The organism is Rhizobium sp. RM (assembly GCF_013390595.1).
In the GTDB taxonomy this organism is placed as follows: Bacteria; Pseudomonadota; Alphaproteobacteria; order Rhizobiales; family Rhizobiaceae; genus Agrobacterium.
Genome location: NZ_JACAWV010000022.1, coordinates 845,247 through 902,917 on the forward strand (window position 1 = coordinate 845,247; position 57,671 = coordinate 902,917).

Genomic DNA, 57,671 nt, shown 5'->3' on the forward strand with positions numbered 1-57,671 from the left:
GTTCGGCACCGATAATGCCTGCAAGTGGCTGACCGTAATAGAGATTGGCAGCAATCAACCCACAGGCGCTGGCCAGTAAGAATGTCAAAGCGGGGGATATGGATTCCTCATGCAACCCTTGCCCCTCAATCGTCCGTGTCGTCATCATAGTCTCCAAATTCGGAAATATTCATTTCCTAAATAGTCGTAAAATCAAATGGCAATTCAAAGGGCGAGCCGCATCGCGACATCGACCACGCCGATCATCTGCTCGAGCGTCCGCCCGGTTTTTCCGACCACGCGCATTCCATACATCAAACACAACATCGACCGGGCCAAATCATCGGCATCAACATCCGGATTGATGGAACCATCCTGCTGTCCCTCACGCACGATGCGCGAAATGATCTTTTCCCTCGCCTTCACAGCCCTGTCGACAACGGCAGCCATGTCATCATCAAGTGCTGCGAGATCCGCGACAGCACCGACCACAAGACATCCTTCCGACCCTGAGGCGCCATGAGAACGAGACGCATAGAACATCATCCCAGCCCGCAGACGCTCGCGACCTGTACCAAGCCCGGCGATCGCCTGTTCGAACCGCTCTGTCTGAACTGTTCTATAGCGATCCATCGCCGCGATGAAGACAGCCTTCTTGTCTTTGAACGCTTTGTAGATACTGCCCTGAGCCAGTTCCATCGCGATGGCGAGATCACCGATCGACGTGGCATGATAACCACGCTCGGAAAAAACCCGGATGGCACCGTCAAGCGCTGGTTCGATATCGAACTCACGCGGCCTGCCGCGTTGACGCTGATCCTGACTGGCAATTTCTGTTTTCGTGCTCATGATCGCTATATAGAAAACGATCATTTCCAAATCAAGAAAAAATTTGGGCTGCCTTTGGACAAGACAGCCCGTCCTGATGTGTCAGGCGGCCTTACGCATGAAAATGGCACGCGGTTGCGCGCCTGAACGCAACATCCGACGCGGAAGAAGACTGAGCACCTCGGTCGCAAACGCGCGGGCATTGTCCTGCGCCTTGTCGACATTGCTGACCTTGCCCTTATCAAGACAGTGCAGCGTGCCGCCATAATCGAAAATATCGCGATAGGCTGCCCGTTCGGCGATTGGCGTGTTCAGGACCGATACATTTCGCTCCGCCAGCAGCATTTTGACCAGCAACAAAGATCGCGTGGCAACCATCGCATTCACGCGGGTCAGCACGACGGAATGTGAGATGGCTTTGTCCATTTTGCGATTCAGGAAATCGATATGTTCCAGCACTTCCGCCGCACCGCGCGCATCCATGGCACAGCCCTGAACGGGGATGAGGACGTGATCGGATATACCGAGCGCCATGGTCAGCAACGGATTTTTCGTTCCCGGCAAGTCTATGATGAAACAGTCCGTATTGATCCTGTTCTCACGAATATGGCCCTCCAGCGAGGCCATGGTGACGTGCGAGATAACGGAAAGGTTCTGGATTTCACCAGAGAGTTCGTACCATCGAGAAATCCACAATTGCGGATCAGCGTCGAGAACCGTAACGCGGTGCCCCACCCGGGCCAATTCTGTTGCAAGCAGCAGAACTGCAGTTGTTTTCCCTGCCCCGCCTTTGGTGTTGGCAAATGTAATGACAGACATGTCGTCTCCGATAAATCGGAGCCGGATCATGCTCCCATGCGCACCGGACAAATCATGGTGCTTTCCATAAGCTTAACGATCATGGTTAACAAATGGATAAGATCGTTTCGCGGCGCAGTAAAAACCCGCGAGGATCAGCGATCGTCGCGGGTTTCTTACTCGACTATCGGAGCTTGCGGCACGAACCGACATCGACCGGTCGTGGTCGCCCGGCCTTAAGATCCTCATATCGCGGCAGGCTTTTATCAGGACCACCCATTCTTTTTTTCGAATGCGGCGCGATCAAGCGTCATCACACGCCCCGCACTGGTGAACGAAACCATGCCGTTCTTCCCTGAATAAGCCAACGATGCTCGCAACTCACAAAAGTAACGAACAGGTCCTTTCGATAGGGTCCAACCCTTCACGCCAGCCTTGTTGTTACTCAGCGCAGCAACCTTGTAGCCTTGCCCGGAAAGCCCCTGAAAATTTTCAGCATGAGCGACAACGGGAAGGCTGAAAATCGCCAACGCAATGAGAGGCCCGAAAAAGGGCAGTTCCAGCTTCATCACAAATGCCTTTTAAAAGCAGTCTTCGAACAGTTTTTTTGTGTTCTCCAGGGTCATTTCAACCGGATTGCCGCCGCAACTCGGATCTTTGATCGCTTCAGCCACAAGTTCATCGATACGATCCGGCTTGATGCCCATGGCCGTCAGGTTTTCCGGCACGCCAAGCTCCTTGCGAAGCTCCAGAACGTAATCATAGAAGCCATCGAAACCGCCGGAAATACCGAGATACGCTGCCGCGCGGCCGATTTTGTCCTCGATGGCCGGACGGTTGAAGCGCAGGACCGCCGGCATGACAACGGCGTTGGTCATGCCATGATGGGTATTGTAGACAGCACCAATCGGGTGCGACAGCGAATGGATCGCACCAAGCCCCTTCTGGAACGCCACGGCACCCATTGCCGCCGCTGCCATCATATTCGTGCGCGCCTCGATATCCGTTCCCTCGCGATAGGCACGCGGCAGGAATTCCTTGACCAGCCGAAGACCTTCCAGCGCAACGCCGGCGCTCATCGGATGGTAGAACGGTGAGGAATATGCCTCGAGGCAATGTGCAAACGCGTCCATGCCTGTCCCAGCCGTGATGACCTTCGGCATACCGACCGTCAGTTCAGGGTCGCAGATCACCACGCCTGGAAGTATCTTCGGATGGAAGATGATCTTTTTCACATGAGTCTGCGAGTTGGTGATGACGCTGGCACGCCCGACTTCCGAACCGGTCCCCGCCGTGGTTGGAACGGCGACGATTGGCGCGATCTTCGACGCATCGGCCCGCGTCCACCAGTCGCCAACATCTTCGAAGTCCCAGACAGGACGTGTCTGTCCGGCCATGAAGGCAACGGTCTTGCCAAGATCGAGACCGGACCCGCCACCGAAGGCAACAACACCGTCGTGGCCGCCATCGCTATACACTTTAAGACCCGCATCGAGATTGATCTCGTTCGGATTCTGGTCGACGTCGGCAAAAAGCGCACGACCGAGACCCGCCTCTTCTAGGACGTCGAGCGCGTGGCCGGTGATCGCCATATTGGCCAGACCACGATCCGTCACCAGCAGCGGTTTCTTTATGCCAAGTGTCTTGCAGGCATCGGCCAGTTCCTTGATGCGACCACGTCCGAGCTTGACGGCAGTGGGATAACTCCAGTTGGCGACGATATTCATTTCGTGACTTTCTTCAGATGGTAGGATTTCGGGCGGGTCAGGTTCTGGAAGCCGAGTACGGAAAGCGAGCCGCCACGACCGGTTTCCTTCACGCCGGTCCAGCAGAGCGCCGGGTCGAGATAGTCCGCCCGGTTCATGAACACGGTTCCGGTTTCAATCTCGCGGCCGATCCGCCCCGCACGTGCGGCGTCCTGCGTCCACAGCGAAGCGGTCAGACCATATTTGCTGTCGTTCATCAGGGAGATGGCTTCATCGTCGTTCTTGACCTTCATGATGCCAACGGCCGGACCAAATGTCTCTTCTGTCATGAACTCCATGGAGTGGTCGACATTGACGAGAACCTGCGGAGCGACATAAGCACTCTCGCCGTCATCGGCCGGGAAAAGTTTTGCGTCGACCAAGGCTTTTGCACCCTTGGCAACGGCATCGGCGATCTGGGCGCGAACGACCTTGGCGAAGCGCTTGTTGGCCATTGGTCCGAGCGTCGTCTCCTGCTCCAGCGGGTTGCCGAGCTTGTAGTTAGAAACCCAGGCGACGGACTTCTCGACGAAGGCATCGTAGAGATTTTCATTGACGTAGACACGCTCGATACCGCAGCAGCACTGCCCGGAGTTATAGGTCGCGCCGTCCATCAGCGTATCGACGGCAGCGTCGATATCGGCGTCTTCCATCACATAGCCGGGGTCCTTACCGCCAAGTTCCAGGCCAAGCCCGGTGAAGGTTCCAGCCGCAGCCCGTTCGATGGCGCGACCGCCTTCCACCGATCCGGTGAAATTGACGAAGTTGAACAGCCCCTCGGAAATCAGCGCCGATGTTGTCGCATGATCGAGGAAAACATTGATGAACACGTCCTCCGGCACACCCGCCTCGACAAAGGCGCGCACCATACGCTCTCCGACCAGCAGGGTTTGCGCGGCATGCTTGATAACAACCGTGTTGCCAGCCATCAAAGCTGGAGCAACCGTATTGATCGCCGTCATGTAGGGGTAGTTCCAGGGCGCGATCACGAAGACAACGCCATGGGCCTCGCGCTCGATGCGACGTTCGAAATTGCCACTTTCCTCGATGACCAAAGGGGCCAAAGCATCCGCCGCAATCGATGCGACATAGTTCGAGCGCTCGTTGAACCCCTTGAATTCCCCGCCATAGCGAACCGGACGGCCCATCATGTGGGCCAGTTCCGGCACAACTTCTCCAACCATCTCGTTCAGCCGTGCAACGCCTTTCAAGACAAGCTGCACGCGGTCTTCAAGCGGGCGTCGAGCCCAGTCCTTCTGAGCCTTGCGCGCCTTTGCGACGGCGGCGCGCGCCGCCTCCAGCGGCATCGCCTCACGCTCGGCATAAACCGAGCCATCAATCGGCGAAATATTCTGGATCATTGTCATGATAAATTCCCGTAATGATTAGGCTCTCTCGAAACCGCGGGCGACTTCCCAGTCCGTCACGCGGCGGTCGTATTCTTCCTGCTCCCATTTTGCAGCGCGCACATAGTGGTCGATCACGTCATCACCAAAGGCATCGCGCAGCATTTTCGACCCGTGCAGAAAGGTCGTTGCGTCACGCAGCGTCTTGGGTATCTCGCGCACCTCTCCACCATAGGCATCGCCGACAAAGGCGGGCTCAAGTTCCAGCTTATTTTCGATGCCGTCAATGCCCGCCGCAAGCAATGCCGCCATGGCAAGATAAGGATTAAGGTCAGAGCCGCCGACACGGCATTCTACCCGGATCGCCTTCGTGTCTTCTCCGCAAAGACGGTAGCCAGCAGTGCGGTTGTCCAGGCTCCAGATTGCCTTTGTCGGCGCGAAGGTTCCGGCCATGAAACGCTTGTAGGAGTTGATATAAGGCGCCAGGAAATAGGTGATTTCGCTGGCATGCGCCAAAAGCCCGGCAACATAGTGCCGCATCAGCTCGGACATGCCGTGCTCTGCATCCTTGTCGAAGAAAGCGGAGGTCTTGCCATCGGCGCTCCACAACGACTGATGAATATGAGAGGAGCTTCCTGCCGCGCTGTAGTTCCATTTGGCGAGGAACGTGACAGCCTTGCCCTTTGACCAGGCAATTTCCTTTGTCGCGTTCTTGATGATGGCATGCCGGTCGGCCATGGTCAGAGCGTCTGCATAACGGACGTTGATTTCCTCCTGGCCGGCTGAAGCCTCACCCTTGGAGTTTTCGACCGGAATGCCGGCCCCCTGCAGCCCTTTGCGCAGGGCGCGCATGACATCTTCTTCCTTGGTCGTCTGAAAGATGTGATAGTCCTCGTTGTAACCGCTGGCGAGATTGAGATTGCGGTATCCGCTGGCACGCGCCGCGTCAAAAGTCTGGTCGAACAGGAAGAACTCCAGTTCGCTGGCCATATAGGCTTTCAGCCCCATCGCCTCCAGACGTGCGACCTGCTTCTTCAACAGCGCACGCGGCGAATGCGGCACTTCGGCGTGCGTGTGATGATCCAGCACGTCGCACAGCACCAGCGCTGTTCCTTCCAGCCAAGGCACTTTGCGCAACGTCGAAAGATCCGGCTTCATCGTATAGTCGCCGTAACCCCGTTCCCAGCTCGATGCCTTGTAGCCCGGAACCGTCTCCATCTCCATGTCAGTGGCAAGCAGATAGTTGCAGCTATGGGTTTCCTGAAAGGCGCTCTCGACGAAAAACTCCGCCTGAAAACGCTTTCCCATCAAACGGCCCTGCATATCCACCAGACATGCGAGAACGGTGTCGATGCGCCCGTCGGCGACATCCAGTTTGAGGGCATCGAATGAGTAGGTCGCCATGTCTTGTGTCCGTTCCCTTTTATATTTTATTGGGGGCGGCCGTTTACCGGCCGCCCGTTACAATCAGTGTCAGGCCTTTGCAGCCGAGGTGGCATTTGCCGCTGCCTGTTTGTGCTCCATCGCAAATTCTTCCTCCGGCGAGAGGATCAGGCGATGACGGCCGACGAAGGCGAAGTAGGCAATAGCGACGGCAAACCAGACGGCCACCCACAGCACACCCTTGCTGAAATTGGGGTCCTGGATCTGGTAAAGCAGCGTGACGATGGCAATGACGATTGTCAGGACAGCACCGGGAACGCCGAAAGGCGAGCGGAACGGCCGTTCAATATGCGGCAGGTTCTTCCTGAGCAGTATGAATGAAATTGCCTGCATGATGTAGGAGAACATCGCACCGAAGACTGCCATGTTCAAAAGTACGCTGCCGATGATACTGCCGCCCTGCTCCGCACCAAGCGCGAACCAGATGGCGAGCATCACGGCCAGACCGACCACGGCACCGGCAATGTTGGCAACGAATGGCGTCTTGTATCTGGAGTGGGTGATCGAAAGCGCAGTCGGGAAATAACCCGCACGCGACAGCGAGTAAATCTGGCGGCCCTGTGCGTAAAGGATCGTGTGGAAGCTGGCGATAAGACCGGTCAGTGCCACAAGACCGAGCAGAACCACGCCACCGTCACCATAGATCGCCTTGAAACCATCCAGCAGCGGCTCAAGCGATGAACCGAGGTGGAAAGCGCCAACACCCGGAAGCGACGGGTTGAGCAGCACGATCATGAAAGCCGACACCATCAGCGTAACCATGCCGAGAATGATGCCCTTTGGCATGTCGCGCTTCGGATCAACGGATTCTTCTGCCGCCAGCGGAAGCTGCTCGATGGCAAGAAACAGCCAGACCGCAAAAGGCAGAGTTGCCAGAACACCGGAGAAACCGAAGGGGAAGAACGAGCCGTTGCCTTCCGGCAGTTCGACCGCAGCACCATCCGGACCGACGCCGATATTCAGCGCCCAGCGCGAGAAATCGATGTTGGGGATGGCGCTCATCCAGAAGAACACCAGAACGCCAAGCGAAATCAGCGTGATGACCAGCGTCACCTTGAAGGAAAGTTCCAGTCCGAAAATGTTCAGCCCAAGGAAAATAAGGTAGAACACAATCCACACGAAGGGTGAATAGGCCGGATCAAGGCCCAGGATCGAGTTCACGTAGGCGGTGATGAATGTCACCACCACGGCGGGCGTCAGAACATACTCGACGTTCTCGCAAAGACCGGTGATGAAGCCACCCCACGGGCCCATGGCGGTGCGTGCGAAAGAATAGGCCGCGCCGGTGTGCGGCAGAGCCGGGCTCATTTCCGCGATCGAAAACGTCAGTCCCAGATACATGATGGCGATGATGATGCCGGCAACCAGCATGCCACCCCAGCCGCCCGTGGCAAAACCGAAGTTCCAACCGGAAAAATGGCCTGAAATCACTGCGCCAACGCCCAGCGACCATAAAGACCACACGCCTGCATAACGGGAAAGTCCCCGCTTTTCGAAATAGGATGCGTCCGCTTTTTTATAGCTGACGCCTGCTGATGAACTGTCCATGCCCTTCTCTCCTGATCTAAGAAAAAAACAAGCCAGTCAGCCGCTATTGGCCGATTGTGCCCCAGTCTCCGGCGCAGTCGGCACGCATGCACGACAACACCTCACGCACTCGCTGTTCCCTATCCGCATTGTGCCGTTCCGGCTTCTGTGCGGCCTTGTCATAAAAAGGCTGGCCCCGGTGTTTTCACCGTTGGCCAGCCTGTTGCTCCCTCACTCATCGAACGATGAGAGCGCCTTCCCCATAAGCTCGTATAGAAAATCGGCCATCGCAGACTGGTCGTCGGCAGTGGCAATCAGATCGTTTCGAATTTCGATCATCACATTCAAGAAACCGTCCGGCAGCGCGTGCAGCCTCAGCGTATGCGTTACGCCGTCATCAGGTCCGTAGGGTTCATTGCGCCTGACATCGAGGCCTGCCGCAGCCGACCGAAGCATCGCATCAGCCAGACGGCTGTCGGTATCGTGCAGAATGCCGACCTCAACCTCGCGAAACCGCCCGTGATACACAGGCGTAAAACTGTGAACGGTCACCACGACCGTCTTCTGCCCGTTTGCCTGGCGCTCTGCGATGATCGCATCGACGCGATCATGAAACGGCACATAAAGAGCTGAGGTGCGAGCGAATTTCTCCGCGTCATCGAGGTCGAAATTTCCGGGAATGTCGTGGATTTCACTCTTCACCGGCATCGCCGAAGACGACTCGGGAGGGCGATTGCAATCATAGATCAGTCGGGAGAAGCGTTGATAAACGAGCGTGGCATCAAGCTTTTGTGACAGCAATCGCGACACAGCCAATGCACCTGGGTCCCAGGCAACATGACTCGATAACACATCTGCCGTCAGCCCCAATGTCCCGTATTTTTCTGGAACGGTCGCGGATGCATGCTCGCAGACGAGAAGCACATCGCCCTTTGCTGCTGCGTTTTCCACGGCGACGGCTTCCCCTTCCGCCTCAGTGAAAAACCGTGAACGTACCGTCATGCACGCACCCCGTCCGAAAAGCCCGCTGCCCCGCCAGCACGAAAAGAATTCTTCACATTATGGCGAGTGTCAAATGGAATTTTGAAATTATCTCTTCATTTTTCCATTGACTCGATGGCAGGCCCAGATGTTTTATTTTTTCAAACAGACCGGCGAAAAGACCGGAAGGGGAAAAGTTTGCGAAGCTCCACAGCAACGGTAGCAGACGTCATTCATGCGCATTATGAGACGCTGACCCGTTCTGAAAAGCGGTTGGCGGAAAGCCTTCTTGGCAACTACCCCGTTTCAGGTCTTGGAAGCATCACGACGATTGCGGAAAACGCCGGTGTTTCCACGCCAACCGTGGCGCGCATGGTCCAGAAACTGGGCTACAAGGGCTATCCCGAATTTCAGGCGCGTTTGCATCAGGAACTCGAGGCCACCATCTCCGGCCCCGTCGCCAAGCATGACAGATGGGCAACCAATGCGCCGGGGCTGCATATCCTCAATCGCTTTGCCGAAGCGATCACCAGCAATCTGCGCGAGACACTGAGTGATCTGGATACGGCCGATTTCGATAGTGCCGCGACGTTGCTCTCGGATAGAAAGCGCAGCATCTACTTCGTCGGCGGCCGCATCACCGGCGCGATTGCCGAGTATTTCTTCACGCATATGCAGGTCATCCGGCCCAAGACCGCGTTGATGTCGTCGAACTCCAGTTCATGGCCGCAATATATGCTGAACATGAACGCGGGTGACGTGCTGGTGATCTTCGATATCCGCCGCTACGAGCGGGACATGGTGACGCTGGCGCAGGTGGCCCATGACAATAATGTGAGCATATTGCTGTTCACCGATCAGTGGACATCGCCCGTTTCCCGCTTTGCCAAACACACCTTCCGCGTCAGAATAGAGGCACCCTCCGCGTGGGACAGCTCGGTGGTGACGCTGTTTGTGGTGGAAGCGCTGATCGAAGCGGTCCAGAGCAATGGCTGGGAGGAAACCCGTCAGCGCATGAATTCGCTGGAGGGGCTGTTTGAACAGACCCGGCTCTTCAGAAAACCGGGGAAAGGGGAAACTTAAAACGGGCGTCTTATTTGCGCATTATCGTCGCCAAGGACGCAACACAGACTTATTATGTCGTTTCTCAAATATCACGGCGACAACAAGGCGCAATGATGGCAAGAAAACGGCCGGGACCATGAGAAGGGCGGGAAACTGCCCGACACAGTTGTCACATAACCTTCATGCAACCCACGTATCAGCGTCCGCCGACGCATGAGACACCAAGAGGAGAACCAAAGTGATCTCACACAGCCGCCGACTGCTATCGCTCACCACTGCTATGGTCATCGCATCCACCGCGATCGCTGCGGCCGAACCGAGCGCCGAACTGATCGCAGCCGCCAAGAAAGAAGGCATGCTGACGACCATCGCTTTGCCGCACGACTGGTGCGGTTACGGCGACGTGATTGCTTCCTTCAAGGCAAAATATCCGGAAATCACCGTCAACGAATTGAACCCTGACGCCGGTTCTGCCGACGAAGTTGAAGCCGTAAAGGCCAACAAGGACAACAAGGGCCCGCAGGCACCTGACGTCATCGACGTCGGTCTCGCATTCGGCCCGCAGATGAAGGCTGAAGGCCTGCTGCAGCCTTACAAGGTTTCCACCTGGGACGAAATTCCGGACAACGTGAAGGATGCCGAAGGTTACTGGTACGGTGACTACTACGGCGTGATGTCCTTCATGGTGAACAAGGATCTCGTCAAGGAATCGCCGAAGGACTGGGCTGATCTCCTGAAGCCTGAATTCTCCGGTCAGGTCGCTCTCGCAGGTGACCCGCGCGCGTCCAACCAGGCAATCCTCAGCGTTCTCGCTGCTGGTCTTGCTGCCGATGCGAAGTCCGGCAAGGAAGCTGGCGAAGCTGGCCTGAAATACTTCGCCGACCTCAACAAGGCTGGCAACTTCCTGCCCGTTATCGGCAAGGCCGGTACGCTGGCGCAGGGCGCGACGCCGATCGTCGTTGCCTGGGACTACAACGCGCTTTCCTGGCAGAAAACGCTGAACGACAACCCGCCGACCGAAGTCGTCGTACCTGCCAAGGGCGTGCTTGCCGGTGTTTACGTTCAGGGCATCTCCGCTTACGCACCGCATCCGAACGCAGCCAAGCTGTGGATGGAACACCTCTATTCGGACGACGGTCAGCTCGGCTGGCTGAAGGGCTATTGCCACCCGATCCGCTTCAACGCCATGGTCAAGGCTGGCAAGGTTCCGCAGGAACTGATCGACAGCCTGCCGCCGGCAGCAGCCTATGAGAAGGCCTACTTCCCGACCCTCGAGGAAGTGGATGCCAACAAGGCTGCCGTAACCGGCGGCTGGGACAGCGTTGTCGGCGCGAACGTGAAGTAAACTGTTGAAAACATTCACCCCGGCTTTTCAAAAGGCCGGGGTGCTTATTTGATAAAAGCGTCTTGCGTTCCGCAGTCACACTGAGCCCGTGCGCAACGACGCATGAAATTATTGAATCTGTTCATTGCCCCGTCGGAAATTGTTTCCGGTTTACAGGCGATGCGCGAAACAGACCGTTTTAAAGCGGCGTTTGGGGACACGGCATGCCATCAACAAACACCGGCGGACCATCCACCGTGGGCAAGAAATTGCCGCTTCACTGGATAGGTGTGGTGCCATTTGCCATTTTTGTCCTGCTCTTTCTGATTTTGCCGACGATGAAAATCGTCGTCGGCGCTTTTCAGAATGCGGAAGGCGGCTTCACGTTCGATAACATCATCGGACTGTTTACACCGTCCATTCTGGCAGCCTACTGGATTTCCATCAAAATCAGCATTGCATCGGCCTTCTTCGGCTGTCTGATCGGTTTTTCCGTGGCATCCGCGGTCGTGCTGGGTGGCTTGCCACAGAAAATTCGCGGGCCACTGCTGACCTTTTCCGGTGTAGCCTCGCAGTTTGCTGGCGTGCCGCTTGCCTTCGCCTTCATCGCGACGCTTGGTCCCGTCGGTCTGATCACCGTGTTTTTGAAAACGCAGATCGGTATCGACCTGCGCATGCTGGGCTTCAACATCCTCTCCTTCTGGGGACTGACGATCACCTATCTGTTTTTCCAGATACCGTTGATGATCCTCATCATTACCCCGGCCCTTGATGGCCTGAAGCGCGAATGGCGTGAAGCAGCCGAAATCCTCGGCGCAAGCGGCACGCAATACTGGCGCATGGTGGCATTCCCCATTCTGCTGCCTTCGCTTCTCGGTACCTTCTCGCTGCTGTTCGCAAATGCTTTCGGCGCGGTTGCAACCGCCATCGCGTTGACCGGCTCATCTCTCAGCATCGTTCCGATCCTGCTGTTTGCGCAGATCCGCGGTGACGTCCTGGGCAATCCCAATCTTGGTTATGCATTGGCCTTCGGCATGATTATCGTCACCTGCATCGCCAACACACTCTATATCTGGATGCGCACGCGCAGCGAGAGGTGGCTGAAATGAAGCGGCTTTTTGCCTGGGGCGCCCTGCTCTTCGGAATTCTCTATTTCGCCCTGCCGCTGATCGGCATGACGAACTTCTCGCTGAAAATGCGACGCGGCGAATATTCCTTCGACGCCTATGCCAAGGTCCTGAGCGACCCGCGCTTTCAGGAGACCTTCAGTTACTCCGTGATGATGGCATTGTTTACCATTGTCTTCGGTGTCGTGCTGGTGGTTCCAACCGCCTACTGGGTGCGGCTGAAGCTGCCTGGTCTGCGGCCGATCATTGAATTCATCACGCTTCTGCCGCTGGTCATCCCGGCTATCGTCATCGTCTTCGGTTATATCCGGCTCTATAACACTTCGAGCTGGCTTCCTCTCACGGGCACGATTACCGGCACCAATCTATTGCTGATGTTCGGTTATACGACCCTCGCGCTGCCCTACATGTACCGCGCCGTCGACACCGGACTTCGAACCATCGATGTGGCGACGCTGACCGAAGCCGCGCAAAGCCTGGGTGCCGGTTGGACGACGATCCTTGCGCGTATCATTTTGCCGAATGTGCTGGTCGCGGTGTTGTCGGGAGCCTTCCTGACATTTGCCATTGTCATCGGTGAGTTCACCATGGCTGCACTTCTAAACCGACCGGCCTTTGGTCCCTACATGCAGTTGCTCGGCGCCAACCGCGCCTACGAACCGGCAGCGCTTGCCGTGATTTCCTTCGGCATCACCTGGGGTTGCCTTGGTTTGATTCAACTCGTTTCCCGCTATCAGAAGGGCACCCCTCCCAAGGGCTGAGGACAAGATTTTCATGAGCTTTTTGACACTCCAGAACATCAAGAAATCCTTCGGTCAGGTTCAGGTCGTCCACGACTTCAACATGGCCATCGAGAAGGGGGAATTCGTCTCCTTCCTCGGGCCATCGGGTTGCGGCAAGACCACCGTGCTTCGCATGATCGCCGGTTTCGAAACGCCGACGGACGGCTCCATCGTCATCAACGGCAAGAACCAGACGACGTTGAAACCGAACCAGCGCAACATCGGCATGGTGTTTCAGGCCTACGCCCTGTTCCCCAACATGAACGTCTACGACAACGTCGCTTTCGGCCTGAAGGTGGCAGGCAAGCCAAAGGCCGAGATCGATACGCGCGTGAAGGAAATGCTGGCGCTCATCCACCTGGAACATCTGGCGGACCGATACCCCTATCAGATGTCGGGTGGCCAGCAGCAGCGCGTGGCGCTGGCACGTGCCCTCGCCCCCAAACCGCAGGTCCTTCTTCTGGATGAGCCGCTTTCGGCACTGGATGCCAAGATCCGCGTCTCGCTCCGCGAAGAAATCCGCCAGATCCAGCAACAACTCGGGATCACCACGATCTTCGTGACGCATGATCAGGAAGAGGCCCTGTCGATTTCCGACCGCATCGTCGTCATGAATGCCGGCCGCGCCGACCAGATTGGCTCGCCGTTCGAGATCTACAATCAGCCCGCAACCCGTTTCGTTGCCTCGTTCGTCGGCACGCTGAACCTGATCGACGCGACGGTTGTCGACGCATCGACCAGCACTCTTCGCATCGGTGACCAGCAGGTGTCGCTGAAGAAACCGCTGTCGAAGAAGAACGGCGAAACGATTACCGTGGCGCTTCGCCCGGAAGCGGGCTCGCTGGCAGAAGGTGCGAAGGAAGACGTGGCAATTTCCGGCACGGTTACATCCAGCCACTTCCTGGGGTCGGTCATCCGCACGCGCATGGATGTCGGTGGCGCTATCCTGTCGTTTGACAGCTTCAACGATCCGGGCACGGCCCCGCCGTCCATCGGCGAGCGCGTCACACTGAAATTCGCATCAGAAGATTTGATGATTGTAGCAGAGTAACTGCCTTTTTCCTCCTGAGCAAAAAGGCTAGTCCAGTCTGAACTCAGGAGTGAAATCATGCGCGCACTGTTTTACGAACGCTTTGGCGAAGCCCCGAAAATCGCAACCCTGCCGGACCCCGAACCGACACCGGGCGGCGTGGTGGTCGAGGTCAGGGCAACCGGGCTTTGCCGCAGCGACTGGCACGGCTGGATGGGGCATGACAGCGACATCCACCTGCCGCATGTGCCCGGCCACGAATTCGCCGGGGTTATTTCCGCCGTTGGCAAAAATGTCATGCGTTTCAAGGTTGGAGACCGTGTGACCGTGCCATTCGTCTCCGGCTGCGGCCATTGCCAGGAATGCCGCTCGGGCAATCAGCAGGTGTGTGAAACGCAGTTCCAGCCAGGCTTCACCCACTGGGGCTCCTTCGCAGAATATGTCGCCATCGATTACGCTGACCAGAACCTCGTGCATCTCCCCGAAAGCATGGGCTTCGATACCGCAGCAAGCCTCGGCTGCCGTTTCGCAACCTCCTTCCGCGCGGTGGTGGATCAGGGGCGACTGAAGGGCGGTGAGTGGCTGGCAGTGCACGGATGCGGCGGTGTTGGCCTCTCAGCAATCATGATCGGTGCCGGCCTTGGCGCGCAGATCGTTGCCATCGACATTGCCGAAGACAAGCTGGCGTTTGCCAAACAGCTCGGCGCAACCGTGACCATCAATAGCCGCAACGTTGCGGATGTGACGGAGGCAGTACGGGAAGTGACCGGTGGCGGCGCCCATGTGTCGGTGGATGCGCTGGGGCACCCGCAGACCTGCTGCAATTCCATCAGCAACCTGCGCCGTCGCGGACGCCATGTGCAGGTGGGTCTGATGCTGGCGGATCACTCCATGCCACAGATCCCGATGGCGCGTGTCATTGCCCATGAGCTGGAAATCTACGGCAGCCACGGCATGCAGGCGTGGCGTTATGACGACATGCTGGCGATGATCAAGACCGGCAAACTCTCACCGGAAAAACTCATCGGCCGTCACATAACACTTTCCGATGCCGTGACCGCCCTGCCCGCAATGGATAACTTCAAGGACAGCGGTATCAGCATCATTGACCGTTTTGAATGAGGCCAACCGCGTCGCGAGACGGAAACAGGCGACAAAAGACTTGAAATCCCGGTCTTATTGCCGCATGCGAACCTGCATAAAGTAATATGAGAAGAACCGCGTCATGTCTCCCACAACGACACCCGCCTCAGTGCGCCCGCTGAACGCACAGGATTACAGAACCCTTGGCCTGTCCGCCCTTGGCGGCGCTCTGGAATTCTACGACTTCATCATCTTCGTGTTTTTCGCCACCGTCATCGGCCATCTGTTTTTCCCACCGGAAATGCCCGACTGGCTGGTGATGATCCAGACCTTCGGTATTTTCGCCGCAGGCTATCTGGTGCGCCCTCTCGGTGGCATCGTGCTGGCGCATTATGGCGATCGTTATGGCCGCAAGCGTGTCTTTGCCTTTTCGATCCTGCTGATGGCTCTGTCGACACTCGGCATGGCTTTGATGCCGACTTACGCGACAATCGGTGTGGCTGCACCGATCCTGCTCATCGTGCTGCGCATGCTGCAGGGCGCGGCCATTGGCGGTGAAGTTCCCGGCGCATGGACCTTCGTGTCCGAGCATGTTCCCTTCCGCCGTGTTGGTCTTGCCTGCGGTTTCCTTACCTCCGGCCTGTCCTTCGGCATCATGCTCGGTTCGCTGATCGCCTTCGCCATCAACTCCATCTTCCCACCGGAAGATGTTGCCGGTTACGCATGGCGCATCCCCTTCCTGCTGGGTGGCGTTTTCGGCCTGATTGCCGTTTACCTGCGCCGCTGGCTGGAGGAAACGCCGATCTTCACCGAGATGAAAAAGTCGAAGTCGTTGACGGACAAGCTGCCGCTTGGCCTCGTCCTGAAGCACCATATGCGCGGCGTGATCATCTCTGCACTGCTGACCTGGGTGCTTTCGGCTGCCATCGTCGTCACGACGCTGATGACAGCGACATTCCTGCAGAAGCTTTACGGCTATACACCGACCCAGGCGCTTGCCGGCACCAGCTTCGGCACGCTGTTCCTGATCTTCGGCGTCATCATCGCCGGTGCGTTGATCGATCGTATCGGCAGCGGCATCTTCTTCATGTGTGCAAGTGTCTTCTTCGGCGTCGCCACCTTTGCCTTCTACAGCTACGCCGGCACTTCGCTGACAACCATGTTCGCGCTCTATGGCGTCATGGGCCTCTCGGTCGGCATGGCGGGTGCAGTGCCATACGTCATGGTCCGTGCCTTCCCGGCATCTGTCCGGTTCTCCGGCCTTTCCTTCGCCTACAACGTCTCCTACGCCGTCTTCGGCGGCCTGACACCGATTGCCGTGACAACAGCACTGGCCGTCAACCCCATGGCGCATGCCTGGTATCTGGTGTTCATCGCCGTTCTGGCCTTCTTTATTGGTGTGTACCTCTATCTGCGCGGCAGCGAGGTGGAGAGCCATGTCGGGATCGAGGAACTGGCAGCGCTTCGTTCGTAAGCAGACCGGAAACAACAAAAAAGCGCGGGTTTTTCCCGCGCTTTTTTCGTTTCTGGTGTGTCCCGGTCGAAGGCGGTGCTGGACCGCCAACGACTTTAAATCTCAAGCCGCGCTATCGATTTCTTCCGCAGCATTCGTAGGCACATAGTTCAACACCGGCCCAAGCCAGCGCTCGACCTCTTCCACCGGCATATCCTTGCGGCGGGCATAGTCCAGCACCTGATCGCGCTCCACTTTCGCGACGCCGAAATAGTAGCTTTCGGGATGGCCGATATAGAGGCCGGAAACGGATGAGCCAGGCCACATGGCATAGCTTTCCGTCAACTCCACGCCGGTCGCCTCGGTCGCGTCGAGAAGAGAAAACAGCGTCTTCTTTTCCGTATGATCCGGTTGCGCCGGATACCCCGGTGCAGGGCGGATGCCGGCATAGGCCTCTGAAATCAGTTCCTCACCGTTGAAGTTCTCCTGCGGTGCATAACCCCAGAACTCGGTACGGACACGCTCATGCATACGCTCGGCAAAGGCTTCGGCGAACCGGTCGGCCAGCGCCTTGACGAGGATCGACGAGTAATCGTCGTTCGCGCGTTCGAAACGCTCGGCAATCGCCACTTCCTCGATACCAGCCGTCACCACGAAGCCCCCGACATAGTCAGCCACGCCGCTATCAACAGGAGCCACGAAGTCAGACATAGCCACATTCGGACGCCCGTCCCGTTTGGAAAGCTGTTGGCGCAGTGTGAAGAAGGTTGCAAGTTCTTCACCACGGCTTTCATCCGTAAAGACACGAATGTCGTCGCCAACGGCATTGGCCGGCCAGAAGCCGATGACCGCACGCGGACGGAACCACGTCTCGTCGATGATCTTCTTCAACATGGCCTGTGCATCGGCATAAAGCTGCCGTGCGGCCTCACCCTGCTTCTCGTCGTCAAGAATGGCGGGGAAGCGGCCCTTCAGCTCCCACGTCTGGAAGAACGGCGTCCAGTCGATGTAGCGCGAAAGCTCTTCCAGATCGTAGGTTTCAAAGACCTTCGTGCCAAAGAACTGCGGTTTGACTGGCTGGTAGCCAGACCAATCAACCTTCTGGGCGTTCTCGCGGGCGCGGGCAAGCGGCAAACGCTGCTTCTCACGCTCGTTGCGCGCATGGGCTTCGGCAACCTTCGCATATTCGCTTCGGATACCTTCGATATAGGCTGGTTTCTGTTCTGCGGACAGGAGCGCGGAAACGACGCCGACGGCACGAGACGCGTCGGTAACATAAATTGCCTGCCCCTTTTCATAGCGCGGATGGATTTTGACAGCCGTGTGGACACGGCTCGTCGTCGCACCGCCGATCAGCAGGGGAATATCGAAGCCCTGCCGCTCCATCTCTGCGGCCACATGCACCATTTCATCCAGCGACGGCGTAATGAGACCGGAAAGGCCGATCACATCCACCTGTTCGGCAATCGCGGTTTCGAGGATCTTGGTGGTGGGTACCATCACACCCAGATCGATGATCTCGTAATTGTTGCAGGCCAGAACCACGCCGACGATGTTCTTGCCAATATCGTGAACGTCACCCTTGACGGTCGCCATCAGCACCTTGCCGGCAGCGCTGCGCTCGCTGCCGCCATTGGCGCGCTTTTCCTCTTCCATGTAAGGCAGGAGAACGGCAACGGCCTGCTTCATCACGCGGGCAGATTTTACCACCTGCGGCAGGAACATCTTGCCGGAACCGAAGAGGTCGCCAACCACGTTCATACCGGCCATCAACGGGCCTTCGATGACGTGCAGCGGACGCTCCGCCTTCTGGCGTGCCTCTTCCGTATCAGCTTCGATGAATTCGGTAATGCCGTTGACCAGCGCATGCTCGAGGCGCTTTTCAACCGGCAGTTCGCGCCAGGACAGGTCCTGCGCCTTGGCTTCCTTTGCACCGGCGCCGCGGAAGCGTTCAGCAATTTCCAGCAGCCGCTCGGTCGCATCGTCGCGGCGGTTCAACACCACGTCTTCGCAGGCGTCGCGCAGTTCCGGGTCGATATTATCATAGACGGCAAGCTGGCCGGCGTTGACGATACCCATATCCATGCCAACCTGGATGGCATGGTAGAGGAACACGGCGTGCATGGCTTCGCGCACAGGCTCATTGCCGCGGAACGAGAAGGACAGGTTCGACACGCCACCGGAAATGTGTGTGAGCGGCATCGTCTCACGAATGGTCTTCGTCGCTTCGATGAAGTCCACACCGTAATTGTTATGGTCTTCAATGCCGGTCGCCACCGCAAACACGTTCGGATCGAAGATGATATCTTCGGGCAGAAGTCCTGCCTTCTCCGTCAGAAGTTTATAGGCACGTGCGCAGATTTCTATCTTGCGCTGATAGGTGTCCGCCTGCCCGACTTCATCAAAGGCCATGACGACAACAGCGGCGCCGTAGTTACGGACAAGCTTCGCCTGCTGGAGAAATTTCTCCTCGCCTTCCTTCAGCGAGATCGAATTGACGATCGGCTTGCCCTGAACGCATTTCAGACCAGCCTCGATAATCTCGAACTTCGACGAGTCGATCATGACTGGAACACGGGCGATATCCGGCTCGGCAGCGATCAGGTTGAGGAACTCGACCATCGCCTTTTCGGAATCGATCAGACCTTCGTCCATGTTGATGTCGATGATCTGCGCACCGTTTTCCACCTGATCGCGCGCAACAGCCAGCGCCGCCGTGTAATCGCCAGCGGTGATGAGCTTGCGGAAACGGGCCGAACCGGTGACGTTGGTACGTTCGCCGACGTTGACGAAAGGGATGTCCTTGGTCAGCACAAAGGGCTCGAGGCCCGAAAGTGACATGAATGGCTTGTGCTCGGGGATCGGGCGCGGCTTGTGACCCTTCACCGCCTCGGCGATGGCGCGGATATGATCCGGCGTCGAACCGCAGCAGCCGCCAACGATGTTGACGAGACCATCGCGGGCAAAGCCCTCGACCTGACGCGCCATCATTTCCGGCGTTTCGTCATACTGGCCGAATTCGTTGGGCAGCCCCGCATTCGGATAGGCACAAATGAAGGTATCGGCCACATCCGACAATTCCTGAAGATGCGGACGCATTGCATCTGCACCGAGCGCACAGTTCAGGCCAATGGTGAACGGGCTCGCATGGCGCACGGAATTCCAGAATGCCGATGGTGTCTGGCCGGACAGAGTACGGCCCGAAAGATCCGTGATCGTACCGGAAATCATCACCGGAAGATGAATGCCCTTGGCCTCGAAGCGCTCTTCGCAGGCGAAGATCGCCGCCTTGGCGTTCAACGTATCGAAAATCGTTTCGATGAGGATGATATCCGCACCACCGTCGATCAGACCATCGATCTGCTCGCCATAGGCGATGCGCAGATCATCGAAAGAGACAGCGCGGTAACCGGGATTGTTGACGTCAGGCGAAATCGACGCCGTACGGTTGGTCGGCCCGATAGCGCCTGCGACGAAACGGCGACGGCCATCTTCCCGCTCGGCACGGATCGCGGCACGACGGGCAACCTCCGCACCTTCGCGGTTGAGGTCGTAAACCGCGCTCTCCATCTCGTAATCGGCCTGGGCTATGCGGGTCGAGGAAAAAGTGTTGGTTTCCAGAATATCGGCGCCCGCCATGGCGTAGCGATAGTGAATTTCTTCGATGGCATCCGGTTGGCTGAGGATCAGAAGGTCGTTGTTGCCCTTCTGGTGGCAAGCGCAGCCGATGAACCGATCACCGCGAAAATGATCTTCATCGAACCCAAGCCCCTGGATCTGCGTTCCCATTGCACCATCGAGAATGAGGATACGCTCATTGGCAGCTTCACGCAGCGCCTTCATGATTTCCGCGCCGTCGCGCTTTGCCCCTTCCGGGCCGAACAGGTCGTCAAACACGGACACACTCCTCATTTCGATTTGCAGATCGCAACGCGTCAAGTCACATAAAGATATGTTTATGTCAATATATCTTCAATGCATAGGTATGGCTTTGCGTCGTTGCAGGAGACTACGAAATTTCCCGAACAGATGACAGGCTCATATGGCATGGATATAACCCGAAGCAGCAATCAGTATGGAGGACCGAATGCCTGAAGATGACCGCACGAACAACAACTGGAACACGTTGCCATGGCATCGCCAATGGCTGGTCAAGCAGGCAGAAGGGCTTTTCGATTTCTTCCAGTACCGCGCCATCAATCCGGCCGGCGGCTTTTTCGACCTCGACAGCAAAGGCGCACCGCTGCAACCGCAAAACCCGGTGCGCGGCATCCACGCTTCCGCACGAATGGTACATTGCTTCTCCATTGGCCATCTTCTCGGACGGCCCGGCTGCGGAGATATCATTGACCATGGAATGACCTATCTGTGGAACAATCACCGCGACAGCGAGCACGGTGGATACTTCTGGCAGACGGATGACAATGGTCCGGTCGATTCGACGAAGCAGGGTTACGGCCATGCGTTCGTGCTGTTGGCAGCCTCATCAGCCAAGACCGTTGGGCATCCACTGGCCGACCGCATGCTCCAGGACATTACCGAAATTCTCGAAACGAAGTTTTGGGAAGAAAAGCATGGGGCAATTGCCGAGGAGTTCAATCGCGACTGGTCGCCGATCGAGAATTATCGTGGGCAGAACTCCAACATGCATCTGACGGAAGCGCTGATGGCGGCCTACGAGGTCACCGGGGAGCGTTCCTACATCGAAAAAGCGGAAAAGATCGCAGATCTCATTATCCGTCGTCGCGCCGGTGAGCTGGATTTCCGTGTTCCAGAACACTTCGACGAGGACTGGACACTCGACAAGAATTATCGCGGCAACGAGATGTTCCGCCCATCGGGATCGACGCCCGGGCATTGGCTCGAGTGGGCTCGTCTCCTGCTGCAACTGTGGGTGCTGGGTGAGCGCAAGCATGACTGGATGCCTGTCGCGGCAAAGTCTTTGTTTGTGCAGTCCATGGCGCTCGGCTGGGACCGGGAAAAAGGCGGCTTCTTTTACACGCTCGACTGGAACGACAATCCCGACAAGACGTCGAAGCTGTGGTGGCCGATGTGCGAGGCAGCGGGTGCAGCCCACTTCCTCAACGAAAACCTCCCGGCTGACGATTTTTACGAAGACAGCTATCGCCGCATCTGGAGCACGATTGCCAACAACTTCCTGGATCACGCCCATGGCGGCTGGCACGAGGAACTGACCGAAAATCTTGTTCCGGCGAAGACATTGTTCCCCGGCAAGGGCGATATCTATCACGCCCTGCAGGCCTGCCTTATCCCGCTTTTCCCGGCAACGGGAAGTCTGACCAAGGTGATTGGGGAGAACGGCGGCTCATATTGAGCCGCCAGCCTCGGCAAACGAGGCTCAAAAGCCGAGCGTTTCCTCGAAATCATCCCATGACTGGTACATTTCGTAACGACCAATGCCGCGAATGGGCACATGGCCGTAATAGGGCGAGAGCTGAAACTCTGCAGCAGCCTCGCTCTTTCCCGCGACGGCACCCACATAGATTGCCGACGCGAGGCCGGTGCGGTTTGCCCCATGCTCACAATGGATCAGGATCGGCTTGTCGGCATTGCGCATGACTGCGGCCAGCATTTCGGCATCATCCACCGACAGTTTTTCACTCGAACTCAGTGGATAATCGATTAGGCGAATACCGTTCTGTTTTGCCGCCGTGCTTTCCGCATCGTACCAGGCTTCACGCTTCTCATTGCGAAGATTGAGAATGGTCTTGATTCCATGCTTTTTGGCGTAGTCGGCAATGTCTTCACCACTTGGCTGCGCTGACCGGTAAAGCTCGCCCGGAATGACCTCATGGAAGTTTCCCGTCAGCTGGCCAATCCCCATATGCGCCCCGGCCAGAACCGGTACTGCAACCAGGACGACGGCCGAAACTTTCAAGAGCACCAGAAGAGAACGCACGACAACAACCCATCACTTTCATCAGATGCATGGCGGGATGCCATCACAAGCTGGCGAAAACAAGTCGAAATGAAAACGCCTCAGTCGAACTCCGCTGAATTGATTGTGACCCGCCAATTCAGCGTGCTCGCATCTACCCGCTCATTGTTGCGCAACCGGTAGGCCCGGCAGGTCGCAAAGCTTTCTCCAGGTTCTATCCGTTTGTCACTTGTCTGGTATGGATTGAAGGCGACGGAAACGCCGACGTCCTGTTCGAAACCTTCGAGCGTATAGGTCAGACGTTTGACCGCAACTCTGTTGTCGTTGCGAAAACTGACCTGAACAGGCAGGGCAGGATCAGTGCAGGTCGCATCAAAGGCGGCAGTCGCAACGATGTTCTCAAGCCGGTTGCCGCCGCGAAACCCGTCAAAAACCACGATCGCTGCAGTGACACCCCAAACCAGCCCCAGACACAGAACGGCCGGCTTCAGGTATCTTGGAAAAGCGATCAGCGTAACCAGAAGAAGCGCGCTAAGAACGGCCGCAACAATCACGCCATCTCCCCCTGCCCCGAACAAATCTTCACGCGATCATACCTCCCATAAAACGCCGTATTCAACGCCGGCGAAAATCTTTGTCGCAAACTTATGATCGGTACTTGCGCTGTCAATACAACCAAGCGTGACAAGCACGGAACGTCTCCATACCCCACAGGCTTATCTGAAATCGGAACCAAATCGCATCCAAAAACGTTCGCGGCTCGATAAGAACGTAATGCGTGGGACAAAGCATCCGTTTTGCATGCCTTGGCGAGCGTATCTCGCACCCCATATTAAATACGCCTAATACATGATATAGAGGTTCGTCAGCTCAGGGAGACAAACAATGAAAACGCTGATCGCATCATCAATGTTCGCCTTGGCGGCAAGCACGGCAATGGCTGCCGACGCCGTTTACGAGACCCCCGCACCGCCTGTCGCGCAGGAAACTCTGCCGACATTCACCTGGTCTGGCCCCTACCTTGGTATTCAGGGTGGAGCAGGCTGGCTGAATGGTGACTTTTCGGCGGGTGGGCCCGTTGCCTCCGACAACTTCGATGGCGGCATCTTCGGCGCTTTCGCGGGCTATAACTACCAGTTCGACAACAATTTCGTCGTCGGCATCGAGGGTGATCTCGATTACAACTGGAACGACAATGACTACGGCGGCACGAAGGTTGGCACCGATTGGCAGGGCTCCGTACGCGGCCGCGTCGGTTACGCCTTCGATCACGCTCTGCTTTACGCGACCGCAGGCTGGACCGCGACGCGCGGCTTTGTTGAAACCCCAGTCGGCGACGACAATACCACGTTCAATGGTTACACCGTCGGAGCAGGTCTCGATTACGCCTTCACCGACAATATCTTCGCCAGGATCGAATATCGCTTCAACGACTACAGCGACAAGGATGTCTTCGGCATCAATACCGATCTTGACCAGCACACCGTCAAGGTGGGCCTTGGTGTGAAGTTCTGATCCGCCTCATGGCGCTCAAAAAAGCCCGGTTTTTACCGGGCTTTTTTTATGCGCGAACTGGCCATGGCGACCAGAACTGCAAGGCGTTCCGACCTCATGAAAAATGAAAACCAAGCAACGAACCATTCACAAGCTGTTCAGAAGGTTCGTGCCATCATCCGGGCATAATGAGCCTCTATCTCCTGCAGCAGGCTTATGGAGTAGCCCTGATGAAAAAAGTAATTCTTTCGACCCTTGCTGCGCTTGTCGCCACCGGAAGCGTCCTCGTATCTTACGGACCGGTTGCTGCGCAGGAATATCGTCCACGTTATGACCGTGGCGGCCCTCCACCCCCGCCCTACCGCGAGCATCGTCGTCATAACGACGGCGCAGCTATCGCCGGCGGCCTGGCAGCCGGTGTGATCGGCGGCCTGATCGGTGGTGCAATCGTCAACAACAGCGGTCCTCGTTATTACGAGCCACCACCACCACCGCGCCCACGCTGCTGGTACGAAGATCGCCGCGTCCCGAATTCCTATGACGGCGGCTGGCATACGGAAACAATGCGCGTCTGCAACTGACCCGCAACATATCGACCGGTCAGCCCCCGGCTGGCCGGCTCTCCCTCTTCCCCAAATTTCCTGAACCGAGCACACGGCCGCAATAAAATTGCGGAGCGTTACCGCATTGTTGCGCCTGCAAAAATCGAAACCAAAGGCGCGTCTTCCCCAAAAAATGAGAGCCACGATGGCCTGATATCTGGTTGAGAAGACAAATTGGTGGGCCCGGAGGGACTCGAACCCCCAACCAAGCGGTTATGAGCCGCCGGCTCTAACCATTGAGCTACAGGCCCTTTCGGACTTAAGATCCGAAATACCGGGTTTCGCAATGGTTCGAAACCGGCGGTCACGCTCTAACGCATATTTCTTGAGCCGACAAGCCATTGATGATGGCGCAACAGCAGGTTGCCGTAATAGCTTCACAATCTCTGGCAATAGCTTGCACAGGGACACAATCAACGAGGAAACACCATGACGACAAGAACGGCCCGCCTTTTCGCCCTGACCGCTTTGACTGCAGCATCGGTTATGCCGCTTGCCAGCCATGCGTTTGCACAGGAGACGACAAAGAGCGAAGCAACGATCAGCGTTTCGGGTGAAGGCCAGTCCGCAGTCGCACCAGATATGGCGATCCTGAATTTCAGTGTTGTCAAACAGGCGGAGACCGCTGCTGTGGCTCTGACGGAAAACTCCAAGGCACTGTCGGAAGTGCTGAAAGCGCTGAAGGCCGCGTCGATCGAAGACCGTGATCTTCAGACCAGCAATTTTTCCGTCCAGCCGCTCTACAAGCACTTCGAGCCAAAGGACGGCGTTTACGTCGCTCCCGAAATCACCGGATATCAGGTCAGCAACGGACTGACGGTGCGCGTCCGCGATCTCAAGAAACTCGGCGAAATCCTCGACACCTCCGTCAAGCTCGGCATCAATCAGGGTGGCGATATCACCTTCACCAACGACAAGCCTGAAGCAACGGTGACGGAAGCCCGTAAACTGGCGGTGGCCGATGCGCTGGCGAAAGCCAAAACCTTGACGGAAGCAGCAGGCGTGAAACTCGGCCGGGTCATCCAGATCACCGAAAACATGCAGCGCCCGATGCCTGTACCGCAGGGCGCAATGCGTGCATCGATGATGAAGGAGGCAGATAGCGTGCCGATCGCATCCGGCGAGAACAACTACAGCGTTGTCGTCAACGTCACTTTCGCCCTCGACCAATAAATCGAGACGACCGTAAAAAACTGATCGAGGGATGAAGCCTGAAACGGCCTCATCCCTCGCTTCTTTTTAAAAATCTCGCTCATCTTCCCGGCCTTGACGCCGCAAAAAGGAAACGCCCCGCCGACATTCAGCCAGACGGGGCGATCCATTTGATCCGCATCAGGGGGGGACCGGGGATTTTCCGCGGATCAATTCTTAAAAACGTCAGATTACCGGCGGATAACCGGGCAACCACGCTCATTGGCGAAGACAACGCGGTCACGACCATGACGGTCGAAGCCGGCAACCACGACGCGGCGCGGCGACATGTCAACCACACGTGCGCGACGAAGACCCATGCGGCTTGCCTTTTCTTCCGCAAGCCACGGCGAGCAGCCGCGACGCGGGCCACCCCAACCATGACGACCGCCATCGCGGTGACCGTCGCGAACCTGGATACCGAACTGCACGTCCGGACCTGCCGAAGCCACTGAGGCCGTTGCAGAAATTCCGCCCAAGGCGATAAGGGCTGCCATACCGGCTTTAGCAAAAGTGCTGAACATGATTCACTCCGTTTCGCTTTTCCGCCGGCAGATCATCTGACCAGCGATTGAGAACACATTAGGGTCCGTCGCCTGAATGATTTCAGAACCGCACATTCAGCCAAGGTTCATGCTTGAGGCGAGATGGCAGGCTCCGCAAATCAGGCTTACGGAGAAAGATGAAGGACGATTTCCCGACGGTGCGGGTGATCGCGGTGCTCAAACAGGTAAAGCCCCTGCCAGGTTCCAAGGACCGGTTTTCCGTCGCTGACAGGAACACCGATCGAGACGGCGGTCAGCGCTGCCTTGATATGCGCGGGCATGTCATCCGGCCCTCAAGCGTATGGCTGACCCAGCCCATAGACGCATCGCTGGAGGGAGGAACGAGACGGTGGAAGAACACCTTGAGATCGCGCCTCACATCCGGGTCGGCATTCTCCTGTATCAGCAAAGAACAGGAGGTGTGCCGAACAAAGACCGTCAGCAACCCTTCACTCATGCCACTCTCGCGAACGAAGCGACGGGCCTCATCGGTAAACTCGTACAAACCCTGGCCATTTGTGGCGATGATCGTTTTCTTTTGGGGCACAATATTTCCTCTGGATGCCAGGAACAAAACACACGTTAAGGACGTTACATCGTATTAGTCAGGGGTAAATGCCTGCGAGCACGTCTGCAACAGCGGCAAAAACGATCCGGCAGACCTCACGGTTGCATCGAAGGGGAAGGAATACAGACGCATATGGACGACACGACGCCCTCCCCTTTTGGATCGATCGGATTTTTGTATCCGGTAATGAGAACGGATGCGAAAGACTGACCTATGGCATCCACCGATTATCAGGTCGATCTTACAAACTGTGACAAAGAACCGATTCATATTCCCGGCTATATCCAGCCCCACGGCTGTCTGATCGCATTCGACAGCGCCATGCGTATAGCGTTGCGCCACTCCGAAAATTGCGGCGAAATGCTTGGCCTGGAAGGAGAGATCAACGGCAGGTCGGCAGACGACGTGCTCGGCGCAAAGCTGACGCATGATCTTCGCAACGCGTTGACCGTGACGGGCAGATCCATTCGCCCATCCCTGCTCCCCGGCATAAAAACGGCCAACGGTCAGACGTTCGATATCGCGCTCCACAGGCACAAATCAGTGACCATTGTGGAGTTTGAGCCATCGCGCTCGGAAGCCCAGCCCCTCGGCACTGCGCGAAAGATGGTGGATCGAATTCGTGAAGCCGACAGTGTCGACAGCCTCATTTCGAGGACGGCCAGATTGATAAAGGCGACGCTCGGCTACGACCGCGTGATGATCTACCGCTTCGAAGATGACGGCTCCGGAAAGGTCGTATCAGAGGCCAAACAGCCGGAACTGGAAAGCTTTCTCGGCCAATATTTCCCTGCCAGCGACATACCGCAGCAGGCCCGTACGCTGTACCTCAAGAACACGCTGCGCATTATCTCCGACGCACGCGGCATGCGCGTGCCTGTTGTGCCCACACTCGATGCCTCCGGCGAACCGCTGGATCTTTCCTTTGCTCATCTTCGCAGCGTCTCGCCCATTCATTGCGAGTACCTGCGCAATATGGGTGTGGCAGCGTCCATGTCCATTTCGGTGATCGTCGATGGGGCGCTCTGGGGGCTTATCGCTTGCCATCATTATTCACCGCGCGTCCTTTCGATGCCGGTCAGGATTGCTGCGGAAATGTTTGGAGAGTTTTTCTCCATGCACCTCCAGATCCTCAAGCAGAAGCGACGGCTGACGACGATCAGCCAGGCGCACAGTGCGCTCGACCGGTTTCTGCGCCTTGCCGCGCATCATTCCAATATCGAGGAATTGCTGGTCGACAGTTTTCAGGATTTTGCCGATCTGATGCCATGTGATGGCGTTGGCCTCTGGGTCAACGACAACTGGCATGGTCACGGGTCCGTTCCGCCGCATGATGCCATCCCTCGGCTTGCCCGATTTATTGCCTCCACCGCTGAAAACAAGGTTTGGGCAACACACGCGCTGTCGCAGGTTATTCCCGAGGCAGAAACCTACGCGCCCATTGCCGCAGGCGTGCTCGCCATTCCACTTTCCCAAGTCAAAAACGATTATCTGCTGTTTTTCCGCAAGGAGATTGTCCAGACCCTGAACTGGGCGGGCAACCCGGAAAAATCCTATGAGACAGGCCCGATGGGCGACCGTCTCACCCCGCGCAAGAGCTTTGCGATCTGGAAGGAAACCGTCAGCCTGCAGGCGCAGCCCTGGTCGGAATCGGACCGGGAAATTGCCGAGGCAGCGCGTATCGCGCTGGTCGAAGTCGCGTTCCAGCACAGCGAACTGATGGCGGGTGAACGCGACCGGGCAGAAGTCCGTCAGCGAATGCTGAACGAAGAACTCAACCACCGCGTCAAGAACATCCTGGCCATCATCAAATCGCTTGTCGGCAATCCCTCTCAGGAAGGCAAGACGCTGCAGGAATACGTCACGGCACTGAAGGGCCGCATTCAGGCGCTTTCCTTCGCCCATGATCAGATCATTCGCGGTGAAGGCGGCGGGTCACTTCGTGATCTCCTGGAGGCGGAACTGTCGCCTCACCGGTCGCCGTTGACAGATGTGATGCTCACCGGTCCCGAAGTGACGCTTGATTCACGCGCTTTCTCCGTCATGGCGCTTGTCCTGCATGAATTGGCGACAAATGCCGCCAAATATGGCGCGCTTTCTCCGCAAAACAGCAACCGGCTGGAGGTCAGCTGGGAGCTCGACACCAGCCATGATTGCCGTCTTGTGTGGCGGGAAACCCTTGCCGGCCCCTTGGCGACACCGTCACGTGCCGGTTTTGGCACCGCCCTGATCAGCCGTAGCATACCCTACGATCTTGGCGGCCGCAGTACGCTGCACTATCGCCCCGACGGGCTTGAGGCAGAAATGGTTTTGCCGGCCCGCCATGTGTCCTTGAAATTCTCTTCGCTGCCCCAATCGACAAAGGGCGATATGTCCGGTGCAAGAAAAACTTATGACCGGGAGGAACCATTGAAAATCTTGCTCGTAGAAGACCAGATGCTGATCGCCATGGATGTTGAGAGCATGCTCGAGAACAATGGCATCGAACGCATTGAAACCGCCACATCCTCGGCCATGGCGATTGAGAAGCTCAAAGCCTATCTGCCCGATATCGCGATCCTCGATATCAACCTTGGCTCGGACACCTCAATTCCGGTTGCGAGGGAACTGCACAAACGTGGAATTCCCTTCATGTTCGCAACGGGTTATGCCGATGGCGTGATGGTGCCTGAAGAGTTTTCGCAGGCCCCGATCATCCGAAAACCCTACGATGAAGACGCCCTGATGTCCGGTATCGGCCTTCTGGTTGAAAGTGTGGAGCGGGCTTGAGCGCAATCATCGCAGGGTCGCAAAACCGCGCTTTTTGGCGTCGGGCTCCGAAAGCTCATTGCCGATCTTGAAGCGGAAGCCCGTGACCGCGTAATTGTCCATGTCCACTTCGCACTGGAACGAGATATCGTGCCATTTGCTGCCGACGTTGAAAGCGCCGCCCGTGGCATCGAGCTTGTTTCCTGAAATCAGGCCACCCGTGTCGGAATAGGCGACGATCCCTTCGATTGGAAATCCCGCATTCTGAACCTGCGCTATCGCCTCGCTGCGACATAGCTGGACTATTCGGCGTCGCGGTGGCAATTCACCAAAGATCTGCCGGCGTTGATCTCGCGTCAGCATCGCGGACGACAACAGGCTTTCTGCGGCAGGAAGCGCGTCAGAATTTCCTTTTGCCGCCTCGGCAGCAGGTTTTTCTTCGGCTGGCTTCGGTTGCGATACCGGTGGCTTGTCTGGTGGAGCAGCCTCGTTCGGCGTCAGTGACGCCACGATCTCCCCATCGTCCGCCTGTGCGGCAAGATTGCTCTCTTCGGCTTCCTGTGCTGCCGTGTCCTGCTGTTTGGCTGTCGGCTCAGGCTGGCTGTCCGGTTCGCCCCCTGCGGTATCTGTCTCCTCAGCAGTCGATGTCTTTTCCTTCTCTTCCGTCTTACCAGGCTTGTCGACGGGATCGAGCTGCGTCATCTCGGGCCTGACGGCGATAGAAGGCTGCATCGCTGGCGCGGGCGGCGTGGGTGCAGGCGGTGGCGGAGGAGGATTTTCCTTGGCCTGCTCTTCTGCAGGCGGCTTCGGCTCTTCGGGCTTTTTTTCTTCCTCGGCCTTCGGTTCTTCAGGAGGCGGCACGAGATCGACGCTGATGCTTTCCGGCTCCTGCGGTTCGGCCATCCGTTCAGGCAGCTGAAAAAAGAACGCACCAACGACAAGCAGATGCAGCAGCACGGAGGCCGGTATTGCCCACCCTCCTACGCGCCTTTTGCTTGCGGGCACAGTTTCTTGCATCGCTCACGTCCAAATCCAGTACGGCTCTACACATAAGCCTTGTCACGAAGTTCGCCAGTGCGCGAAACAAAAAACCCGGCCAGACAATCTGACCGGGTTCAATTTTACGAGAAGCGTAACGCTTAGCTGTCCAGGAAGCTGCGCAGCTTTCTGGAGCGGCTCGGATGTTTCAGCTTGCGCAGCGCCTTCGCCTCGATCTGACGGATACGTTCGCGCGTCACCGAGAACTGCTGGCCGACTTCTTCGAGCGTGTGGTCGGTGTTCATACCGATACCGAAGCGCATGCGCAGAACGCGTTCTTCACGCGGCGTCAGCGACGCTAGAACGCGGGTCGTCGTTTCACGCAGATTGGCCTGGATAGCCGCATCGATCGGCAGAAGCGCGTTCTTGTCCTCGATGAAATCCCCGAGATGCGAATCTTCTTCGTCACCCACAGGCGTTTCGAGCGAGATCGGCTCCTTGGCGATCTTCAGGACCTTGCGCACCTTCTCAAGCGGCATGGCCAGCTTTTCAGCCAGTTCTTCCGGCGTCGGCTCGCGACCGATCTCGTGCAGCATCTGGCGCGATGTACGAACGATCTTGTTGATTGTTTCGATCATGTGCACAGGAATACGGATCGTGCGCGCCTGGTCGGCAATCGAACGGGTGATCGCCTGACGAATCCACCATGTCGCATAGGTCGAGAACTTGTAACCGCGACGGTATTCGAACTTGTCCACCGCCTTCATCAGGCCGATGTTGCCTTCCTGGATAAGATCGAGGAACTGCAGACCACGGTTGGTGTACTTCTTGGCGATCGAGATCACGAGGCGGAGGTTGGCCTCTACCATTTCCTTCTTGGCGATACGGGCTTCGCGTTCGCCCTTCTGCACCATGGAAACGATACGACGGAACTCGGCGATGGAAATGCCGGTTTCAGTCGACAGGTTCTGGATCTCCTGACGGATCTCGCGGATCGTGTTGCTTTCTTCGCGGGCGAATTCTTTCCAGCCGCGAGCAGCGAGGTTGGTAATCGACTTCATCCAGTTCGGATCAAGCTCGGCACCGTGATACTGCTCGAGGAAGCTGTCACGCTTCACGCCGTAGGACTCAGCCAGACGCAACAGGCGGCCTTCGTTCTGCATCAGACGCTTGGAAATGTCGTAGAGCTGCTCAACGAGCGAATCGATACGGTTCTGGTTCAGCGACAGCGACTTAACCGCCGTGATAAGCTGATCCTTCAGTTCCTTGTAGCGGCGCTCCTGACCGGAAGACAGCGTGCCCGTGCAAGCCAGACGTGCTTCAACCTGCTGATCCTGAAGCTTGCGCAGCTTCTTGTAGGTATCGGCAATGGTATCCAGCGTTTCCATGACCTGCGGGCGCAGTTCCGCTTCCATCGCGGCCAGCGACAGGTTCGACTCGTCGTCGTCTTCTTCTTCCTCTTCAGGCGGAAGACCGTCGCCACCGACGTCAGTCACATCCTCATCACCGGAAGGCGCACGCAACTTGCGCGTCTTTTCCTTCTCTTCAGCCGCCTTGCGGTCGGCTTCGATCTTTTCCGGGCTCTGGAACTGCGGTGCAGCCTTGGCTTCCGGACCGGAATAGGTCGTTTCGAGATCGATGATCTCACGCAGCAGCGTCGTGCCTTCGTTCAACTCGTCACGCCAGATAATCAGCGCCTGGAACGTCAGCGGGCTTTCGCAAAGGCCCGAAATCATCGTCTCGCGGCCGGCCTCGATGCGCTTTGCGATGGCGATTTCACCTTCGCGCGACAGAAGCTCGACAGAACCCATTTCGCGCAGGTACATGCGCACCGGATCGTCGGTACGGTCGGTCGGTTCTTTTTTCTTGGCCGTTGCAAGTGCGGTGCCACCGGAAGGCGCGAGTTCGCCGCCCTCGGAATCATCGCTGTCGGAATCGTCGTCGCTGTCGTTGCCGCCAGCTTCTTCCGCTTCTTCATCCTCGATAACGTTGATGCCCATATCGGACAGCATTGCCATCGTGTCTTCGATCTGTTCGGACGTCACCTCTTCCGAGGGCAGGACGGAGTTCAACTCGTCCATGGTCACATAGCCGCGCTTCTTGGCGGCCTTGATCATCTTCTTGACCGCGTCATCCGAAAGATCGAGAAGCGGACCATCCGTCGCACCGTCGCGTTCGTTTTCTGCTTCTTCGTTTTCTTTGACTTTGGTTGCCATCTATCTCGTCGCTTTCCCTGACGCTAACACCTGCTTCGCCGCTGCGCCGTCTGCCCGTGGGGCATTCGACTGTTTGCCGCGAATCACTGTCAAACACCTAACGGAGTGATCTTTAATTGCCGATTAACCACGGCAGCCGCTGGCAGAATGCAAAGACAGTGCATCTGGAAATGCTTGCTCATGCAATTTCGATCCACCAAGGCCCAATCCATCTTATTTTCCTGAAACGGTGATTCCCGCTATTTTTCGCCCCGTCAAGCCTCTGAGGGCAAGACAGGCACGGAAATTCCGAAAAAGGCCGCATTTTGCGGGTTATCACCAGACTATCCCCTATTTAGGATGCCTGCCGCAAAAGGCAACCCCACTCGCGCCTCCAATTCGATTTCCCGGTTCGACGCTCTCACTCAACCATGCCCGAAAGCCGGCCCCTTGACGCGGCCAGACATGACACCGAACCCGTCGATAATCGCCTCCTGATTTTCCATACGACCAATTTCAAGCTGAACTTCGGCAAGTGCACGCACAAGAAGTGTGCCGCGCTCGTCATCCGTTGCTTCGGCAATCTCGCGCTCCAGTTCCCGCTTCTGCCAGAGAAGAGACTTGGTCCGCTTGTGCAGGGACAGCGCCTGAACATATCCCTCGCGAGCGTCCTCAAGCGCCGCCTGCTCGGTCGCCGTCCACAGACGCGCATTGCGAACCTGTTGATCCATTGTCTTCAACAGCGGTTCGAAATCCTGCTGCCCCAGACGCTCCACCAGACCGGCTCGCGAGATGTCCGCAGCGCTTTCGGCCGCATAGGTCAGAACCGCCGACCAAAGCCTTTGAAGATCGCGGTTTTCGAAATCGATGGCGGCAATCTCGTCATATTCTTCCAGCAGGAGTTCCGGATGGTTGACGATGGTAATGGCCAGCACGCTTTCACGCAGCGACGGCTTCGTCTGGTATCCCTTGACCAGGCCGGATTGTACCAGCCTGTCGGAAATCGAACTTGTAGGCGCAGTCATGGCGCCACCCCTACCGCCAGCGCCGCGCTGGAAACCTCGACCCGAACCACCCGCACCGCCGTTGCGGCGGAATGTGTTGCCGGCGTTTCCACCTTGCTGAAAACGCGGCTGGAAGAACGCGCTCAACCGATCGCGCATATCCTGCTGGTAAAAGCGACGCACCGCCTCGTCGGCAATGACGGCCACGATCTGCCGCAAACGGTTTTCAAGCTGGGCACGTTTTTCAGGCGTATCAAAGGTTACCGACGACGTTTCACGGCTCCAGATCATCGCCGCCAGCGGCTTTGCTTCGGAAAGCACCCTATCAAAAGGCGCCCGGCCCTCCAGCTTCACAAGATCATCCGGGTCCTTGCCGTCAGGCAAAAGGGCAAAGCTCACGGAACGGTCTGGTTTGATATGTGGCAGAGCCAGATCGGCTGCGCGATTGGCAGCGCGGATACCGGCGCCATCACCATCGAAGCACAGGATCGGCTGTGGCGACATTTTCCAGAGCAATTCGAGCTGGTTCTCGGTCAGCGCAGTGCCAAGCGGAGCAACGGCGTTTTCAACGCCCGCCTGATAGAGCGCAATGACGTCCATATAACCTTCAACGGCGATCACCGTGCCACCGGCGGCCTGAGAGGCGCGGCGCGCACGGGCGAAATTGTAAAGGACGTTGCCCTTGTGGAAGAGTTCCGTCTCGTTGGAGTTGAGATACTTCGCCAGCGCATCTGCGGCCATCGCGCGGCCACCGAACGCAATGACCTTTTCCCGTGAGGAGAGGATCGGGAACATGATGCGGTCACGGAAACGGTCGTAGGAAACCGGTACATTCTCGTGCACGACAAGGCCGCAGGCCTCCATCTGCTCTTTCGACACACCCTTGCTGGCAAGATGCTCCTTCAAGGCATTCCGGCTTTCCGGCGCATACCCCAGACGGAAGGTTTCAATCGTGCGTCCCGTCAAGCCACGATCGCGCAGATAGGCCCTTGCCCGCGCCCCCGCCGACGTCTGGAGCTGATCCTGAAAGAACAGCGTCGCCATTTCCATGACATCCTGCAGGGAGGTGCGCTCGCGTTCGCGTCGCTCCGCCTGCAAATCCGGTTGCGGCATCGCAATGCCCGCCATGTCGGCAATCTGCTGCACCGCCTCGGGAAAGCTCAGGCCCTCAAGGTCGGTGAGGAACCGAAAATGATCGCCGGAAACGCCGCATCCGAAACAATGGTAACGGCCCTTGCGGTCTTCACAGTGAAAACTCGGGCTCTTTTCCCCATGAAACGGGCAGCATGCCCAATAGTCACCGCGCGAGGTATTGGTCTTCTTCTTGTCCCAGGACACACGACGCCCAATCACATCGGAGATGTGCACGCGGTCGCGAATCTCATCGAGAAAAGAATTGGAAAAGCGCATGGGTTACCTGTTCGAGGCCAGTCTTTCATATAAGCGCACAACGGCACCGATACCAAACTTTAAGATAAAGAATTCCCGCTATTCACAGGCAGCAAAAACCAGGGCCGCTTCGCCTTTGCTCTGGCATCCGGCGAATTTGTGGCGGCGCAACATCGGCAAAAATTATGTTTTTGTAATTTGAGCGTGCGGGAACCCCGCGGTAAAACCTCACATACAGGCAGCGTTACTTAGCTGCTGGCGAAGCAGGTACGTCCCCCGAAAAATTACCTGCGACAGACAGTGCTCTTTATCCGCCGGAGCGCAGAGCGCCAGCAGAAAAAAGGCAGGGCAGCCCACATCTGCCCTGCCTTTATTTTTTTGAGCTTGAAGTAACGTTACTTCAAAAGGTCCTTCACGACGCCGGAAGCCTTCGCAAAGTCGATCTGCCCAGGGTAACGCTCCTTGAGCGCATTCATGCATTTGCCCATGTCGCGCAGACCAGCAGCACCCGTCTCGGCGATAACAGCCTGGCAGAGTTCACGGACCTTCTCCGCCGGAATTTCCTCCGGCATGAATTCCTTGATGATGACGATCTCTTCGCGCTCCTGCGCGGCCAGTTCGGCGCGACCGGCACCGTCATAGATATTGGCCGATTCTTCGCGCTGCTTGACCATCTTGGTCAGGATTTGCATGATTTCGTCATCGCTGACAGGGTCCTTGCCCACGCCGCGATTGGCGATATCACGATCCTTGATGGCGGCCTGGATCAGTCGCACGGTGGACGTACGTCTGGAATCACGCGCCTTCAGAGCGTCCTTCAAAGCATTTGCGAACACGTCGCGCATCATTTCTTCTTCTCCTTGGGAAAGCATATTTTGCGCCGTGTGGCGCACGAACTTTCCGCCTTATTTTTTGGAACGACATAAACGAGCAAACAAGGCCCGGCAAATCAATTGCGTAAGACCTTGAAAACACGAGGGTTTAAATCCGCGTGAATCGTGAGCCTACGGTTGACCGCGTGGGCTCCTTTCGTTATTTTCCGGCACCTGCACGAGATTTTAACGAAGGGTTGAAACGCGAGGTTTTCGCGCGCCCTTGCCTGCGACCAAAAATGGCCACTTACCCCCTGCCTTTCAAGAGGCGGGGTGCGAAGCGGCAGAAACGGAACGAGATGACCGAGACAGCTCCCTGGACTACCCGCAAACCAACCGCAATGCTTGTTCTTGCCGATGGCACAGTGATCGAGGGAACCGGTATCGGCGCAACCGGCAAGGTGCAGGCTGAAGTCTGCTTCAACACGGCTCTGACCGGCTACGAAGAAATCCTTACTGATCCTTCTTACCTCGGCCAGATCGTTACCTTCACCTTCCCGCATATCGGCAATGTCGGCACCAACGAAGAAGACATCGAAGACCTGACGCCAGCCGCTCGTCGCGGCGCAGTTGGCGTGATCTTCAAGGCTGACATCACCGATCCTTCCAACTTCCGCGCCGTCAAGCATCTCGATGCATGGCTGAAGGCACGCGGCGTCATCGGCCTTTGCGGCATCGATACGCGCGCCCTGACAGCCTGGATTCGTGAGCACGGCGCACCGAACGCCGTCATCGCCCATGACCCGAACGGCGTTTTCGATATCGAAGCCTTGAAGGCTGAAGCGAAGGCCTGGAGCGGTCTTGTTGGCCTCGACCTCGCGATCGAAGCAACCTCCGGCCAGTCATCCACATGGACGGAAACCCCATGGGTCTGGAACCAGGGTTACGGCACGCTCGGTGAAGCCGATGCCAAGTATCACGTCGTCTGCGTCGATTTCGGTGTGAAGCGCAACATCCTGCGCCTCTTCGCCGGCCTTGATTGCAAGGTCACGGTTGTTCCGGCACAGACCTCGGCAGAAGACATTCTGGCTCTGAAGCCGGATGGCGTATTCCTCTCCAACGGCCCTGGCGACCCGGCCGCAACCGGCGAATATGCCGTTCCGGTCATCCAGAACCTCATCAAGAGCGAATTGCCGATCTTCGGTATCTGCCTTGGCCACCAGATGCTCGGCCTCGCCGTTGGCGCCAAGACCGAGAAGATGCATCAGGGTCACCACGGCGCGAACCACCCGGTCAAGGACTTCACCACCGGCAAGGTGGAAATCGTTTCCATGAACCACGGCTTCGCGGTCGACACGAAATCTCTGCCTGACGGCATTGAAGAGACTCACATCTCCCTGTTCGACGGCACCAATTGCGGCCTGCGCATCGTTGGCAAGCCGGTCTTCTCGGTTCAGCATCATCCCGAAGCTTCGCCCGGCCCGCAGGACAGCCACTACCTGTTCCGTCGCTTCGTCAACCTGCTGCGTGAGAAGAAGGGCGAACCGGCACTCGCAGAGCGTTGATCCGGATCGATCAAATCATGAAATCAGAAACGGCCCGCTTTTAGCGGGCCGTTTTCATTTCATGCTTTACCAGAATGACAAACCGGATCGTCAGCAGAATGGCGGCGGTCGATAGGCCGATCAGAAAGCCGAACCAGATGCCCCGCCCGCCGAGCCCGAATGGAAAAGCCATGGTCCAGGCCAGCGCCAGCCCGATTGGCCAATAGGAAACCAGTGCCAGCATTGCCGGGATACGGGCATCCTTCAGTCCCCTAAGGAGACCGGCGGCAACCGCCTGAATACCGTCGACAAGCTGAAACACACCGGCAATCACCACAAGCCCGCTGGCATAGGCAAGCACCTCAGGCGCTTCTGGCAATTTCGCGTCGAGGAACCACTGCGCGAGGAACTGCGGAGCCATTGCAAACAGGATACCGCCGCACAATGCAATCGCACAGGCAATGACATAAACAGTCACCGCCGCCCGCACCAGAGCGGTATAATCGCGCTGGCCACGTGCAATCCCGACCCTGACCGTCGCCGCCTGAGACAGACCAAGCGGGATCATGAAGGCGATGGACGCCAGTTGAAGCGCGATGCCGTGGGCAGCCAGTTCGACAGTGCCGATTTGCCCCATGAGGATCGAAGCCGCAGCAAACAGCGTCACCTCGGCAAGGATGGTGATGCTGATGGGCAGCCCGAGACGCAGCACTTCCCACAAAGCGTGCCAGTCCGGCCTCCAGAAGCGGACAAACAGTTCATATTGCCGCGTCTCGTCACGCGTCTGCACGTAACCGACGATAAAGATAAAACTGAAAGCGTTGACGATGACGGCAACGACGGCAGCCCCGTTCATGCCAAGTGCCGGAAGACCGAAATGGCCAAGAACCAGCGCGTAGGCAAACACGCCGTTTATCACCAGCATGATGATAGTGACATAGAGAATGATACCCGCCCGGCCGATCGCGCTGACGAGCCCGCGCAGAACATAAAAAAGCAGGGCCGGCAGAAGCGCAAATTGCGCGATGGCGAGATAATGTCCCGTCAGGGCCGCCACAGCAGGATTCTGGCCGAGGGCGATCAAAATCCGCTCGGCATTGAAAAAGATCGGCAAGGACAAAAACCAGTAGGCGATAGCCACCCACATCCCCATGCGCAGCGACCGGCGCGCAGCCGTCGCATCGCCCTGCCCGTAGGCCTGGGCCACCATCGGCACGACGGCCACGGAGAAGCCGGAACCGAAAATGAAGACAACGAAATAGAACTGCCCGGCAAGCACCATGGCCGCCAGCTTTTCCGCACCGAGCTGACCGACGATCACCATGTCGGTCGTATGGATGCCAAGCTGTGCGAGCTGCGCACCGATGAGCGGAATGCCCAGCGCTAGCGTAGCCCGAAAATGCGAGAACCACGAACCCGTTCCAGAACGAACGGACTCTGTCATAACCGACGAAGACATTTAAATTCACCCGACTGGTAGCCGTCGCCATATTTTCGGAGACGATCAAAGCTCGATGAATAAAATATTCGCTTCCTGCGCGCAAGCGCACCAATCCACGATTAAAATTTATGCAAAACAGCAAAAAACTTGATCTATTCGGACGTAAACTTGGAAAAAATCAAATTTAACTGAATTTTACTAATTTACATTATCAGTTCGATTACCGCTTGAACGCGTATCAAGCTCGGCTGCATGACGCAGAGCGCCCCTGCCTTCCAGGCATGTTTCCCCAACGTTTCCAGAGGCGCCCTTACGTGCGCATTCGCCCCCAAGGACGTGTAGCTTGTCGAAAAAATCCAATCTGATGACGCGCATTCTGCTTGCAGCGTCCCTTCTTGTCGTCGCCGCTTTTGCGGGTTTTTCGGCCTACATCGATAGCTTGCAGCGCAAGGTCACGACCAATTCCGTAGCCGAGAACATTGAGTCCTCCGGAAAGCAGGCCTCACAAAGCATCGCGAACTGGCTGAATGGTCGCATCATGCTGACCGACACGGTCGCCAAGACACTTGGCAAGCTGACCGACGATGGCGCCAAGGTACAGTTCCTGCAAAACGATGTACTGACCGGCCAGTTCATGTCCACCTACTTCGGTGACGCATCGAGCGGCAAGTTCACCACATGGCCCGCACAGCCACTGCCGGCTGACTACGACCCGCGCAAGCGCCCCTGGTATTCGGATGCGGTCAAGGCTGGCAAGCCGGTACTGACCGAACCATACGCCGACGCCTCGACCGGCGGTCTCATCATTACGGCGGCGGTGCCCGTGAACATCAACGGTACGCTTGCAGGCGTGACCGGCAGCGACTTCTCGCTCGACACGCTCGTTACGATGATCAAGTCAGTCGACGCCGGCACGGATGGTTATGCCTTCCTCGTCAGCAAGGATGGCAAAATCCTGATCCACCCGGATGCGAAATTCGTCGGCAAGCCGATGACCGATCTCTTCAAAGTCAATACGCCGGCAATTTCCTCGGCAATCTCGGAAACCGATATTGACGGCAAGGGCAAGATCACCAGCTTCATTCCTGTTGCCGGTCTGCCGTCTGTCGAATGGTATCTTGGCTTCGTTGTCGACTCCGATCTTGCCTATAGCGCGATTGGACAGTTCCGCATTGCGGCCACTGTCGCAACGATCCTGGCCGTTGTCGTCATGATCGGCCTGCTGGCCACCCTGCTCAGCAGGATCGTCATCCGTCCGGTCACGCAGATGACCGCAGCGATGGAAGGCCTTGCAGCCGGCAACCTCGACGCTGCCATTCCAGGTCAGGAACGAACCGATCAGATCGGCTCCATGGCAGCCGCCGTTGCAGTGTTCCGCTCTAACGCCCTTGAACGCCTGCGCCTTGAGGACAATGCCAAGCACACCCGCAATCTCTCCGAGCAGGAACGCAACGAGCGCGAAAGACTGGCGGCCAAGGACGCACAGGACATTCAGTTCGCAGTCGATGCCCTGGCAACAGGCCTTGCACATCTGTCGGAAGGCGACCTTAATTACCGCATCCAGACGCCATTCGTAACGCGTATCGACCGTTTGCGCAGCGACTTCAATAACTCCGTCGCCAAGCTGAACGCGGCGCTGATCACTGTCGGCCAGAATGCCCGCGCCATTGATGCCGGTGCCACTGAGATCCGCCAGTCGGCCGACGATCTGGCGCGGCGCACCGAACAGCAGGCTGCCTCTGTTGAAGAAACCGCTGCGGCACTGGAAGAAATCACCACCACAGTCAAGGATTCCGCACACCGTGCGGAGGAAGTCGGTCGCCTGGTCGAGCGCACCCGCAACAATGCCGAACAATCCGGCGTGATCGTCGGCGATGCTGTTCGGGCTATGGAAGGCATCGAAAGCTCGTCGTCGGAAATCTCCAAGATCATTGGCGTGATCGACGATATCGCCTTCCAGACCAACCTTCTGGCTCTGAATGCCGGCGTTGAAGCCGCACGCGCTGGCGAGGCCGGCAAAGGCTTCGCTGTCGTGGCTCAGGAAGTCCGCGAACTTGCGCAGCGTTCCGCCAATGCGGCGAAGGAAATCAAGACGCTGATCAACACATCGACATCGCAGGTCCAGTCTGGTGTCGACCTGGTCGGCAACGCTGGAAAGGCCTTGGAAACGATCGTCCGCGAAGTGCAGGAAATCAACCGGCACATCAACGCGATCGTTACCGCCTCGCGCGAACAGTCGACAGGTCTTCAGGAAATCAATACCGCCATCAACACCATCGACCAGGGCACGCAGCAGAATGCCGCCATGGTCGAAGAGCAGACGGCGGCAAGCCACGGCCTGGCCACAGAAGCGGCCGCCCTCAATGAGCTGCTGGCACAGTTCAAGCTGGAAGCCGAACGTTACGGCTCCGCCTCCAGCTATGGGCGCGCAGCGTAAAAAAGACGCATGAGACAAAGGAATGGCCGGAGTGATCCGGCCATTTTTATTTCAACTGTGTCGGGAAAACTCTCTTCTGCCCCAAGACTCTCCTGTAGACAGGAGAGGTAGACGTTGATGGAGGAAACGCATGTTTGAAGTGTTGTGGCGCGGCGTGTTGATGGGGATTGGCGGAACCGTCTTCATGGACATCTGGGCGATTGTCCTGCACCGATTTTTCGGCCAGCCGGCACCAAACTGGGCACCCGTCGGCCGCTGGTTCTGGCATGTGCCGAAAGGCAGGGTCTTCCATGACAGCATCGCCAATGCCGCGCCTTATGAACACGAGCTGACGCTCGGCTGGATTTCACACTACGCCGTAGGCATCCTCTACGGCATCATTCTGGCGCTCGTGGTTCCGGCGTCGTGGTTCGCGAACCCGACTTTCCTCCTGCCCTGGATCGTTGGCATCATAACCGTCGGCGCTGGCTGGTTCCTGCTGCAGCCCGGCCTTGGCATCGGCTGGGCAGCCTCGAAAACACCCAATCCTAACAAGGTCCGTTTCCTGAACCTGGTTGCCCACACCATCTTCGCACTCGGCATGTACGTTGTGGCGCTGTTGATCCGGTAAAGAAAAGGGGCCGAATGGCCCCTTTCTGTATCTTGGTCAGATATCGGCCGAGAATGTATCACAATCCTCGACACGACCGTTCTGGAAACCACGCTTGAACCATTCCGCGCGTTGGGCCGATGTACCGTGGTTGAAGCTGTCCGGTACCACATAACCCTGCGTCTGCTTCTGCAACGTGTCGTCACCGATCTGGTGAGCGGCATTGAGCGCCTCTTCCAGATCGCCGGTCTCCAGAATGCCCTTCTGCTCGGTGAACTTACCCCAGATACCCGCGTAGCAGTCCGCCTGAAGTTCAACGCGGACCGACATGCGGTTGGCATCGACCTGGCTCATCGACTGACGGCGACGATTGAATTCCGGCAACACGCCGGTCAGGTTTTGCACATGGTGACCAACCTCATGGGCAATCACATACGCCTGCGCAAAGTCGCCGGACGCTCCGAAACGCTGATCGAGTTCCTTGAAGAAACTGGTGTCGAGATAGACCTTGCGGTCCGTCGGGCAATAGAATGGCCCGCTTGCTGCCGATGCATAACCGCAAGCCGACGACACCTGCCCAGAAAAGAGCACCAGTGTTGGCTTCTCGTAGGTTTCACCGGCAGACTGGAAAATACCGCTCCAGGTGTCCTCGGTTTCGGCAAGAACCGTCCGAACGAACGCGGTCGTGTCATCGGACGACTGGCCCTGCGGCCGCGTACCGGTCTGTTGCGTCGTACTGCCGCCATCAAGAGAAACATCACCGCCTGAAAGCAGCGTCAGCGGGTTGATGCCAAGCACCCAGCTTATCAGCAGAATAAGCAGAATACCGCCGATCCCGATACCGCCACCGCGCCGGCCAACCGGCACGCGCAATCCACCTCGCCCAAACGGATCGCCACCCGATGAACCCGACCCAGCCGACATTCCGCGCCTGTCTTCAATATTGTCTGACTGGCGGCGCCCTCTCCATTCCATGCTTTTCTCCCGGCGAAGACCGCCTCAATAACCGCTGAACAACGATACTATAACGCATCTTGTTCCCGAAGACAGCAGAGGAGACGGTGTCTTGCGTCATATCGCGTGGGGACGCTGGTACCAGACGGCAAAACAGAAAAACGCGAAGATGATGACGACAGGAAGCAAGGACATGAAATCCACTGGACCTGAACCAAAAACGGCAGCGTGCATTATACGCCCCGGGACGAATGTGAAAGCTCCCGCCACCACGATATACACTCTGCATGATGCGCAAAATAGAGCCGAATTGCTACGGTTATCAGTCCAGGATCACTATACGGATGTTGTAACCACGCGCGGGCATCAACTCGTTCTTCTGCCTTTTGCAGATGCGCTGCGCGAAGTGGGCAATGCGAAGGGATTGCAGGTTCACCGATCTCACTGGATTTCAGATGCGGATGTGATGTCGCTGAAAAAACAGGCCGGACGCCTTTTCATCGTGACCCGGGACGGTTCGGAAATACCCGTCAGTCGGTCCTACAGCGCCCAGGCGCTGGCGCGCTACGCAGACCGTGTACCGATATATTAAGAGTTTCTGTCGATTCCGGAATTTATGGGGTTCCGTTCTCAAAAACATTTGCCTATAAGCCGCTTCTAGCCTGAAAACATTTGAAGTTGCGCGCCCGGCCGGTGAAATCTCACCATGGCCGATTTTTGCGCAACAAAAAAACGGAACGAGAGCCCATGCCGAAGCGCCAAGATATCAAGTCCATTCTTATCATCGGCGCTGGACCGATTGTTATCGGTCAGGCATGTGAATTCGACTATTCCGGCACGCAGGCCTGTAAGGCTCTGAAGGAGGAAGGCTACCGCGTCATCCTCGTCAACTCCAACCCGGCAACGATCATGACCGACCCGGGTCTTGCTGACGCAACCTATGTCGAGCCGATCACACCGGAAGTCGTGGCGAAGATCATTGCCAAGGAGCGCCCGGACGCGCTTCTGCCAACGATGGGCGGCCAGACGGCTCTCAACACTGCCCTCTCCCTGAAGCGCATGGGCGTTCTCGACCGCTACAACGTCGAAATGATCGGCGCCAAGCCGGAAGCCATCGATATGGCTGAAGACCGCGCTCTGTTCCGCGAGGCCATGGCGAGAATTGGCCTTGAAACCCCGCGCTCGATGCTGGCCAATGCCACCGAGATCAAGGACGCCGACCGCAAAAAGCATGAAGCAGCCCGTTCGGAACTGAAAGCCAAGCTTTCCGGCACGGACCTGGACAAGGCGCTTGACGACCTTGAAAACCAGTGGAACCTCGGCGAAACCGATCGCAAGCAGCGTTACATGGCACACGCCATGGCAATTGCAGCACAGGCGATCGACCACGTCGGTCTGCCGGCCATCATCCGCCCGTCCTTCACGCTTGGCGGCACCGGCGGCGGCATTGCCTACAACCGCTCGGAATTCTTCGACATCGTTTCCGGCGGTCTCGACGCATCGCCCACCACCGAAGTTCTGGTCGAAGAATCGGTTCTCGGCTGGAAGGAATATGAAATGGAAGTGGTCCGCGACAAGGCGGACAACTGCATCATCATCTGCTCGATCGAAAACATCGACCCGATGGGTGTCCACACCGGCGACTCCATCACGGTAGCTCCTGCCCTCACGTTGACGGACAAGGAATACCAGATCATGCGTAACGCCTCGATTGCGGTGCTGCGCGAGATTGGCGTTGAAACCGGCGGATCGAACGTCCAGTTCGCCGTCAACCCGAAGGACGGCCGCCTGGTCGTCATCGAAATGAACCCGCGCGTGTCGCGCTCCTCGGCTCTCGCCTCCAAGGCAACCGGCTTCCCGATTGCCAAGATCGCTGCGAAGCTGGCCATTGGCTACACGCTGGACGAACTCGAAAACGACATCACCGGTGGTGCAACCCCTGCTTCGTTCGAACCGTCCATTGACTACGTGGTCACCAAGATCCCGCGTTTCGCCTTCGAAAAGTTCCCTGGCGCCTCTCCGATCCTGACCACCGCCATGAAGTCGGTCGGTGAAGTCATGGCAATCGGCCGTACCTTCGCAGAATCGCTGCAGAAGGCACTGCGCGGTATGGAAACCGGCCTGACCGGTCTCGATGAGATCGAAATCCCCGGCTACGAAGAAGGCGAAGGCTCCAAGAACGCCATTCGCGCGGCCATCGGCACACCGACCCCGGATCGCCTGCGCATGGTCGCTCAGGCACTGCGCATGGGCATGACCGAAGAGGAAGTGCACGAGAACTCCAAGATCGATCCGTGGTTCATCGCCCAGTTCAAGGCAATCGTCGACACGGAAGCGCGTATTCGCGAACATGGCCTGCCGACCGACGCAGAAAACCTGCGTATGCTGAAGGCCATGGGCTTCTCCGATGCCCGCCTGGCAAGCCTGACCAGCAAGCGCCCGAAGGAAGTTGCCGAACTGCGCAACAGCCTGAACGTCCGCCCGGTCTTCAAGCGCATCGACACCTGCGCTGCCGAGTTTGCCTCGCCGACCGCCTACATGTATTCGACCTACGAAACGCCGTTCGTCGGCGCGTTGCGCTCGGAAGCTCAGGTTTCGGATCGCAAGAAAGTCGTGATCCTCGGTGGTGGTCCGAACCGTATCGGCCAGGGCATCGAGTTCGACTATTGCTGCTGCCATGCTGCCTTCGCCCTGAAGGACGCAGGCTTCGAAGCCATCATGATCAACTGCAACCCGGAAACGGTCTCGACGGACTACGACACCTCCGACCGTCTGTATTTCGAGCCGCTGACTGCGGAAGACGTCATCGAAATCATGCGCGCCGAACAGGAAAAGGGTGAACTCGTTGGCGTGATCGTTCAGTTCGGTGGCCAGACGCCACTGAAACTGGCCGAGGCACTCGAGAAGAACGGTATCCCGATCCTCGGCACCGCGCCCGACATGATCGACCTCGCCGAAGACCGCGACCGCTTCCAGAAGCTGCTGATGAAGCTGGACCTCGCCCAGCCGAACAACGGCATTGCTTACTCGGTTGAGCAGGCTCGCCTCGTTGCTTCCGAAATCGGCTTCCCGCTGGTGGTTCGCCCATCCTACGTTCTCGGTGGCCGCGCCATGCAGATCATTCATTCGGAAGGCCAGCTCCAGACCTACCTGCTGGATACGGTTCCGGGCCTCGTTCCGGAAGATATCAAGCAGCGCTACCCGAACGACAAGACCGGCCAGATCAACACCCTGCTTGGCAAGAACCCGCTGCTGTTCGATAGCTACCTGACGAACGCTGTTGAAGTTGACGTCGACGCACTGTGCGATGGCGAAAGCGTCTTCGTATCCGGCATCATGGAACACATCGAAGAAGCCGGCATCCATTCCGGTGACTCCGCCTGCTCGCTTCCGGTTCGCTCTCTGTCGAAGGAGATTGTGGACGAACTGGAGCGCCAGACGACAGCTCTTGCCAAGGCATTGAATGTCGGCGGCCTGATGAACGTTCAGTACGCCATCAAGGACGGCACGATCTACGTCCTGGAGGTCAACCCGCGCGCCTCGCGTACGGTGCCTTTCGTCGCCAAGACCATCGGCGCACCGATCGCCAAGATCGCCGCCCGCGTCATGGCTGGTGAAAAGCTCGATCCGGCGATTGCTGCTTATGGCGAAAAGCCAGATCCGCGCAACCTGAAGCATATTGCCGTCAAGGAGGCCGTATTCCCGTTCGCGCGCTTCCCCGGCGTCGATATCCTACTTGGACCGGAAATGCGCTCCACGGGTGAAGTTATCGGTCTCGACACCGACTTCGCACTGGCATTCGCGAAGAGCCAGCTCGGTGCAGGCGTCGACCTGCCACGTTCTGGTGCAGTGTTCGTATCGGTGCGTGACGAGGACAAGGAACGCGTTCTGCCGGCGATCCGCATTCTCGTTGAGATCGGCTTCAAGGTTCTGGCGACCGGCGGCACGCAACGCTTCCTCGCCGAGCAGGGCATCAATGCCGAGAAGATCAACAAGGTGCAGGAAGGCCGTCCGCATATCGAGGACGCCATCCGTAACCGTCAGGTTCAGCTCGTCATCAACACCACCGACAGCAACAAGGCGATCTCCGACTCCAAGTCGCTGCGTCGCGCCACGCTGATGCAGAAGGTGCCCTACTACACCACCATGGCTGGCGCCGAAGCCGCCGCACTGGCGATCAAGGCTCTCAAGGCCGGCAATCTGGAAGTGAAGCCGCTGCAAAGCTACTTCTGAGCGACTGTGATATAAGAAACCGGCCAGCAGCAATGTTGGCCGGTTTTGTTTTGTCCAGAGTTTGCCGATCGGCTCGGCAAAACAATGGAAGCCCTGATGGATGGAGGCGTATATGACGGACAAAATGGAAGTTCTGAACGAGCGGCTGTTTGACGTCGATCGCGAAACGCTGTTTCGGGCTTTCTCGGAGCCCGAACTGTTGGCGCAATGGTGGGGGCCACATGGCTTCACCAACACGATTGGCGCCTTCGATTTCAGGCCCGGAGGCACGTGGCAGATCACCATGACGGCGTCCAATGGCACCGATTTCCACAACACTTCCACGTTTCAGGAGATCACGGCACCGGCACGCATCGTCTTCCTGCATCACGAGCCGATGCACGTTTACACGATGGAAATCGACTTTATGGAACAGGAAGACGGCACATTGCTGAACTGGCGAATGCTGTTTGACGCGACAGATGAAAACCTGGAAATCAAAAAGTTTATCGCTGCTGCCAACGAGCAGAACTTCGACCGATTGGATGAGGTTGTCCTGCAGCGATAACAATGTAAAGCGCACCACATCACCGGCGCGTCGACCAATGCCGTTGTCGTTCAGGCATCTATTTTGACCTTTGCTCGTTTTCGCAGTTTCAATGAACTCTTCGTGCGCACGGGAAGGCCAGAGGATGGAAGCGACACTGGAAGAAGAGCTGGCAGGAAGACGCGAATGGATCGGTCTCTTTGTGCTGTCTATCGCCTGCCTGATCTATTCGATGGACCTGTCGGTACTGTTTCTTGCGATCCCAGCAATCGTCGCTGATCTCGACCCATCCGCGTCAGAGCTTCTGTGGATCAACGACATTTACGGCTTCATGGTCGCCGGGTTTCTCGTGACCATGGGCACGCTGGGTGACCGTATCGGCCGCCGTCGCGTCCTGTTGATCGGCGCCTTCGCCTTTGGCATCGCGTCTGCACTCGCCGCGTTTTCTTCCACATCTCAGCAGCTCATCATTTCGCGGGCACTTCTCGGTATCGCCGGCGCGACGATTGCGCCTTCCACGCTCTCGCTTATCGTCAACATGTTCAGGAGTGAGGCCGAACGCAACCGTGCCATCGGTATCTGGGGCACCGCCTTCGCGCTTGGGGGCGTGATCGGCCCGCTGATTGGCGGCTTCCTGCTGCAATATTTTCACTGGGGCGCTGTGTTCCTTATCAATATTCCGATTATGTTGGCGCTTCTCGCCGTCGCCCCGTTCCTGTTGCCGGAATACAAAAACAGCGAGGGTGCATCGATCGACCTCCTGAGCGTCGTTCTTTCACTTGCAACGGTTCTGCCGGTCATTTACGGCTTCAAACATATGGCAGCTTATGGGTTTCAAGCAGATCAGTTGCTCGCCATCGTGATTGGCCTCTGCTTCGGCACCGTCTTCCTGCGGCGGCAAAAACGGCTTGAGCATCCGCTGATAGACCTGCAGCTCTTTCGCATTCCGGCTTTCAACGCCTCTCTGGTCGTTAATCTCGCTGGCGTTTTTTTCGTCTTCGGCGTCTTTCTCTACCAGAACCTCTATTTGCAGCTTGTCCTCGATTTGACACCGCTTTCCGCAGCCATCTGGTCACTGCCCTCTGCGCTGGTTTTCACCATCATGTCGCTGCAAGCCTACCGGTTCACCAATAGGCTTGGTGCGGTCAATACTGTGCTGATCGGCCTTGTCATCAACGCCTTGGGCACGGCCGTCATGGCCATTGCCGCATATAGCCAGTCGATTTACGGCATTCTTGGCGCCAGTACGCTGATCGGCCTTGGTTTCGTCCCGGTCATTCTCACCACAACAGGGCTTATCGTCGGAACCGCCCCACCTGAACGGGCGGGTTCCGCATCAGCAATCTCCGAAACCAGTGCGGAATTCGGCGGTGCCTTGGGGGTGGCGCTGCTCGGCAGCCTCGGCACCGTTATTTATCGTATGTCCCTGAGCAACACCGATCTGTCGAGCCTGAGCGAAGATCAGGCCACTGCGGTCTCATCCACGCTCGCGGGTGCGGTGGAGACCGCAAAGGCAATGGGAGTGACTGGTCAGCAAGCCTGGTTGGATATTGCCCGAAACGGCTTTTCTCTTGGTTTCGCGGCCTGCTGCCTATTGGCATCGGTCACATTGTTGCTTCTTGCCGCGATTGCCAGAAAGATCTACGCCAAGGCACACATCGAAGAGTGACGAAGTGAAACAGCACAGAACAATCAGACGACAATGCCGGTATCAACCAGCCGCCTGATGCTTGTCATATCATCTTGAAATCTTTGGAGTTCTTCATAGCGCTTCGCGCTGTCTGGGATGCGTAGCAGATAGGATGGATGCACGGTGATGAACAGCAATCTGCCACCATCCATCGGCATTGGCTTGCCACGCAGATCTGACAGTTTTTCTTTCATTCCCGTCAGAGCGAAAACCGCCGTGGCGCCCATTGCGACAATCAGCTTCGGCTGAACGAGATCGATTTCCCGCGTCAGCCACGACCTGCATCGCTGCACCTCTCCGGCGTCCGGACGCTGGTGGATACGCTTCTTGCCACGGCTTTCATATTTGAAGTGCTTGACGGCATTGGTGACATAAAGTTTCGAGCGTTCCATTCCGACAACCGCCAGCGTCTGATCAAATACCTTTCCTGCCGGGCCGACAAAAGGCCTGCCAGCCAGATCTTCGTGATCACCCGGCTGCTCACCAACGATCATCACGTCGGCATGCGCCGGTCCCTCACCAAAGACAGTTTGCGTAGCTTTGCAATGAAGCGGACAAAGCGTGCAGCCCTTCGCCTTGTCCCTCAATCCCTCGAGGCTGTTGGCATCGGGCAATTCTGGTGCGGGCATGTTTGCTCGTGCCGTCTGGAGCCGGTGATGGAATGGTTGGGGTTCGCTGGCGGCTTTCGCCGCCATCTTCAGAACACGTGTCTCCGCACTGAGGATCAGATCCGGAATAAGCGCTGCCTCAGGCAGGTTTTTCCAATATTTCTTTGGCATCTCCGCCGTCATAGCCTTGATCTTCAATCGGGCCGGATTGAAAATATTGGCGTAATAGGTCCGCCAGAGTTCATCCGCTTCATCAGATAGATCGGGTTTTTCTGCCGCCTCCCGCGACGTCTTCAACGTCTCTCCATCCCATTGGGCATATCCCTTCGGGGTTGCAATCAGCCAATCCATGTCTGTGAACCGCCGTTGGAAAAAATCGGCCTTGCGCTCGACAATGAAGTGATCCGGCTCAAACCATGCAATAAACCGCCGTCGCCCGACCTCCTCTTCAGCCATGGGCACTTCCTTGAACCGGACAAAGGCCGTCATCTTGTGACTGTCGCGACGGACGGATTTTTCCATGTACCGGGCGTCAACGACATCCGGGTCGGACTTGAATTGCAGAAGTGCCCGATCGTCACGCAACCGCCATAACAAACGATAGAGCAGAGCAAACCGGGCACGATCACTGTGACAGATGACGGCCTCGGCAAGCGGCACGAATGCAGAGGGAACACTGAAAGATGCTGAACCTGTCGCTGCGGGTAAAACGGAGCCCTCGTCAAAACCAAACAAATCCGCGCTATCGTCACGACATCGCCAGTCTATCTGGGCTGGTGAAATACCGGCCAGAAGACAGGCACGCGCGGCATTGCGCCACTCGGCAAAATCTCCCCGGCCCTCCAGAACGATCCTGTACATTACAACAACGACAATTGTTCCGGCTGCGGCGCGAACATGGCACGCAGATCTGGGCGTTCCGTCAGCTTTCCCGGCACCCACCCATCTGCCATCACAAACGCCTTCACCTTTTTCAAGGAAGCGCCAAAGCGTCCGATATCCTCGAGCCGCAGCCGGCGAAATCTCCGGGATGACAGGATTGAATTGACGGTTTTGACGCCAAACCCCGGAACTCGCAGCAAAAGCTCTCGATCAGCCTTGTTCACATCCACTGGAAACGACTGCCGATTGCCGAGCGCCCAAGCGAGCTTCGGGTCGATGTCGAGGTCCAGCATCCCATTCTTTTGTGTGGAGGTAATTTCGCCGACATCGAAGCCGTAAAATCGGTAAAGCCAATCAGCCTGGTACAGCCTGTGCTCCCGCATCAGTGGCGGCTTGATCAACGGCAGGTTTTTCGACGAATCAGGGATCGGGCTGAAGGCTGAATAATAGACACGTCGCAAACCATAGCTGCCATAGAGTCGCGCACTTGTTGAAAGAATGGTGCCGTCATCCGCACCATCGGCGCCAACAATCATCTGCGTGCTTTGCCCTGCGGGAGCAAACTTTTTGACACGCTTGCTTTTCAGCGTCGGCTCACCCGCCTCTTCGATCTTGAGGCGAATATCGGCCATCGACCGTCGGATATTGTTGGGATGTTTCTCCGGCGCGAATTTGCCGATACCGCTATCGGTGGGAAGCTCGATATTAATCGACAGACGGTCGGCGTAAAGTCCGGCTTCTTCCACGAGATGCGCAGACGCTTCCGGAATGGATTTCAGATGGATGTAACCGCGAAATCCATGCGTTACTCTCAATTCGCGTGCGACACGCACCAGTTCTTCCATCGTATGGTCAGACGAGCGAATGATGCCGGAGGATAAAAAAAGACCCTCGATGTAGTTTCGCCGATAGAACTCCAGCGTCAACCAGACGACCTCCTCGACGGTAAAGCGTGCCCGCTCGACATTGCTTGAGGAGCGATTGATGCAATAGGCGCAATCGTAGATACAGAAATTGGTCAGCAGGATTTTCAACAGGGAGATGCATCGACCATCTGGCGCATAAGCGTGGCAGATGCCCGAACCTTCTGTAGAGCCAAGACCGCCGCTTGCGGAAGAGTTTCGTTTCGTGGTGCCACTGGACGCACAAGACGCATCGTACTTCGCTGCGTCCGAAAGAATGGCAAGCCGCTCTTTGATTGACTTTCTCATGCGATGTTCTCTATATGTTCCGAGGACGAAAGTCAATTAAACTGCATAAAATACTGAATTTCATGGTGATTATCGGGAAGTTTAATTTTCTGGCATTTCGCTGTCGTCTTCTGATATAGTCGGTTTAATTCTGATTTTGACACGGTTCCGGAGCTCTGCTTCGGAACCTGTTTCTTTTTGTGTCTGCGAATACCGCGGCTCGAATGCGAAGGAATAAGAAATGGTAGAAAAAGTACCGATGACTCAGGGTGGATTCGTCAAGTTGCAGGAAGAGCTGCGTTGGCGCCAGCAGGAGGAGCGTCCGCGCATCATCGAGGCAATTTCGGAAGCGCGCGCCCACGGCGACCTTTCGGAAAACGCCGAATACCACGCCGCCAAGGAAGCCCAGAGCCACAATGAAGGCCGCATCACCGAACTGGAAGATCTGACCGCCCGTGCGGAAGTCATCGATCTCTCCAAGATGTCCGGCTCCAAGATCAAGTTTGGCGCCACTGTGAAGCTTGTCGATGAGGATAGCGACGAAGAAAAGACCTACCAGATCGTTGGCGACCAGGAAGCCGACGTGAAGGCTGGCCGCATCTCCATTTCTTCGCCCATCGCCCGCGCCCTGATTGGTAAGGAAGTCGGCGACAGCATCGAAGTCAATGCACCGGGCGGCGCAAGAGGATACGAGATCCTCGCCGTACAGTGGGGCTGATTGCTGCCAGGCGTCACGTGTGCCATCGGACGCGTAGACACGCCACATCTGCTTGAAATCTTGCATCTCTGTTCCGCTCGGGTGACGTCATTCGAGCGGAATGTGTTTTAGCGGAACAGACGGAACGTTAAAGTTGTCTCGGGTCGATCTCAAAGATGTGCAGGTGCTTGCGCCGAATTTTAAAAAAAGACTTTCGGGCGTAACGTCCACCATCGTTCAGCTTATTCCGGCCCAGAACCGGATGGGACAAAAGGTGGCAGCTATCGGCCCGGGCCTGCCTGCACATTTGCCGTGTGTGCGCTTCCGCGATCTTTGGCGGCTTTGGCTGGCCGGTCCGCTCGGCGGACCTCGCATATGGCATGCACGACGCAACATCGAAATGTTGCCGGGCATCATCATGCGCGACGTGCTCCGTATGAAGGTCAAGCTTCTCTTCACCTCCGCCGCACAAAGACGACACTCCGGCTACACCCGCTGGCTGATTTCGAAAATGGATGCGGTCGTGGCGACCAGCGGTCGTTCCGGATCGTTTCTGGAAGTCCCGCATCAGGTCATCATGCATGGCGTTGATACGACGCTGTTTCATCCCGGCAAAACGGACGAAGACACGATAGCGGCAACTGGCCTTCCGGGTCGATATCTGATCGGTTGTTTTGGACGTGTCCGTCACCAGAAGGGCACTGATCTTTTCGTTCGCGCCATGATCGAGCTGCTGCCCGATTATCCCGAATGGACCGCGGTGGTCTCTGGCCGGGTCACGCCCGAACATAAGGCTTTCGGTGACGCACTGAAGTCCGATACAGAAGCCGCCGGCCTCACGCAACGCATCATCTTTCAGGGCGAAGTGGATGACATCAAACCGTGGTACAGACGCCTGTCGCTCTATGTTGCCCCTTCCCGCAACGAAGGTTTCGGCCTCACGCCATTGGAGGCCATGGCATCCGATGTCGCCGTCGTCGCCAGCGATGCGGGCGCTTACGCGGAAATGATCGTCGAGGGAGAGACCGGCATGGTCGTCAAGGCTGGCGACTACGATTCGCTGCGTGATGCGATCAGAAGCTATCTCGCCGATCCCGAGAAAACGCGGCAACACGCAAATGCAGGCCTCCATCATGTCCGCACCGCCTTCCCGCTGGAAAACGAATCGGACCGACTAGGCGCGCTCTACGACAAGCTACGGCAGAGCTGAAAAAGCGCGCAGTCGCCTGCGCGCTACAGATATTAGACTTCGACAAGTCCAACGCGTTTGACCTGACGGATCGTCAGCATGGTGCGCACCGTATCGACATTCTCGTCGGCAGTCAGAACCTCAATGACGAAATCCTGGAACTCCGTCAGGTTTTTTGCCACGCAGTGCAGCAGAAAATCGCTTTCGCCTGAGACCATCCACGCCTGCCGCACCAGCGACCATCCGCCCGTTGCAGCAGCGAAGGCTTTGAGATTGCTGTCCGATTGGCGCTTGAGACCGACCATGCAGAAGGCAACGAGATCAAAGCCGAGCTTGGGCGCGTTCAACATGGCGTGATAGCCTTCGATGACACCGGCCTCTTCCAGCTTACGCACGCGCCTGAGACACGGCGGCGCTGAAATGCCGACCCGTTCAGCAAGCTCCACATTTGTCATGCGGCCGTCACGCTGCAATTCGCGCAATATTTTCAGATCGATGGCATCGAGTTCGACGCTAGTCACGGAGAGTTCCTCTTTGAGCGGAAGAACTTCCTTGTACTATTCGGGGCAGGATTCGCAAGAATATGCCGCTCTCGGGACACAAAATTACACAGGCATCCACAACTGCCTTGTTGGTAACGCAAGGCTGCCCTTGAATAAAGGCACTAGACAACCTTAAATACCGGCAATTGAAGGGTTGAGGCACTGCCTCTACCCCTGCTGAAAGGAACACCCCATGTCTGCCCGCCACACCAAGGTATTAATCATCGGTTCCGGCCCCGCCGGCTACACGGCCGCGATCTACGCTGCGCGCGCGATGCTGAAACCTGTGCTGATTGCCGGCATGGAACAGGGTGGCCAGTTGATGATCACCACGGATGTTGAAAACTATCCAGGCTTTGCCGATCCTATTCAGGGTCCCTGGCTGATGGATCAGATGCTGAAGCAGGCAACCCACGTCGGTGCAGAAATCGTCAATGACCTCGTAACCGAAGTTGAAACCACGGCACGCCCCTTCGTCGTCCGCACCGATTCCGGACAGGTCTGGACCGCAGACACACTGATTATTGCGACCGGCGCGAAAGCCAAGTGGCTTGGCATCGAAAGCGAACAGCACTTTCAGGGCTTTGGCGTTTCGGCCTGCGCGACCTGCGACGGCTTCTTCTATCGCAACAAGGATGTGATCGTCGTGGGTGGCGGAAATTCCGCAGTCGAGGAAGCACTCTATCTCGCCCATATCGCCAAGACCGTCACCGTCGTACATCGGCGTGACAGCTTCCGCTCGGAAAAGATCCTTCAGGAGCGCCTGTTCGCCAAGGAAAACGTCAAGATCCTCTGGAACACGGAAGTGGCTGAGATCACCGGCGCACCTGCCAAGCACCCAATGCCACCATCGGTGTCCGGTGCGAAGTTGCGCGACACGAAGACCGGCGAAATCAGCGAAATGCCGATCGACGGCGTCTTCGTCGCAATTGGTCACGCGCCGGCCGTCGAACTGTTCAAGGGCAAAGTGAAGCTCAAGGACAATGGCTACATGTGGACGGCTGCCGATTCCACGGCAACGAGTGTTGAAGGCATTTTTGCTGCCGGCGACGTGACTGACGACATCTATCGACAGGCTATCACGGCCGCTGGCATGGGTTGCATGGCAGCACTCGAGGCCGAACGTTATCTGACCGCACATCAACCGCTTGCGGTAGCAGCCGAATAATCGAAAGGCAGGATCGGCATGGCGATGCCATTGGACTGGGACAAACTGCGCATTTTCCATGCCGCCGCGGAAGCGGGTTCATTTACCCATGCGGCAGACAAGCTGCACCTGTCCCAGTCGGCGATCAGCCGTCAGGTCAGCGCATTGGAACAGGACGTCGGCGTCAAACTGTTTCACCGGCACGCCCGTGGCCTGATCCTCACGGAACAGGGTGAGTTGCTGTATCGCACAGCCCATGACGTGCTTTTGAAGCTTGAAACCGTCAAGATGCAGTTGACCGAAACGACGGAGAAGCCCAGCGGCAAGCTGCGCGTTACCACCACGGTTGGCCTAGGTCAGGGTTGGCTGACGGACAAGGTGCAGGAGTTCCTGCAGCTTTATCCGGAAATGTCGATCCAGCTCATCCTCGATAACGAGGAACTCGACGTGAACATGCGGCACGCCGACTGCGCGATCCGCTTGCGTCAGCCGCAGCAGTCGGACCTCATCCAGCGCAAGCTGTTCACGGTGCACATGCACGTCTATGCCGCGCCATCCTACATCAATCGATATGGTGAACCGCAATCGATCGAGGATCTGGACAACCACCGTATCATCTCGTTCGGTGAACCGGCTCCCAACTATCTGCTGGACGTGAACTGGCTGGAAAACGCCGGTCGTTCATCCGACAACACCCGCACGCCGCACTTGCAGATTAACAGCCAGACCTCGATCAAACGGGCCTGCCTGCTGGGAATCGGCATCGCCTGCCTGCCGGATTACATCGTTGGACGTGACCCTGGTTTGATTCAGTTGTCGCTCGCCGCGGACATTCCCTCGTTCGATACCTACTTCTGCTATCCCGACGAGATGAAAAACGCTGCAAAACTGAAGGCGTTCAGAGACTTTATCGTTGCCAAGGCGCGCAACTGGAACTTCTGACGCAAAAACAGTCGACCTTATGAAATTGGCGATAAAGTTCAATCGGTTAACTTCCGATCAGAAGGAGCATTGCCGCAACTTCCGTATACAGCCCTGCACAAAAAATATACCGGAAAGATGCAGGCGTGCGTAAATCGCATGCCTGACCTGCACAAAAAAGAGTTGTTGTCTGCACAAAAAAGCACCATATCGCACTCAGCTGATGCACACCGGTGGCTTTCCTCCCAGTTCCACCGCATCAGCTGTTCCCCTCTGGAGGTTTTTAACCTTCACACTTAAAAGGGCCCTGGATCTTTCCGGTGGCCCTCTTTTTTTTACCCGCAATAATTTTCTCCAAATATGCGCAATACTGCATAATACAACCTTGTTTTGTAGGCACCGCGCACCCATATCTAATTCAGCTGTCGCGGCTGACTTTTGTGCGCTGGACAGCTGTTCCCCTCTGGAGGTTTTTGACCTTCAAACTATCAGGCCGCGGAGAAATCTAGCGGCCTTCTTTTTTTGCTAAGCATGCAGCGTGGAAACGGTGCGCGTCTGCGCGAGAGCGCAATAGCCAGCGCATCCTTGCATGGCTTTCACGGAGACGTGAATTGAATATTGATTTCTACCGATATATAGATCGTCAATATCAGATTTAAGAGAAAAACGATTATGAACTCGGAGGACATCCTCAAGGCGATCTCGCATCCGGCACGACTGCAGTTTCTGGCATGGTTGAAACACCCGGAACGGCATTTCTGTCAGGATCACCCGTTCAGTATGGGCGTGTGCGCCAACCAGTTCCAGGTTGGTGGTCTGTCGCAATCAACCGTCTCCTCACATCTTGCGATCCTGCAATCCGCAGGCCTCATAAAATCGAAGAAGGTTGGCCAATGGGTGTTTTTTGAACGGAACGAAGAAACAATCGACGCATTTCTCGACTATCTGGAAACCAATCTCTGAGCCTCCCAAGCCTCGAGCTCTCTTGCGCAAATGTCTGCGCAAACAAGCCAACCGACCAGAAAGTGAAGTCGTATGACCAGTCTTTTCGAACCGGCACAGGCCGGCGACATTGTCCTCGCCAACCGAATTGTCATGGCGCCCCTCACCCGCAACCGGTCTCCCGGGGCAATTCCCAATAATTT

47 protein-coding genes, 1 tRNA gene and 2 pseudogenes (2 of these 50 cut by a window edge) are annotated in these 57,671 nt (G+C 57.0%); 26 read left to right on the top strand and 24 right to left on the bottom strand.

Features of this window, described 5'->3' with window-relative positions:
- The 9 genes from HWX89_RS20685 to HWX89_RS20725 all read right to left on the bottom strand — a co-directional run.
- On the bottom strand, window positions 1-145 hold the 5' portion of the coding sequence (locus tag HWX89_RS20685) for an MFS transporter (protein ID WP_502707607.1). It extends 1,061 nt beyond the left edge of the window; the window shows 145 of its 1,206 coding nt (coding positions 1-145); its start codon is at window positions 143-145; its stop codon lies off the left edge, out of view.
- Window positions 146-204: 59 nt separating this feature from the next.
- Window positions 205-828: a TetR/AcrR family transcriptional regulator gene (locus tag HWX89_RS20690; protein WP_400965143.1), complete on the bottom strand. Its 624-nt coding sequence runs from the start codon at window positions 826-828 to the stop codon at window positions 205-207.
- Window positions 829-909: 81 nt separating this feature from the next.
- Window positions 910-1,626 carry an AAA family ATPase gene (locus tag HWX89_RS20695; protein WP_138791019.1) on the bottom strand — a complete coding sequence of 239 codons (717 nt, stop codon included), beginning with the start codon at window positions 1,624-1,626 and terminating at the stop codon, window positions 910-912.
- A 245-nt stretch (window positions 1,627-1,871) separates the two neighbouring features.
- Window positions 1,872-2,174 carry a hypothetical protein gene (locus HWX89_RS20700; RefSeq protein ID WP_246705221.1) on the bottom strand — a complete coding sequence of 101 codons (303 nt, stop codon included), beginning with the start codon at window positions 2,172-2,174 and terminating at the stop codon, window positions 1,872-1,874.
- A gap of 12 nt (window positions 2,175-2,186) precedes the next feature.
- Window positions 2,187-3,332 carry an iron-containing alcohol dehydrogenase gene (locus HWX89_RS20705; protein ID WP_138791020.1) on the bottom strand — a complete coding sequence of 382 codons (1,146 nt, stop codon included), beginning with the start codon at window positions 3,330-3,332 and terminating at the stop codon, window positions 2,187-2,189.
- Entirely contained in the window at window positions 3,329-4,717 is a 1,389-nt protein-coding gene (locus HWX89_RS20710; RefSeq protein WP_138791021.1) for an aldehyde dehydrogenase family protein, read from the bottom strand. Before HWX89_RS20710 ends, HWX89_RS20705 begins: the two co-directional genes overlap by 4 nt.
- Window positions 4,718-4,735: 18 nt before the next feature.
- Complete coding sequence (locus tag HWX89_RS20715; protein WP_138791022.1) at window positions 4,736-6,100, bottom strand: glutamine synthetase family protein; 1,365 nt, start codon at window positions 6,098-6,100, stop codon at window positions 4,736-4,738.
- Between the two features lie 69 nt (window positions 6,101-6,169).
- Entirely contained in the window at window positions 6,170-7,687 is a 1,518-nt protein-coding gene (locus HWX89_RS20720) for an amino acid permease (RefSeq protein WP_138791023.1), read from the bottom strand.
- Between the two features lie 210 nt (window positions 7,688-7,897).
- A complete protein-coding gene (locus tag HWX89_RS20725) occupies window positions 7,898-8,668 on the bottom strand; it encodes an N-formylglutamate amidohydrolase (protein ID WP_138791024.1) in 771 nt (256 codons plus the stop codon).
- 177 nt (window positions 8,669-8,845) lie between these two features.
- On the opposite strand from HWX89_RS20725, the gene HWX89_RS20730 reads away from it, so the two are divergent.
- The 7 genes from HWX89_RS20730 (at window position 8,846) to HWX89_RS20760 (ending at window position 16,532) form a co-directional block, all read left to right on the top strand.
- Complete coding sequence (locus HWX89_RS20730) at window positions 8,846-9,730, top strand: MurR/RpiR family transcriptional regulator (RefSeq protein ID WP_138791025.1); 885 nt, start codon at window positions 8,846-8,848, stop codon at window positions 9,728-9,730.
- A gap of 220 nt (window positions 9,731-9,950) precedes the next feature.
- A complete protein-coding gene (locus HWX89_RS20735) occupies window positions 9,951-11,057 on the top strand; it encodes an ABC transporter substrate-binding protein (protein ID WP_138791026.1) in 1,107 nt (368 codons plus the stop codon).
- A gap of 203 nt (window positions 11,058-11,260) precedes the next feature.
- A complete protein-coding gene (locus HWX89_RS20740) occupies window positions 11,261-12,145 on the top strand; it encodes an ABC transporter permease (protein ID WP_138791027.1) in 885 nt (294 codons plus the stop codon).
- On the top strand, window positions 12,142-12,924 hold the full coding sequence (locus HWX89_RS20745; RefSeq protein ID WP_138791028.1) for an ABC transporter permease: 783 nt from the start codon (window positions 12,142-12,144) through the stop codon (window positions 12,922-12,924). Before HWX89_RS20740 ends, HWX89_RS20745 begins: the two co-directional genes overlap by 4 nt.
- Window positions 12,925-12,937: 13 nt before the next feature.
- Window positions 12,938-13,996 (top strand): ABC transporter ATP-binding protein, encoded by a 1,059-nt coding sequence (locus tag HWX89_RS20750; protein ID WP_138791029.1) that lies wholly within the window; start codon window positions 12,938-12,940, stop codon window positions 13,994-13,996.
- A 57-nt stretch (window positions 13,997-14,053) separates the two neighbouring features.
- Entirely contained in the window at window positions 14,054-15,097 is a 1,044-nt protein-coding gene (locus HWX89_RS20755; RefSeq protein ID WP_138791030.1) for a zinc-dependent alcohol dehydrogenase family protein, read from the top strand.
- Window positions 15,098-15,200: 103 nt separating this feature from the next.
- Window positions 15,201-16,532 carry an MFS transporter gene (locus HWX89_RS20760; RefSeq protein ID WP_138791031.1) on the top strand — a complete coding sequence of 444 codons (1,332 nt, stop codon included), beginning with the start codon at window positions 15,201-15,203 and terminating at the stop codon, window positions 16,530-16,532.
- 102 nt (window positions 16,533-16,634) lie between these two features.
- Here HWX89_RS20760 and metH read toward each other — a convergent pair whose 3' ends face one another.
- Entirely contained in the window at window positions 16,635-20,408 is a 3,774-nt protein-coding gene (gene metH, locus HWX89_RS20765) for a methionine synthase (protein WP_138791032.1), read from the bottom strand.
- Between the two features lie 178 nt (window positions 20,409-20,586).
- On the opposite strand from metH, the gene HWX89_RS20770 reads away from it, so the two are divergent.
- Window positions 20,587-21,846 carry an AGE family epimerase/isomerase gene (locus tag HWX89_RS20770; RefSeq protein ID WP_178340850.1) on the top strand — a complete coding sequence of 420 codons (1,260 nt, stop codon included), beginning with the start codon at window positions 20,587-20,589 and terminating at the stop codon, window positions 21,844-21,846.
- A 24-nt stretch (window positions 21,847-21,870) separates the two neighbouring features.
- On the opposite strand, the gene HWX89_RS20775 is transcribed toward HWX89_RS20770, so the two are convergent.
- Together HWX89_RS20775 and HWX89_RS20780 are read right to left on the bottom strand one after the other, a co-directional pair.
- Entirely contained in the window at window positions 21,871-22,431 is a 561-nt protein-coding gene (locus HWX89_RS20775) for a dual specificity protein phosphatase family protein (protein ID WP_138791034.1), read from the bottom strand.
- An 80-nt stretch (window positions 22,432-22,511) separates the two neighbouring features.
- Window positions 22,512-22,964: a hypothetical protein gene (locus HWX89_RS20780; protein ID WP_138791035.1), complete on the bottom strand. Its 453-nt coding sequence runs from the start codon at window positions 22,962-22,964 to the stop codon at window positions 22,512-22,514.
- Window positions 22,965-23,295: 331 nt separating this feature from the next.
- Between HWX89_RS20780 and HWX89_RS20785 the strand changes: the two genes are divergently transcribed.
- Window positions 23,296-23,925: an outer membrane protein gene (locus HWX89_RS20785; protein WP_138791036.1), complete on the top strand. Its 630-nt coding sequence runs from the start codon at window positions 23,296-23,298 to the stop codon at window positions 23,923-23,925.
- A 209-nt stretch (window positions 23,926-24,134) separates the two neighbouring features.
- The gene (locus tag HWX89_RS20790) at window positions 24,135-24,485 is read left to right on the top strand and encodes a hypothetical protein (protein WP_138791037.1); all 351 of its coding nucleotides are present in this window, start codon (window positions 24,135-24,137) and stop codon (window positions 24,483-24,485) included.
- A 196-nt stretch (window positions 24,486-24,681) separates the two neighbouring features.
- Here the strand turns inward: HWX89_RS20790 and HWX89_RS20795 are convergent.
- A tRNA-Ile gene (locus HWX89_RS20795) sits at window positions 24,682-24,757 on the bottom strand.
- Window positions 24,758-24,935: 178 nt separating this feature from the next.
- Between HWX89_RS20795 and HWX89_RS20800 the strand changes: the two genes are divergently transcribed.
- Window positions 24,936-25,679, top strand: coding sequence for an SIMPL domain-containing protein (locus HWX89_RS20800; RefSeq protein ID WP_138791038.1), 744 nt, complete (start codon window positions 24,936-24,938; stop codon window positions 25,677-25,679).
- 209 nt (window positions 25,680-25,888) lie between these two features.
- Here the strand turns inward: HWX89_RS20800 and HWX89_RS20805 are convergent, their stop codons facing one another.
- Both HWX89_RS20805 and HWX89_RS20810 read right to left on the bottom strand, forming a co-directional pair.
- The gene (locus HWX89_RS20805) at window positions 25,889-26,221 is read right to left on the bottom strand and encodes a hypothetical protein (RefSeq protein ID WP_138791039.1); all 333 of its coding nucleotides are present in this window, start codon (window positions 26,219-26,221) and stop codon (window positions 25,889-25,891) included.
- A gap of 146 nt (window positions 26,222-26,367) precedes the next feature.
- A pseudogene (locus tag HWX89_RS20810) lies at window positions 26,368-26,789 on the bottom strand (secondary thiamine-phosphate synthase enzyme YjbQ).
- Window positions 26,790-27,023: 234 nt separating this feature from the next.
- Between HWX89_RS20810 and HWX89_RS20815 the strand changes: the two are divergent.
- On the top strand, window positions 27,024-29,579 hold the full coding sequence (locus HWX89_RS20815; protein WP_138791040.1) for an HWE histidine kinase domain-containing protein: 2,556 nt from the start codon (window positions 27,024-27,026) through the stop codon (window positions 29,577-29,579).
- 6 nt (window positions 29,580-29,585) lie between these two features.
- Here the strand turns inward: HWX89_RS20815 and HWX89_RS20820 are convergent, their stop codons facing one another.
- From HWX89_RS20820 to dnaG, 3 genes are all read right to left on the bottom strand, one after another.
- Entirely contained in the window at window positions 29,586-30,527 is a 942-nt protein-coding gene (locus HWX89_RS20820) for a DUF930 domain-containing protein (protein WP_138791389.1), read from the bottom strand.
- Window positions 30,528-30,697: 170 nt separating this feature from the next.
- Complete coding sequence (rpoD, locus tag HWX89_RS20825) at window positions 30,698-32,752, bottom strand: RNA polymerase sigma factor RpoD (RefSeq protein WP_138791041.1); 2,055 nt, start codon at window positions 32,750-32,752, stop codon at window positions 30,698-30,700.
- Window positions 32,753-33,156: 404 nt separating this feature from the next.
- Window positions 33,157-35,145 (bottom strand): DNA primase, encoded by a 1,989-nt coding sequence (gene dnaG / locus HWX89_RS20830; RefSeq protein WP_138791042.1) that lies wholly within the window; start codon window positions 35,143-35,145, stop codon window positions 33,157-33,159.
- On the opposite strand from dnaG, the gene HWX89_RS20835 reads away from it, so the two are divergent.
- Window positions 35,144-35,326 (top strand): hypothetical protein, encoded by a 183-nt coding sequence (locus HWX89_RS20835; RefSeq protein WP_138791043.1) that lies wholly within the window; start codon window positions 35,144-35,146, stop codon window positions 35,324-35,326. The two genes, dnaG and HWX89_RS20835, sit on opposite strands and share 2 nt — an antisense overlap.
- A 193-nt stretch (window positions 35,327-35,519) precedes the next feature.
- Here the strand turns inward: HWX89_RS20835 and HWX89_RS20840 are convergent, their stop codons facing one another.
- Window positions 35,520-35,969 (bottom strand): GatB/YqeY domain-containing protein, encoded by a 450-nt coding sequence (locus HWX89_RS20840; protein WP_178340888.1) that lies wholly within the window; start codon window positions 35,967-35,969, stop codon window positions 35,520-35,522.
- Between the two features lie 326 nt (window positions 35,970-36,295).
- Between HWX89_RS20840 and carA the strand changes: the two genes are divergently transcribed.
- Window positions 36,296-37,501, top strand: coding sequence for a glutamine-hydrolyzing carbamoyl-phosphate synthase small subunit (carA, locus tag HWX89_RS20845; RefSeq protein ID WP_138791045.1), 1,206 nt, complete (start codon window positions 36,296-36,298; stop codon window positions 37,499-37,501).
- Between the two features lie 40 nt (window positions 37,502-37,541).
- On the opposite strand, the gene HWX89_RS20850 is transcribed toward carA, so the two are convergent.
- Window positions 37,542-38,939, bottom strand: coding sequence for an MATE family efflux transporter (locus HWX89_RS20850; RefSeq protein ID WP_138791046.1), 1,398 nt, complete (start codon window positions 38,937-38,939; stop codon window positions 37,542-37,544).
- Between the two features lie 325 nt (window positions 38,940-39,264).
- Here HWX89_RS20850 and mcpU point away from each other — a divergent pair, with 325 nt between their 5' ends.
- Window positions 39,265-41,358 carry a methyl-accepting chemotaxis protein McpU gene (gene mcpU, locus HWX89_RS20855; RefSeq protein WP_138791047.1) on the top strand — a complete coding sequence of 698 codons (2,094 nt, stop codon included), beginning with the start codon at window positions 39,265-39,267 and terminating at the stop codon, window positions 41,356-41,358.
- Window positions 41,359-41,488: 130 nt separating this feature from the next.
- The gene (locus tag HWX89_RS20860) at window positions 41,489-41,968 is read left to right on the top strand and encodes a DUF2938 domain-containing protein (RefSeq protein ID WP_138791048.1); all 480 of its coding nucleotides are present in this window, start codon (window positions 41,489-41,491) and stop codon (window positions 41,966-41,968) included.
- Window positions 41,969-42,004: 36 nt separating this feature from the next.
- On the opposite strand, the gene ypfJ is transcribed toward HWX89_RS20860, so the two are convergent.
- Window positions 42,005-42,922 (bottom strand): KPN_02809 family neutral zinc metallopeptidase, encoded by a 918-nt coding sequence (gene ypfJ, locus HWX89_RS20865; RefSeq protein WP_138791049.1) that lies wholly within the window; start codon window positions 42,920-42,922, stop codon window positions 42,005-42,007.
- 274 nt (window positions 42,923-43,196) lie between these two features.
- Here ypfJ and HWX89_RS20870 point away from each other — a divergent pair.
- The 4 genes and pseudogenes from HWX89_RS20870 to HWX89_RS20885 all read left to right on the top strand — a co-directional run.
- Window positions 43,197-43,493: pseudogene (locus HWX89_RS20870) on the top strand (LytTR family DNA-binding domain-containing protein); the annotation flags it as partial.
- Between the two features lie 155 nt (window positions 43,494-43,648).
- Window positions 43,649-47,134 carry a carbamoyl-phosphate synthase large subunit gene (gene carB / locus HWX89_RS20875; protein WP_138791051.1) on the top strand — a complete coding sequence of 1,162 codons (3,486 nt, stop codon included), beginning with the start codon at window positions 43,649-43,651 and terminating at the stop codon, window positions 47,132-47,134.
- A gap of 112 nt (window positions 47,135-47,246) precedes the next feature.
- The gene (locus tag HWX89_RS20880) at window positions 47,247-47,681 is read left to right on the top strand and encodes an SRPBCC domain-containing protein (protein WP_138791052.1); all 435 of its coding nucleotides are present in this window, start codon (window positions 47,247-47,249) and stop codon (window positions 47,679-47,681) included.
- Window positions 47,682-47,805: 124 nt separating this feature from the next.
- On the top strand, window positions 47,806-49,329 hold the full coding sequence (locus tag HWX89_RS20885) for an MFS transporter (protein WP_138791053.1): 1,524 nt from the start codon (window positions 47,806-47,808) through the stop codon (window positions 49,327-49,329).
- A 23-nt stretch (window positions 49,330-49,352) separates the two neighbouring features.
- Here HWX89_RS20885 and HWX89_RS20890 read toward each other — a convergent pair whose 3' ends face one another.
- On the bottom strand, window positions 49,353-50,819 hold the full coding sequence (locus tag HWX89_RS20890; protein WP_138791054.1) for a UdgX family uracil-DNA binding protein: 1,467 nt from the start codon (window positions 50,817-50,819) through the stop codon (window positions 49,353-49,355).
- Window positions 50,819-52,051, bottom strand: coding sequence for a putative DNA modification/repair radical SAM protein (locus HWX89_RS20895; protein ID WP_138791055.1), 1,233 nt, complete (start codon window positions 52,049-52,051; stop codon window positions 50,819-50,821). Before HWX89_RS20895 ends, HWX89_RS20890 begins: the two co-directional genes overlap by 1 nt.
- A gap of 220 nt (window positions 52,052-52,271) precedes the next feature.
- Between HWX89_RS20895 and greA the strand changes: the two genes are divergently transcribed.
- Together greA and HWX89_RS20905 are read left to right on the top strand one after the other, a co-directional pair.
- Complete coding sequence (greA, locus tag HWX89_RS20900; protein ID WP_138791056.1) at window positions 52,272-52,748, top strand: transcription elongation factor GreA; 477 nt, start codon at window positions 52,272-52,274, stop codon at window positions 52,746-52,748.
- A gap of 133 nt (window positions 52,749-52,881) precedes the next feature.
- The gene (locus HWX89_RS20905; protein ID WP_138791057.1) at window positions 52,882-53,937 is read left to right on the top strand and encodes a glycosyltransferase family 4 protein; all 1,056 of its coding nucleotides are present in this window, start codon (window positions 52,882-52,884) and stop codon (window positions 53,935-53,937) included.
- 32 nt (window positions 53,938-53,969) lie between these two features.
- On the opposite strand, the gene HWX89_RS20910 is transcribed toward HWX89_RS20905, so the two are convergent.
- Window positions 53,970-54,437, bottom strand: a complete 468-nt coding sequence (locus HWX89_RS20910) for an Lrp/AsnC family transcriptional regulator (protein ID WP_138791058.1) — start codon at window positions 54,435-54,437, stop codon at window positions 53,970-53,972.
- 214 nt (window positions 54,438-54,651) lie between these two features.
- Here HWX89_RS20910 and trxB point away from each other — a divergent pair, with 214 nt between their 5' ends.
- The 4 genes from trxB to HWX89_RS20930 form a co-directional block, all read left to right on the top strand.
- On the top strand, window positions 54,652-55,626 hold the full coding sequence (gene trxB / locus HWX89_RS20915; protein ID WP_138791059.1) for a thioredoxin-disulfide reductase: 975 nt from the start codon (window positions 54,652-54,654) through the stop codon (window positions 55,624-55,626).
- Between the two features lie 24 nt (window positions 55,627-55,650).
- A complete protein-coding gene (locus HWX89_RS20920) occupies window positions 55,651-56,547 on the top strand; it encodes a LysR family transcriptional regulator VtlR (RefSeq protein WP_063950800.1) in 897 nt (298 codons plus the stop codon).
- A 651-nt stretch (window positions 56,548-57,198) separates the two neighbouring features.
- Complete coding sequence (locus HWX89_RS20925; protein ID WP_138791060.1) at window positions 57,199-57,489, top strand: ArsR/SmtB family transcription factor; 291 nt, start codon at window positions 57,199-57,201, stop codon at window positions 57,487-57,489.
- 72 nt (window positions 57,490-57,561) lie between these two features.
- On the top strand, window positions 57,562-57,671 hold the beginning of the coding sequence (locus tag HWX89_RS20930; RefSeq protein ID WP_138791061.1) for an alkene reductase. It continues 1,003 nt past the right edge of the window; the window shows 110 of its 1,113 coding nt (coding positions 1-110); its start codon is at window positions 57,562-57,564; the stop codon falls past the right edge of the window.

Bases quoted from the DNA above. Each gene is read 5' to 3' on its own strand.
- HWX89_RS20690 (WP_400965143.1), bottom strand. From the start codon at position 828: ATGAGCACGAAAACAGAAATTGCCAGTCAGGATCAGCGTCAACGCGGC.
- HWX89_RS20695 (WP_138791019.1), bottom strand. From the start codon at position 1,626: ATGTCTGTCATTACATTTGCCAACACCAAAGGCGGGGCAGGGAAAACA.
- HWX89_RS20700 (WP_246705221.1), bottom strand. From the start codon at position 2,174: ATGAAGCTGGAACTGCCCTTTTTCGGGCCTCTCATTGCGTTGGCGATT.
- HWX89_RS20705 (WP_138791020.1), bottom strand. From the start codon at position 3,332: ATGAATATCGTCGCCAACTGGAGTTATCCCACTGCCGTCAAGCTCGGA.
- HWX89_RS20710 (WP_138791021.1), bottom strand. From the start codon at position 4,717: ATGACAATGATCCAGAATATTTCGCCGATTGATGGCTCGGTTTATGCC.
- HWX89_RS20715 (WP_138791022.1), bottom strand. From the start codon at position 6,100: ATGGCGACCTACTCATTCGATGCCCTCAAACTGGATGTCGCCGACGGG.
- HWX89_RS20720 (WP_138791023.1), bottom strand. From the start codon at position 7,687: ATGGACAGTTCATCAGCAGGCGTCAGCTATAAAAAAGCGGACGCATCC.
- HWX89_RS20725 (WP_138791024.1), bottom strand. From the start codon at position 8,668: ATGACGGTACGTTCACGGTTTTTCACTGAGGCGGAAGGGGAAGCCGTC.
- HWX89_RS20740 (WP_138791027.1), top strand. From the start codon at position 11,261: ATGCCATCAACAAACACCGGCGGACCATCCACCGTGGGCAAGAAATTG.
- HWX89_RS20745 (WP_138791028.1), top strand. From the start codon at position 12,142: ATGAAGCGGCTTTTTGCCTGGGGCGCCCTGCTCTTCGGAATTCTCTAT.
- HWX89_RS20750 (WP_138791029.1), top strand. From the start codon at position 12,938: ATGAGCTTTTTGACACTCCAGAACATCAAGAAATCCTTCGGTCAGGTT.
- HWX89_RS20755 (WP_138791030.1), top strand. From the start codon at position 14,054: ATGCGCGCACTGTTTTACGAACGCTTTGGCGAAGCCCCGAAAATCGCA.
- HWX89_RS20760 (WP_138791031.1), top strand. From the start codon at position 15,201: ATGTCTCCCACAACGACACCCGCCTCAGTGCGCCCGCTGAACGCACAG.
- HWX89_RS20770 (WP_178340850.1), top strand. From the start codon at position 20,587: ATGGAGGACCGAATGCCTGAAGATGACCGCACGAACAACAACTGGAAC.
- HWX89_RS20785 (WP_138791036.1), top strand. From the start codon at position 23,296: ATGAAAACGCTGATCGCATCATCAATGTTCGCCTTGGCGGCAAGCACG.
- HWX89_RS20790 (WP_138791037.1), top strand. From the start codon at position 24,135: ATGAAAAAAGTAATTCTTTCGACCCTTGCTGCGCTTGTCGCCACCGGA.
- HWX89_RS20800 (WP_138791038.1), top strand. From the start codon at position 24,936: ATGACGACAAGAACGGCCCGCCTTTTCGCCCTGACCGCTTTGACTGCA.
- HWX89_RS20805 (WP_138791039.1), bottom strand. From the start codon at position 26,221: ATGTTCAGCACTTTTGCTAAAGCCGGTATGGCAGCCCTTATCGCCTTG.
- HWX89_RS20815 (WP_138791040.1), top strand. From the start codon at position 27,024: ATGGCATCCACCGATTATCAGGTCGATCTTACAAACTGTGACAAAGAA.
- rpoD (WP_138791041.1), bottom strand. From the start codon at position 32,752: ATGGCAACCAAAGTCAAAGAAAACGAAGAAGCAGAAAACGAACGCGAC.
- HWX89_RS20835 (WP_138791043.1), top strand. From the start codon at position 35,144: ATGGGTTACCTGTTCGAGGCCAGTCTTTCATATAAGCGCACAACGGCA.
- dnaG (WP_138791042.1), bottom strand. From the start codon at position 35,145: ATGCGCTTTTCCAATTCTTTTCTCGATGAGATTCGCGACCGCGTGCAC.
- HWX89_RS20840 (WP_178340888.1), bottom strand. From the start codon at position 35,969: ATGCGCGACGTGTTCGCAAATGCTTTGAAGGACGCTCTGAAGGCGCGT.
- carA (WP_138791045.1), top strand. From the start codon at position 36,296: ATGACCGAGACAGCTCCCTGGACTACCCGCAAACCAACCGCAATGCTT.
- HWX89_RS20850 (WP_138791046.1), bottom strand. From the start codon at position 38,939: ATGTCTTCGTCGGTTATGACAGAGTCCGTTCGTTCTGGAACGGGTTCG.
- HWX89_RS20860 (WP_138791048.1), top strand. From the start codon at position 41,489: ATGTTTGAAGTGTTGTGGCGCGGCGTGTTGATGGGGATTGGCGGAACC.
- ypfJ (WP_138791049.1), bottom strand. From the start codon at position 42,922: ATGGAATGGAGAGGGCGCCGCCAGTCAGACAATATTGAAGACAGGCGC.
- carB (WP_138791051.1), top strand. From the start codon at position 43,649: ATGCCGAAGCGCCAAGATATCAAGTCCATTCTTATCATCGGCGCTGGA.
- HWX89_RS20880 (WP_138791052.1), top strand. From the start codon at position 47,247: ATGACGGACAAAATGGAAGTTCTGAACGAGCGGCTGTTTGACGTCGAT.
- HWX89_RS20885 (WP_138791053.1), top strand. From the start codon at position 47,806: ATGGAAGCGACACTGGAAGAAGAGCTGGCAGGAAGACGCGAATGGATC.
- HWX89_RS20890 (WP_138791054.1), bottom strand. From the start codon at position 50,819: ATGTACAGGATCGTTCTGGAGGGCCGGGGAGATTTTGCCGAGTGGCGC.
- HWX89_RS20895 (WP_138791055.1), bottom strand. From the start codon at position 52,051: ATGAGAAAGTCAATCAAAGAGCGGCTTGCCATTCTTTCGGACGCAGCG.
- greA (WP_138791056.1), top strand. From the start codon at position 52,272: ATGGTAGAAAAAGTACCGATGACTCAGGGTGGATTCGTCAAGTTGCAG.
- trxB (WP_138791059.1), top strand. From the start codon at position 54,652: ATGTCTGCCCGCCACACCAAGGTATTAATCATCGGTTCCGGCCCCGCC.
- HWX89_RS20920 (WP_063950800.1), top strand. From the start codon at position 55,651: ATGCCATTGGACTGGGACAAACTGCGCATTTTCCATGCCGCCGCGGAA.
- HWX89_RS20925 (WP_138791060.1), top strand. From the start codon at position 57,199: ATGAACTCGGAGGACATCCTCAAGGCGATCTCGCATCCGGCACGACTG.